This window comes from Streptomyces sp. NPDC057623 (assembly GCF_042800355.1).
GTDB lineage: Bacteria > Actinomycetota > Actinomycetes > Streptomycetales > Streptomycetaceae > Streptomyces.
This window is the reverse complement of record NZ_JBHVGZ010000036.1, coordinates 1-47502: the sequence shown is the minus strand read 5'-3', so window position 1 is coordinate 47502 and position 47502 is coordinate 1. Positions and strand designations below refer to the sequence as shown.

44 protein-coding genes are annotated in these 47502 nt (G+C 69.7%); 33 read left to right on the top strand and 11 right to left on the bottom strand.

Going from position 1 to position 47502, the window contains the following annotated elements; translation table 11 throughout:
• Positions 1 to 268: 268 nt before the first annotated feature.
• A complete protein-coding gene (locus tag ACFU95_RS30320; RefSeq protein WP_383833681.1) occupies positions 269 to 847 on the top strand; it encodes a hypothetical protein in 579 nt (192 codons plus the stop codon).
• Positions 848 to 905: 58 nt separating this feature from the next.
• On the opposite strand, the gene ACFU95_RS30315 is transcribed toward ACFU95_RS30320, so the two are convergent.
• Complete coding sequence (locus ACFU95_RS30315; RefSeq protein ID WP_383833678.1) at positions 906 to 1211, bottom strand: ferredoxin; 306 nt, start codon at positions 1209 to 1211, stop codon at positions 906 to 908.
• Positions 1212 to 1456: 245 nt separating this feature from the next.
• Here ACFU95_RS30315 and arc point away from each other — a divergent pair, with 245 nt between their 5' ends.
• The 6 genes from arc to prcA all read left to right on the top strand — a co-directional run bounded on the left by arc (position 1457) and on the right by prcA (position 7662).
• Entirely contained in the window at positions 1457 to 3223 is a 1767-nt protein-coding gene (gene arc / locus ACFU95_RS30310; RefSeq protein ID WP_383833675.1) for a proteasome ATPase, read from the top strand.
• Positions 3224 to 3467: 244 nt separating this feature from the next.
• Positions 3468 to 4979: a depupylase/deamidase Dop gene (gene dop / locus ACFU95_RS30305; RefSeq protein WP_383833672.1), complete on the top strand. Its 1512-nt coding sequence runs from the start codon at positions 3468 to 3470 to the stop codon at positions 4977 to 4979.
• Positions 4980 to 5178: 199 nt separating this feature from the next.
• The gene (locus ACFU95_RS30300; RefSeq protein WP_019757212.1) at positions 5179 to 5397 is read left to right on the top strand and encodes a ubiquitin-like protein Pup; all 219 of its coding nucleotides are present in this window, start codon (positions 5179 to 5181) and stop codon (positions 5395 to 5397) included.
• Between the two features lie 125 nt (positions 5398 to 5522).
• Positions 5523 to 6035 (top strand): endonuclease VII domain-containing protein, encoded by a 513-nt coding sequence (locus tag ACFU95_RS30295; protein ID WP_383833669.1) that lies wholly within the window; start codon positions 5523 to 5525, stop codon positions 6033 to 6035.
• Entirely contained in the window at positions 5987 to 6832 is an 846-nt protein-coding gene (gene prcB, locus ACFU95_RS30290) for a proteasome subunit beta (protein WP_383833666.1), read from the top strand. The genes ACFU95_RS30295 and prcB overlap by 49 nt, the downstream gene beginning before the upstream one ends.
• Before the next feature lie 59 nt (positions 6833 to 6891).
• Complete coding sequence (gene prcA, locus ACFU95_RS30285; RefSeq protein WP_383833661.1) at positions 6892 to 7662, top strand: proteasome subunit alpha; 771 nt, start codon at positions 6892 to 6894, stop codon at positions 7660 to 7662.
• Between the two features lie 72 nt (positions 7663 to 7734).
• Here prcA and ACFU95_RS30280 read toward each other — a convergent pair whose 3' ends face one another.
• Positions 7735 to 8751 (bottom strand): LacI family DNA-binding transcriptional regulator, encoded by a 1017-nt coding sequence (locus tag ACFU95_RS30280; protein ID WP_383833658.1) that lies wholly within the window; start codon positions 8749 to 8751, stop codon positions 7735 to 7737.
• A gap of 98 nt (positions 8752 to 8849) precedes the next feature.
• Here ACFU95_RS30280 and ACFU95_RS30275 point away from each other — a divergent pair, with 98 nt between their 5' ends.
• The 11 genes from ACFU95_RS30275 (at position 8850) to ACFU95_RS30225 (ending at position 20313) form a co-directional block, all read left to right on the top strand.
• Positions 8850 to 10109: an MFS transporter gene (locus ACFU95_RS30275; protein WP_383833655.1), complete on the top strand. Its 1260-nt coding sequence runs from the start codon at positions 8850 to 8852 to the stop codon at positions 10107 to 10109.
• Positions 10110 to 10118: 9 nt separating this feature from the next.
• Positions 10119 to 11480, top strand: coding sequence for a Pup--protein ligase (gene pafA / locus ACFU95_RS30270; protein ID WP_053192758.1), 1362 nt, complete (start codon positions 10119 to 10121; stop codon positions 11478 to 11480).
• A gap of 162 nt (positions 11481 to 11642) precedes the next feature.
• A complete protein-coding gene (locus tag ACFU95_RS30265; protein WP_383833652.1) occupies positions 11643 to 12653 on the top strand; it encodes an FKBP-type peptidyl-prolyl cis-trans isomerase in 1011 nt (336 codons plus the stop codon).
• Positions 12654 to 12711: 58 nt separating this feature from the next.
• The gene (locus tag ACFU95_RS30260) at positions 12712 to 13083 is read left to right on the top strand and encodes an FKBP-type peptidyl-prolyl cis-trans isomerase (protein WP_030606497.1); all 372 of its coding nucleotides are present in this window, start codon (positions 12712 to 12714) and stop codon (positions 13081 to 13083) included.
• A gap of 173 nt (positions 13084 to 13256) precedes the next feature.
• Positions 13257 to 14210: a YafY family protein gene (locus ACFU95_RS30255; RefSeq protein ID WP_217214438.1), complete on the top strand. Its 954-nt coding sequence runs from the start codon at positions 13257 to 13259 to the stop codon at positions 14208 to 14210.
• 19 nt (positions 14211 to 14229) lie between these two features.
• Complete coding sequence (locus tag ACFU95_RS30250; RefSeq protein ID WP_383833647.1) at positions 14230 to 15246, top strand: helix-turn-helix transcriptional regulator; 1017 nt, start codon at positions 14230 to 14232, stop codon at positions 15244 to 15246.
• A 66-nt stretch (positions 15247 to 15312) separates the two neighbouring features.
• Positions 15313 to 15606 (top strand): hypothetical protein, encoded by a 294-nt coding sequence (locus ACFU95_RS30245; protein WP_383833645.1) that lies wholly within the window; start codon positions 15313 to 15315, stop codon positions 15604 to 15606.
• A gap of 20 nt (positions 15607 to 15626) precedes the next feature.
• The gene (locus ACFU95_RS30240; RefSeq protein WP_383833642.1) at positions 15627 to 15821 is read left to right on the top strand and encodes a hypothetical protein; all 195 of its coding nucleotides are present in this window, start codon (positions 15627 to 15629) and stop codon (positions 15819 to 15821) included.
• A gap of 258 nt (positions 15822 to 16079) precedes the next feature.
• Positions 16080 to 16364, top strand: coding sequence for a Sec-independent protein translocase subunit TatA (tatA, locus tag ACFU95_RS30235; RefSeq protein WP_383833639.1), 285 nt, complete (start codon positions 16080 to 16082; stop codon positions 16362 to 16364).
• 47 nt (positions 16365 to 16411) lie between these two features.
• Entirely contained in the window at positions 16412 to 17341 is a 930-nt protein-coding gene (tatC, locus tag ACFU95_RS30230) for a twin-arginine translocase subunit TatC (RefSeq protein ID WP_383833636.1), read from the top strand.
• A 116-nt stretch (positions 17342 to 17457) separates the two neighbouring features.
• Entirely contained in the window at positions 17458 to 20313 is a 2856-nt protein-coding gene (locus ACFU95_RS30225) for a DEAD/DEAH box helicase (protein ID WP_383833816.1), read from the top strand.
• Positions 20314 to 20406: 93 nt separating this feature from the next.
• Here ACFU95_RS30225 and helR read toward each other — a convergent pair whose 3' ends face one another.
• Entirely contained in the window at positions 20407 to 22602 is a 2196-nt protein-coding gene (helR, locus tag ACFU95_RS30220) for an RNA polymerase recycling motor ATPase HelR (protein WP_383833633.1), read from the bottom strand.
• Between the two features lie 154 nt (positions 22603 to 22756).
• Positions 22757 to 23962, bottom strand: a complete 1206-nt coding sequence (locus ACFU95_RS30215; protein WP_383833813.1) for a glycosyltransferase — start codon at positions 23960 to 23962, stop codon at positions 22757 to 22759.
• Between the two features lie 509 nt (positions 23963 to 24471).
• Here ACFU95_RS30215 and ACFU95_RS30210 point away from each other — a divergent pair.
• The 5 genes from ACFU95_RS30210 to ACFU95_RS30190 all read left to right on the top strand — a co-directional run bounded on the left by ACFU95_RS30210 (position 24472) and on the right by ACFU95_RS30190 (position 29072).
• A complete protein-coding gene (locus ACFU95_RS30210) occupies positions 24472 to 26070 on the top strand; it encodes an ATP-binding protein (protein WP_383833630.1) in 1599 nt (532 codons plus the stop codon).
• A complete protein-coding gene (locus ACFU95_RS30205) occupies positions 26067 to 26474 on the top strand; it encodes a roadblock/LC7 domain-containing protein (protein ID WP_030049419.1) in 408 nt (135 codons plus the stop codon). Before ACFU95_RS30210 ends, ACFU95_RS30205 begins: the two co-directional genes overlap by 4 nt.
• A complete protein-coding gene (locus ACFU95_RS30200; protein WP_383833627.1) occupies positions 26471 to 26866 on the top strand; it encodes a DUF742 domain-containing protein in 396 nt (131 codons plus the stop codon). The genes ACFU95_RS30205 and ACFU95_RS30200 overlap by 4 nt, the downstream gene beginning before the upstream one ends.
• Positions 26847 to 27467 (top strand): ATP/GTP-binding protein, encoded by a 621-nt coding sequence (locus ACFU95_RS30195; RefSeq protein WP_383833624.1) that lies wholly within the window; start codon positions 26847 to 26849, stop codon positions 27465 to 27467. The genes ACFU95_RS30200 and ACFU95_RS30195 overlap by 20 nt, the downstream gene beginning before the upstream one ends.
• 114 nt (positions 27468 to 27581) lie before the next feature.
• The gene (locus tag ACFU95_RS30190) at positions 27582 to 29072 is read left to right on the top strand and encodes a cytochrome P450 (protein ID WP_383833621.1); all 1491 of its coding nucleotides are present in this window, start codon (positions 27582 to 27584) and stop codon (positions 29070 to 29072) included.
• Here the strand turns inward: ACFU95_RS30190 and ACFU95_RS30185 are convergent.
• A complete protein-coding gene (locus ACFU95_RS30185; RefSeq protein ID WP_383833618.1) occupies positions 29066 to 30043 on the bottom strand; it encodes an RluA family pseudouridine synthase in 978 nt (325 codons plus the stop codon). The genes ACFU95_RS30190 and ACFU95_RS30185 overlap by 7 nt on opposite strands.
• 68 nt (positions 30044 to 30111) lie before the next feature.
• Here ACFU95_RS30185 and ACFU95_RS30180 point away from each other — a divergent pair, with 68 nt between their 5' ends.
• Positions 30112 to 30693: a GNAT family N-acetyltransferase gene (locus ACFU95_RS30180; RefSeq protein WP_383833615.1), complete on the top strand. Its 582-nt coding sequence runs from the start codon at positions 30112 to 30114 to the stop codon at positions 30691 to 30693.
• 108 nt (positions 30694 to 30801) lie between these two features.
• Here the strand turns inward: ACFU95_RS30180 and ACFU95_RS30175 are convergent, their stop codons facing one another.
• Both ACFU95_RS30175 and ACFU95_RS30170 read right to left on the bottom strand, forming a co-directional pair.
• Positions 30802 to 31647, bottom strand: coding sequence for a siderophore-interacting protein (locus ACFU95_RS30175; protein ID WP_383833612.1), 846 nt, complete (start codon positions 31645 to 31647; stop codon positions 30802 to 30804).
• A 172-nt stretch (positions 31648 to 31819) separates the two neighbouring features.
• On the bottom strand, positions 31820 to 32749 hold the full coding sequence (locus ACFU95_RS30170; RefSeq protein WP_383833810.1) for a 5'-3' exonuclease H3TH domain-containing protein: 930 nt from the start codon (positions 32747 to 32749) through the stop codon (positions 31820 to 31822).
• A 188-nt stretch (positions 32750 to 32937) separates the two neighbouring features.
• On the opposite strand from ACFU95_RS30170, the gene ACFU95_RS30165 reads away from it, so the two are divergent.
• From ACFU95_RS30165 to ACFU95_RS30150, 4 genes are all read left to right on the top strand, one after another.
• On the top strand, positions 32938 to 34026 hold the full coding sequence (locus tag ACFU95_RS30165) for a glycine betaine/L-proline ABC transporter ATP-binding protein (RefSeq protein WP_383833609.1): 1089 nt from the start codon (positions 32938 to 32940) through the stop codon (positions 34024 to 34026).
• The gene (locus tag ACFU95_RS30160) at positions 34019 to 36643 is read left to right on the top strand and encodes an ABC transporter permease/substrate binding protein (RefSeq protein ID WP_383833606.1); all 2625 of its coding nucleotides are present in this window, start codon (positions 34019 to 34021) and stop codon (positions 36641 to 36643) included. The genes ACFU95_RS30165 and ACFU95_RS30160 overlap by 8 nt, the downstream gene beginning before the upstream one ends.
• Positions 36644 to 37111: 468 nt before the next feature.
• Positions 37112 to 37681 (top strand): helix-turn-helix domain-containing protein, encoded by a 570-nt coding sequence (locus ACFU95_RS30155; protein WP_383833603.1) that lies wholly within the window; start codon positions 37112 to 37114, stop codon positions 37679 to 37681.
• Positions 37681 to 38400, top strand: coding sequence for a helical backbone metal receptor (locus tag ACFU95_RS30150; protein ID WP_383833600.1), 720 nt, complete (start codon positions 37681 to 37683; stop codon positions 38398 to 38400). Before ACFU95_RS30155 ends, ACFU95_RS30150 begins: the two co-directional genes overlap by 1 nt.
• Here ACFU95_RS30150 and ACFU95_RS30145 read toward each other — a convergent pair.
• Positions 38312 to 39436, bottom strand: coding sequence for a TDT family transporter (locus ACFU95_RS30145; RefSeq protein WP_383833597.1), 1125 nt, complete (start codon positions 39434 to 39436; stop codon positions 38312 to 38314). The two genes, ACFU95_RS30150 and ACFU95_RS30145, sit on opposite strands and share 89 nt — an antisense overlap.
• Before the next feature lie 70 nt (positions 39437 to 39506).
• Between ACFU95_RS30145 and ACFU95_RS30140 the strand changes: the two genes are divergently transcribed.
• Positions 39507 to 40454, top strand: a complete 948-nt coding sequence (locus tag ACFU95_RS30140; RefSeq protein ID WP_383833594.1) for a LysR family transcriptional regulator — start codon at positions 39507 to 39509, stop codon at positions 40452 to 40454.
• Here the strand turns inward: ACFU95_RS30140 and ACFU95_RS30135 are convergent.
• The 3 genes from ACFU95_RS30135 to ACFU95_RS30125 all read right to left on the bottom strand — a co-directional run bounded on the left by ACFU95_RS30135 (position 40441) and on the right by ACFU95_RS30125 (position 43540).
• Positions 40441 to 41127, bottom strand: coding sequence for a gamma-glutamyl-gamma-aminobutyrate hydrolase family protein (locus ACFU95_RS30135; RefSeq protein WP_383833591.1), 687 nt, complete (start codon positions 41125 to 41127; stop codon positions 40441 to 40443). The genes ACFU95_RS30140 and ACFU95_RS30135 overlap by 14 nt on opposite strands.
• Positions 41128 to 41151: 24 nt before the next feature.
• A complete protein-coding gene (gene eat, locus ACFU95_RS30130) occupies positions 41152 to 42594 on the bottom strand; it encodes an ethanolamine permease (protein WP_383833588.1) in 1443 nt (480 codons plus the stop codon).
• A 196-nt stretch (positions 42595 to 42790) separates the two neighbouring features.
• Positions 42791 to 43540, bottom strand: a complete 750-nt coding sequence (locus ACFU95_RS30125; RefSeq protein WP_383833807.1) for a FadR/GntR family transcriptional regulator — start codon at positions 43538 to 43540, stop codon at positions 42791 to 42793.
• 105 nt (positions 43541 to 43645) lie between these two features.
• On the opposite strand from ACFU95_RS30125, the gene ACFU95_RS30120 reads away from it, so the two are divergent.
• The 4 genes from ACFU95_RS30120 to ACFU95_RS30105 all read left to right on the top strand — a co-directional run.
• The gene (locus ACFU95_RS30120; RefSeq protein ID WP_383833585.1) at positions 43646 to 45016 is read left to right on the top strand and encodes a glutamine synthetase family protein; all 1371 of its coding nucleotides are present in this window, start codon (positions 43646 to 43648) and stop codon (positions 45014 to 45016) included.
• An 8-nt stretch (positions 45017 to 45024) separates the two neighbouring features.
• The gene (locus tag ACFU95_RS30115) at positions 45025 to 46407 is read left to right on the top strand and encodes an aldehyde dehydrogenase family protein (protein ID WP_383833582.1); all 1383 of its coding nucleotides are present in this window, start codon (positions 45025 to 45027) and stop codon (positions 46405 to 46407) included.
• Positions 46404 to 47186 (top strand): 3-oxoacyl-ACP reductase, encoded by a 783-nt coding sequence (locus tag ACFU95_RS30110; RefSeq protein WP_383833579.1) that lies wholly within the window; start codon positions 46404 to 46406, stop codon positions 47184 to 47186. The genes ACFU95_RS30115 and ACFU95_RS30110 overlap by 4 nt, the downstream gene beginning before the upstream one ends.
• A 20-nt stretch (positions 47187 to 47206) precedes the next feature.
• Positions 47207 to 47502, top strand: a 296-nt coding sequence (locus ACFU95_RS30105; protein ID WP_383833576.1) for a DUF2510 domain-containing protein, incomplete at its 3' end; no start/stop codon positions are given.

The following is a 47502-nucleotide window of genomic DNA, read 5'->3' as shown; positions in this document are numbered from 1 at the left end:
TGTCTTCCCCCCTCTCCCCCCACCACTTCATCTTCTTTGTGTTCCCTCCCCCACCCCCCCCTCGCCCCCCCCCCCACAGCGCCTTTCTGTTGGCCCGACACCGACAACCCGCAAATCCGAACGTCGCACAACACCCGCGCGCCCCCTGCGCACCCCCAACCACCGAACACCAGCACCGGAACTCCACCCCCGCCGTTCCCCCGCACTGTGACGTGTGGCACCATGCTGGCCACCCCCACCGGCACAGCCCTCACAGGAGACGCTCCTAGTGCAGCAATCCGCCGTCCCGGAACTGGCACACACCCACACCCGCCCCATCCACTGGCTCGCCACCGCCACAGCGGTCGCCGGCGTCGTGGCCCTCTCCTCCGTCCTGCAGCCCAACTCGGCGACAGCGGCCCAGACAACCGGCCCGGACGCGAAACACGCCCCCGCGGCCCTCGCGCCCCCCGACCCGGCACACGCCGACTTCCCGCTCGAATGCGGCCCGGTGAAAGCGGTCGTGGTCAAGAAGGCCACCGGCGACCTCGACGGCGACGCCAGCCCCGAAACCGTGGTCGTCGTCCACTGCGACGCCCCCATGGGAACCCCGCCCGACGGCATCTACGTCCTCACCCACAGCACCGGGACAGCCACACCCCGCGTCGTCGCCACCCTCGTCGACCCGAAGAACAGCACTACCGTCAGTGACGTAGCGGTCCGCGACAGAGCCGTCACCGCCGACCTGCTCAGCTACTCGTCCGACGACGTACCCCGATGCTGCCCCGACGTGAAGAACAGCGCGAAGTGGCAGTGGAAAGACGGCACGTTCATCCGCTCGACACCCGCCGGCGCCCACAGCGTCTGACCCACGCCACCAGCACCTGTGAGAAATCAGACAGTCGTAACACCCCGTACGCGCAAGGTCACTCGGCGTCCGGACCGTACACCTCGACCTTGTCCGAAACGCGACGCACATGGATGCACTCGCCCGGACATTCCTTCGCCGAGTCCACCACATCCGTGAGAAGCGGCAACGGCACGGGCGTTGTGGCCCCGTCGGCCTGCAAGAGCTCGTCCCCCGCGCCCTTCACATAGGCCAGACCATCGATGTCCAGCTCGAACACCTCCGGCGCGTACTGGGCGCAGATGCCGTCACCAGTACAGAGATCCTGATCGATCCAGACCTCCAGCGCCCCACCATCGACCCCGGCCGCCTGCTCCACGCTCATCTCTCCTGCCATCGACTACGTCGAGCCGAACGGGAATCCGGCCAGCTCTGACGGGTGTTGAACGCTTCGAGCCTACCTGTGGCGGCTTCCCAATCATGTTCGGTGGGTATTCCCCTGGCGTGAGGGAGAGCGCAAGGGTGAAGATCGGACACACCTCGACAGTCTTTGTGATCTAGGGGTTTCAATCGACACCCACCCAGGTAGGGTCTGGAAGCGTCCAGCTCCCCTTGGAGGAGGTGAGGACCGTGGCAGCCCACGACGACGACATGAACCGCGGCATCCGCCCGGGACGAGGGTCCGACGACCCGGCCGGGCAGATCGCCTACCTTGAGCAGGAGATCGCCGTCCTGCGACGCAAGCTCGCCGACTCTCCGCGGCACACGAGGATTCTCGAAGAGCGGATCGTCGAGCTGCAGACAAACCTGGCCGGCGTGTCAGCACAGAACGAACGACTCGCCAACACGCTCCGTGAGGCTCGCGACCAGATCGTGGCCCTCAAGGAAGAAGTCGACCGGCTCGCACAGCCACCGGCCGGCTTCGGTGTCTTCCTACAGGCCCTCGAAGACGGCACCGCCGACATCTTCACCGGAGGCCGCAAACTCCGCGTGAACGTCAGCCCCAGCGTCGACCTCGAAGACCTCCGGCGCGGCCAGGAAGTAATGCTCAACGAAGCGCTCAACGTGGTCGAAGCCATGGAATACGAGAGCGTCGGCGACATCGTCACCCTCAAGGAGATCCTCGAGGACGGCGAACGCGCCCTCGTGGTGGGGCACACCGACGAGGAACGGGTGGTACGGCTCGCCGAGCCGCTGCTGGACGTCACCATCCGACCCGGCGACGCCCTCCTGCTCGAACCCCGCTCCGGCTACGTCTACGAGATCGTTCCCAAGAGCGAGGTCGAGGAACTCGTCCTCGAAGAGGTCCCCGACATCGGCTACGAGCAGATCGGCGGTCTGGGCGGCCAGATCGAGATGATCCGCGACGCCGTCGAGCTCCCGTACCTCTACCCGGACCTGTTCAAGGAGCACGAACTGCGCCCGCCCAAGGGTGTCCTCCTGTACGGGCCCCCCGGATGCGGCAAGACACTCATCGCCAAGGCCGTCGCCAACTCACTGGCCAAAAAGGTCGCCGAAGTCACCGGACAGGCCACCGGCAAGAGCTTCTTCCTCAACATCAAGGGACCCGAGCTCCTCAACAAGTACGTCGGCGAGACCGAGCGGCAAATCCGCCTCGTCTTCCAGCGCGCACGTGAGAAGGCCAGCGAGGGCACACCCGTCATCGTCTTCTTCGACGAGATGGAGTCCCTCTTCCGTACCCGTGGCTCGGGTGTCAGCTCGGACGTGGAGAACACCATCGTCCCGCAGCTGCTCGCCGAGATCGACGGCGTGGAAGGCCTGCAGAACGTGGTCGTGATCGGCGCCTCCAACCGCGAGGACATGATCGACCCCGCCATCCTGCGCCCCGGCCGCCTGGACGTGAAGATCAAGATCGAACGTCCCGACGCCGAGGCAGCCAAGGACATCTTCGGCAAGTACCTCACAGAACGCCTCCCCCTGCACCCCGAGGACCTCGGCGAGCACGGCGACAGCAGGACGACCACCGTCCAGAGCATGATCCAGACCGCCGTCGAGCAGATGTACGCCGAATCCGAGGAAAACCGCTTCCTGGAAGTCACCTACGCCAACGGCGACAAGGAAGTCCTCTACTTCAAGGACTTCAACTCCGGAGCCATGATCGAAAACATCGTGGGCCGCGCCAAGAAAATGGCGATCAAGGACTTCCTCGAGCACAACCAGAAGGGTCTCCGCGTCTCCCACCTCCTCCAGGCATGCGTGGACGAGTTCAAGGAGAACGAGGACCTGCCCAACACCACGAACCCGGACGACTGGGCCAGGATCTCCGGAAAGAAGGGCGAACGGATCGTCTACATCCGTACCCTCATCACCGGAAAGCAGGGCGCAGACACCGGACGCTCCATCGACACGGTGGCAAACACCGGTCAGTACCTGTAAAAGACAGGGCGGCTGCGGGTGCCCCCACCGGGTGCCCGCAGCCGACTGTTTTTCCGGCCACTGCCGGAACAAAGGCGAGCAACGCAATGACGCAAATGATCTCCCCACCAGCGCAAAGGCGTTCTAGGCTCTTCCATACCGCCGAGTCGCGCAGTGCGGGGACGGGCACCGCACACGCACCGGAGCGCCAGCGGTACTTGAGCGGAGCCCCCGACCGAGGGCGCCGCCGGGCAAGGAGGGCCGCATGACCGTACGGCGAGTAATGGGCATCGAGACGGAGTACGGGATCTCCGTCCCCGGCCACCCCAACGCCAATGCCATGCTCACCTCATCCCAGATCGTCAACGCCTACGCGGCGGCGATGCACCGGGCCCGACGGGCCCGCTGGGACTTCGAGGAGGAGAACCCGCTGCGGGACGCGCGAGGCTTCGACCTCGCCCGTGAGGCCGCCGACTCCAGCCAGCTCACCGACGAGGACATCGGCCTCGCCAACGTGATCCTTACCAACGGAGCACGCCTCTACGTCGACCACGCACACCCCGAATACAGCGCCCCCGAGGTCACCAACCCGCGGGACGCCGTCCTCTGGGACAAGGCCGGCGAACGCATCATGGCGGAAGCCGCCGAGCGGGCCGCCCAGCTCCCCGGCGCCCAGCCCATCCACCTCTACAAGAACAACACCGACAACAAGGGCGCCTCCTACGGCACGCACGAGAACTACCTCATGAAGCGGGAAACCCCCTTCTCCGACATCGTGCGCCACCTCACGCCCTTCTTCGTCTCCCGCCAGGTCGTCACCGGAGCAGGCCGCGTCGGCATCGGCCAGGACGGCCATGAACACGGCTTCCAGCTCAGCCAGCGCGCCGACTACTTCGAAGTCGAGGTCGGGCTGGAGACCACACTGAAGCGCCCGATCATCAACACACGCGACGAGCCGCACGCCGACGCGGAAAAGTACCGCCGCCTGCACGTGATCATCGGCGACGCTAACCTGTCCGAGATCTCGACCTACCTGAAGCTCGGCACCACAGCGCTCGTCCTGTCCATGATCGAAGACAGCTTCATCGCGGTGGACCTGGCCGTCGACCAGCCCGTACGCACCCTTCACCAGGTCTCACACGACCCGTCACTCCAGCGGCTCATCACACTGCGCAGCGGCCGCACACTCACCGCGGTCCAGCTCCAGATGGAGTACTACGAACTCTCCCGCAAGTACGTCGAGGAGCGCTTCGGCGCCGACGCCGACGAACAGACCAAGGACATCCTGAGCCGCTGGGAGGACACCCTCAACCGCCTGGAGAGGGACCCCATGAGTCTCGCCGGCGAACTGGACTGGGTCGCCAAGCGCGAACTCATGGAGGGCTACCGACGCCGCGACGACCTCGACTGGGACGCCGCAAAGCTCCACCTCCTCGACCTCCAGTACGCCGACGTACGCCCCGACAAGGGCCTCTACAACCGCCTTGCGGCCCGAGGCCGCATGAAGCGCCTCATGGACGAGGAATCCGTCGTAAGGGCCAAGGCCAAGCCGCCGGAGGACACCCGCGCGTACTTCCGCGGACGCTGCCTGGAGCAGTACGCCGACGACGTCGCCGCCGCCTCGTGGGACTCGGTCATCTTCGACCTCCCCGGCCGCGACTCCCTCCAACGCGTTCCAACCCTCGAACCCCTTCGCGGAACGCGAAATCACGTCAAGGAGCTCCTGGACCGCTGTCGCACCGCGGAAGACCTGGTCAGGGTCCTGTCAGGCAACTGAGGGGTACACGAACGACACCGACCGGACGTCGGCCGAACAGGGTGGAAAACCCGGCGTCCGGGAATCATCGAGATGGCCCCCGTACGTTGCGGAAACTGCGGGGCCGATGTCAGACCCGGCTTGTAGGGTCTGATCATCACCGATCGGCAGGAAAGCCGACCTGCCGACCATGTCGGGCGAAATGAGCGGGGTGAGGGATATGGCAACCAAGGACACCGGCGGCGGACAGCAGAAGGCCACGCGCTCTACTGAGGAGGTCGAGGAGCAGGCGGCGGAGACGCAGGCTTCCGAGGACCTCAAGGAGCGGCAGGAGAAGCTGAGCGACGACGTCGACTCGGTTTTGGACGAGATCGATGACGTACTCGAGGAGAATGCCGAGGATTTCGTGAGGTCCTTCGTTCAGAAAGGTGGCCAGTAGGTCACTTCTGCCTTCGATTCAAAGGTGAAGGCTGGGAGAAGTTCGGGGTGAACGAAGAGTCATCGAGACGCTGTTCGCGGTGCAAGCAGCACTTGCCGCGTGCGGCGTTTGCGAGCAACAAGTCGATGCCCGATGGCCTCCAGGCGTACTGCCGGGAGTGCGCCGCTGAGTACTACCGGCAGCGTCAGGAGGCCAAGGGGAAGAAGGTCCGGGAGAAGGTTTCGGTCCCGCCAGGGCACAAGCGCTGTCCGCAGTGTGAACAGGTGAAGTCGCACTCTGAATGGGAGCGCAACAAGTCCACGTCGGACGGTTGGTCGAGCTACTGCCGTGCCTGCCGGGCGGAGCGGAACCGGGTCAGCTACTTCAAGCGCAAGTACGGCCTCACAACCGCGGAGTTGGACGCGCTGGTTGCAGAACAGCAAGGCATCTGCTGTATATGCCTTGCCGCCCCGGCGGAGCATGTGGATCACTGCCACGAGACGGGTAGGGTCCGTGGCGTACTGTGCTTCAGCTGCAACGCCGCACTGGGGCAGTTCAAGGATCGGCCCGACGTCATAAGGCGGGCTGCTGCTTACGTGGAAGGAATCGCGTGGAAGCCAACACTCGTAGCACCGGGCGTCTACCAGCTGCCTTCCTGACGCCTGGGTCGTCCTCGTTCATGGACTTTCTCTCGGAGCACCAGCCCGAGATGCTGCCCGGTAATCGTCAACTGCCGCCCACGCAGGGCGTGATCGAGGCGCCGCACGGCACCACGATCGTGGCGGTGACGTTCCCCGGGGGTGTCGTGCTCGCCGGTGACCGTCGCGCCACCATGGGCAACGTGATCGCGCAGCGGGACATCGAGAAGGTGTTCCCGGCGGACGAGTACTCGGCCGTCGGTATCGCCGGTACCGCCGGTCTGGCCGTCGAGATGGTGAAGCTCTTCCAGTTGGAGCTGGAGCACTTCGAGAAGGTCGAGGGTGCGCAGCTGTCCCTCGAAGGCAAGGCGAACCGGCTGTCGACCATGATCCGGTCGAATCTCGGCATGGCGATGCAGGGGCTGGCCGTGGTGCCGCTGTTCGCGGGGTACGACGTCGACCGGGCGAGGGGGCGGATCTTCTCCTACGACGTGACCGGTGGCCGTTCCGAGGAGCAGGGGTACGCCGCGACCGGCTCCGGTTCGATCTTCGCGCGTGGGGCCATGAAGAAGCTTTTCCGTGCTGACCTGACCGAGGCCGAGGCCACGACGCTCGTGGTGCAGGCTCTGTATGACGCGGCTGACGACGACTCGGCGACCGGTGGTCCCGATGTCGCCCGCCGGATCTACCCGATCGTCACGGTGATCACTGACGACGGTTTCCGCCGGCTGGGGGATGAGGAGTCCTCTGAGATCGCCCGTTCCATTCTGGAGCGGCGTCTGGAGCAGCCTGACGGCCCGCGGGCCGCGCTGCTGTAGCGGCGGTTCGGTCTTATCTAGGTGATCCTGTGACTTCGACAGAAAGGGACGGATAACCGGTGTCGACGCCGTTCTATGTCTCCCCCCAGCAGGCCATGGCCGACCGGGCGGAGTACGCCCGTAAGGGCATCGCGCGTGGTCGCAGCCTGGTCGTGCTGCAGTATGCCGACGGCATCGTGTTCGTCGGCGAGAACCCGTCCCGTGCGCTGCACAAGTTCAGCGAGATCTATGACCGGATCGGTTTCGCGGCCGCCGGTAAGTACAACGAGTACGAGAACCTGCGGATCGGTGGTGTGCGGTACGCCGATCTTCGTGGTTACACCTATGACCGTGATGACGTGACGGCCCGTGGTCTGGCGAACGTCTATGCGCAGACGCTGGGCACGATCTTCTCTTCGGCGGCGGAGAAGCCGTATGAGGTGGAGCTGGTGGTCGCCGAGGTGGGTGAGACGCCTGAGGGTGACCAGATCTATCGGCTGCCGCATGACGGTTCGATCGTGGATGAGCACGGTTCGGTCGCGGTGGGTGGTAATGCCGAGCTGATCAGCAATTTCCTTGATCAGCGGCATCAGGACGGCATGAGTCTCGCGGAGGCTCTGAAGCTGGCGGTGCAGGCTCTGTCGCGCGAGTCGAACGGCACGCAGCGGGAGATCCCCGCGGAGCGTCTGGAGGTCGCGGTGCTGGACCGGACGCGTCCGCAGTCGCGGAAGTTCAAGCGGATTGTGGGTCGTCAGCTGGCCCGGCTGCTTGAGGCCAATGGTGCGTCCACTGAGGCCGAGAGTGCTGACAACGGGGAGGACTCCGAGGAGTCCGGTGGTTCCGAGGAGTAGTCCGCCCCCGCTGTGTCTGCGTGGTGCCCCGCCGAGCCGCTCGGTCGGGGCACTGGCGTTCCTGGGGTGGGCTTACGGCGCGCTGGGCGGCGCTGTGGAGCCTCGTACGACGAGCTCGACGGGGATGTCGCCCTCCTCGGGTTCGCGGCCTTCCAGGACCGCCAGGAGGGCTTGCATGCCGCGTTCGCCGAAGAGCTCGGCGTCCAGTCGGACGGTGGTGAGTTCGGGGTCGATGGCGGTGGCGAGGGCGAGGTCGTCGAGGCCGGTGATGGAGAGGTCGTCGGGGATGCGCAGTCCGAGGCGGCGTGCGGCTTTGTAGGCGCCGGCGGCGAGTTTGTCGTCGTCGCAGACGAGGGCGGTGGGGCGGGGGCCTTCGGCGGCGAGCGCGGTTTCGGCGGCAGTGCGGGCGTCCTCGATGGAGATGGGTGCGCGGACGGTGCGCAGTGAGGTGCCGGGGACGTCGCCGACTCGTGTGGCCAGTTCGTGTGCGCGTACTTCGAAGGTCCAGGAGGGCACGTCGGCGGCGAGGTGGAGGAAGCGTCGGTGGCCGAGGCCGAGCAGGTGGTCGGTGACTTGGCGGATGCCGTCGGTGATGTCCAGGTTGACGGTGGCGGCGCCGAGGCTGCCGGTGGGGTCGCTGTCCAGCATGACCAGGGGCAGCTGGTCGCCGCGGATGGTGGTGAGGGCGTCGGCGGCCATGGAGGAGGCGATGACGCCGTCGAGGGCGGCCTGGGCGGAGGCGAAGGGGTCGCGGGCCGGGCCGATGCCTTCGGGGGAGGGGTAGAGGACGACGCCGAAGCCGTGTTGGGCGGCGATGCGGGCGGCGCCGGTGTAGACGCCGGCGAAGAATTCGGTGGTGAGAGCGGGGACGACGAGCAGGACGGTGCGTGTGTGGCCGAGGCGTAGGTTGCGGGCGGCGAGGTTGGGGCGGTAGCCGAGTTCGCGGGCGGCTTCGCGGACGCGTTCGGCGGTGGTGGCGGAGACGCGTCCGCGCCATTTGTCGCCGAGTACGAGGGAGACCGCGGCCTGGGAGACGCCTGCTGCCTGGGCGACGTCTCGGCTGGTGGGGCGGGTGCTGCCGTGTGCCACCGTCCGCCTGCTCCTTCGTCTGGACTCGTGAACAGCGCACATGGTACGTATGACGGAGGACGTTATACGTAAAACCTATGCGGAGGGCGGCGCGGCTGATGACCGGCGCATACCTGGAGGTCCTCAGGGCGAGGCATGCCGCCCGGCTGCTCGTCGGCACGCTCACAGGGCGGCTGCCGAACGCGGTGGCGGCGCTCGCGATCGTGCTGTTCGTGCGCGCGGAGGGGGGTTCGTACAGCCTGGCCGGGGGTCTGGCGGCCGTGTACGGGGTCGCCAACGCCGTGGGGCAGCCGGTACTGGGGCGGCTGGTGGACATGTACGGGCAGCCGCGGGTGCAGTTGCCGGCGGCGGTCGCCTCGGCCGTCGCGATGGCCGGTTTCGCTCTCGTGGGCACGGGGGCGCTGCCGCTCGCGTACGCGGCCGTGGCGGCCGCCGGGCTGTTCACGCCGCCCCTGGAGGGTGGTCTGCGCGCGCTGTGGTCGTCGGTCCTGCACAAGGAGGGCCAGGTGCACACCGCGTATGCGATGGACGCGGTGGCGCAGGAAGTCATGTTCACGGTCGGACCGTTGCTGCTGACGTTGTGTGCGTCGTTGTGGTCGGCGCAGGCGGCGCTGCTCGTGGTGAACGCCATCGGGGTGCTGGGCGCGCTGTCGGTGGTGGTGTCGCCGCCTTCGCGCGCGTGGCGTTCGGCGCCTCGTGAGGCGCACTGGCTGGGGGCCTTGCGTTCGCCGGGGTTGCTGGCGCTTCTGGCTTCGTTCCTGTTCATCGGGATGGCGCTCGGGTCGATCGCGGTCGCGGCCGTGTCGTACGCGGACGACCATGGCGGTGACGTGGTGTACGGCTGGTTGATGGCGGGTGTGGGGCTCGGCGCGCTGCTCGGTGGTGTGGTGTACGGGGCGCGGCAGTGGGGTGGTGAGCCGGCACGGCGACTGCGCTTGCTGGTGGCGCTTCTGGCGGTGTGTTACCTGCCGCTGACGCTGATGCCGGGTGTGGTCGCGATGACGTTGCTGGCGGTGCTCGCGGGGGTGTTCCTCGCGCCGTGCATCGCTTGTGCGTTCGTGCTCGTCGACCGGCATGCGCCGCGCGGGACGGTCACCGAGGCGTTCTCCTGGCTCGTGACGACGTTCACGGTGGGCGCGTCGGTCGGAACGGGCCTGACGGGGCCGGTCGTCGAGGCGGGCGGGACGCTGTGGGGGTTCGCCGTGCCGAGTGCCGCGGGGGCGGTGTCGTTGCTGGTCCTGCTGGCCACGGGGAGGGTCCTCGCAGCTCCCGCCAGGGGTGCGGTGGTTGCGGCTTCATCGGAAAATGATCCAAACCGTGCTGTCGAACCCCGTTTCAGCTCGGGGGATCGGGCGTAATGTTCAGTCATGGACCGCCGCATTTTCGGGCTGGAGAACGAGTACGGCGTCACGTGCACGTTCAGGGGACAGCGCCGCCTGTCGCCTGACGAGGTGGCGCGGTACCTCTTCCGCCGTGTCGTGTCATGGGGCCGTAGCAGCAATGTCTTTCTGCGGAACGGCGCCCGCCTCTATCTCGACGTGGGCTCACATCCGGAATACGCGACACCCGAATGTGACAACGTGACCGAACTGGTCACCCACGACAAAGCAGGCGAGCGCATTCTCGAAGGACTCCTGGTGGACGCGGAACGACGCCTGCACGAGGAGGGAATCGCGGGCGACGTCTACCTCTTCAAGAACAACACCGACTCGGCGGGCAACTCGTACGGATGCCACGAGAACTATCTGGTGGCACGCCATGGCGAGTTCTCCCGGCTCGCGGACATCCTCATCCCGTTCCTTGTCACCCGGCAGTTGCTGTGCGGCGCCGGGAAGGTGCTTCAGACTCCGCGTGGCGCGGTGTACTGCGTCAGTCAGCGCGCGGAGCACATCTGGGAGGGCGTCTCCTCGGCGACGACCCGTTCCCGGCCGATCATCAACACGCGTGACGAGCCGCACGCGGACGCCGAGCGCTACCGGCGGCTGCATGTGATCGTGGGCGATTCGAACATGTCCGAGACGACCATGCTGCTCAAGGTCGGCGCGACCGACCTGGTGCTGCGCATGATCGAGGCGGGCACGGTGATGCGTGATCTGACCCTGGAGAACCCGATCCGGGCGATCCGCGAGGTCAGCCACGACATCACGGGTCGCCGCAAGGTGCGCCTGGCCAGTGGCAGGGAGGCCTCGGCGCTGGAGGTGCAGCGCGAGTACTACGAGAAGGCCGTGGACTTCTGCGAGCGCCGCGGCATTCGCACGGGCACGGTCGAGCAGGTCCTGGAGCTGTGGGGCCGCACACTGGACTCGATCGAGGCCGAGGACCTCGACCGGATCGGCACCGAGATCGACTGGGTCATGAAGTACAAGCTCATCGAGCGGTACCGGGCCAAGCACAACATGACCATGTCGCATCCGCGGGTCGCGCAGATAGACCTCGCCTACCACGACATCCACCGTCGTCGTGGCCTGTACTACCTGCTGGAGAAGAAGGGGCAGGCCGCCCGTATCTGCAACGACTTGAAGATCTTCGAGGGCAAGTCCGTTCCGCCGCAGACCACTCGGGCCCGGCTGCGCGGTGATTTCATTCGCAGGGCCCAGGAGCAGCGTCGGGACTTCACCGTCGACTGGGTGCATCTGAAGCTCAACGACCAGGCGCAGCGCACGGTGTTGTGCAAGGACCCGTTCCGTTCGGTGGACGACCGGGTGGAGAAACTGATCGCCGGTATGTGAGTGCCGGGTTCCGGGAGATCCTCCGGTCTCGAATTCGTCCGAGCGGGAGGGCTCCTGCGGAACGCAACACGGGCGCCGTACGTTTCCCGTACGGCGCCCTTCTCACGCCGTAGAGTTGCGCGCACGCCATCCACAAGATCGACCGATTACGAGGCCCTCACCGTGCGCCGACGCTCACTTCTCATCGCCCTACCCGCAGGAATGGTCACGCTCGCCGCATGCGGCGATGACAAGGACGACTCGAGCAAGGCGAGCGACAGTGCGTCGCCCTCGGCCGCGGCGACGTCGGCCGCTCCGGCGCCGAAGATCGTGGACGGTCCGCTGCCGGCGATCACCGCGGGCACGAAGTTCGGGGAGAAGCCGACGGTCGCCAAGGGCAGCGGCGATCCGTCGAAGGACCTGGCGGTGCGGACGGTCATCGCGGGCAGCGGCCAGACGATGGCGGAGAACGACTTCGTCGTGGCCAACTATCTCGGTCAGATCTGGGCCACCGGCAAGTCCTTCGACAACTCCTACGACAGCAAGAAGCCGCTGCTCATCCAGCTCACCCAGGGCCGTGTCATCGACGGCTGGCGGTACGGCCTGACGGGGCGCAAGGCGGGCAGCCGCGTCGAGATGGCCATCCCGCCGACCTGGGGTTACGGCCCGCAGGGCAATGCGGACGCGGGTATCAAGGGCACCGACACCCTGGTCTTCGTCATCGATGTCGAGGAGGCGTTCAACGCCAAGAGCTCGGCCAAGGGCAAGGCGGTGGCCCAGGACAACGTCGATCTGCCCAGGATCGGCACCAACACCGACGGCAAGGCGCCGTCGGTCACCGTCCCCGAGTCGGACGCGCCGACGAAGCTCGTGTCGGCCTATGTCCTGGAGGGCGACGGCGCCGAGGTCAAGGCGGAGCAGACCGTCCTGTGCCAGTTCAAGGGTGTGGTCTGGGACAGCGGCAAGGAGTTCGAGTCGACCTACCAGCAGGGCCAGCTGAGCCAATTCGCGCTGCCGCAGATGCAGCAGGTCGTGAAGGGCCTGGCGCAGGGTTTGACCGGGAAGAAGGTGGGCAGCCGGGTGCTGGTCGTCGTGCCCCCGGACCTGGCGTACGGAGACACCCCGCCGAGTGGCGGTGTCATCAAGAAGGGCTCCACCCTGGTCTTCTCGGTCGACATCCTGGCGACGATGTAGCGGGGCCCGGGTGTAAGACTGTGCTGTTGCCTTTCCACAACCAGCAGGAGCGTAAGACGTGAGCATCGACAAGCCCGAGATCGACTTCCCGGGTGGCGAGCCCCCGGCGGACCTCGAGATCAAGGACATCTGGGAGGGCGACGGCGCGGTTGCGCAGGCGGGCCAGACCGTCTCCGTGCACTACGTCGGTGTCGCCTTCAGCACGGGCGAGGAGTTCGACGCGAGCTGGAACCGCGGTACGCCGTTCCGCTTCCCGCTGGGTGGCGGCCGTGTCATCAAGGGCTGGGACCAGGGCGTGCAGGGCATGAAGGTCGGTGGCCGCCGTCAGCTGACCATCCCGGCCCACCTCGCCTACGGCAACCAGAGCCCGACCCCGGCGATCAAGCCCGGCGAGACCCTGATCTTCGTGGTGGACCTGCTCGGTGTCTGATCGTCGCCCCTGATCGGCGCACGACGGATCGGTGTACGGCTGATCGGCGTACGACCGGACCCGACTACCTGGGGCCCATGCCTGTCCGGGCATGGGCCCTCGGCTTTTGCCAGGCCACCGCGGAGCGGTACGGTCATCGTCCGTAAGCACCATAGGGAAGGCGAAGGGCGTCGATGGCCATTGCCAAGGCCGAGCGGCTCATGAACCTGGCGCTGTGTCTGCTCGGGACGCGGCGGCCGCTGAGCAAGCGCGAGCTGCGTGAGTCCATCGAGGCCTATCTGGAGGCCGGCTCCGACGACTCCTTCAACCGGATGTTCGAGCGCGACAAGGATGATCTGCGCGAACTCGGTCTGGTCATCGAGACCGTGGAGAACCTCGACGGTGAGGTCGGCTATCTGGCCCGCCGGGACAGCAACCGCCTCCCGCCCATCACTCTGGACGCCGAGGAGGCCGCCGCCCTGGGGCTGGCGGCCAAGGTGTGGCAGCAGGTCCGGCTGGCGGGCGCGGCCAGTGGCGCCCTGCAGAAGCTGCGCGCTGCCGGGCTGCCCGAGGATGTCGACCCGTACGAGGCGCATGGCGCGCTGGAGCCCCGTATCCCGGTGCACGAGGCCGCGTTCGAGCCGCTGATGCTGGCCTGCCGCGACCGTCGCCCCGTCCTCTTCGACTACCGCAAGGCCACCGCGGCCCGGCCCGAACCCCGGCATGTCGAGCCGTGGGCGCTGGAGTGCTGGCGCGGTCACTGGTATCTCGCGGGCTGGGACCGGGACCGCGGCGCGGAGCGGGTGTTCCGGTTGTCCCGGATCACGGGCAAGGTGCGCTCGCGTGGCGCGCGGTTCACCGCGCCGGTCCCCGATGTCGTCACCGTGCGGGAGACCGTGGCGAGCTGGGCGGGGGAGACCGCCGACCGTTCCGCGCTGATCCGGCTGCGTACGGACGCGGGGTATCCCCTCCGGGCGAAGGCCACGGCGGTGCGGGAACTCGGGGACGGCTGGGACGAGTTGGAGATTCCGTACGGTCACGGGCTGGATGCGTGGCTGGTGGAGTTCGGGCCCGACGTGGTGGTCCTTGAGCCCGCGGAGTTGCGGGCCGATGTGGTGGACCGGCTGCGTGCCGTGGCCAAGGGCTGAGGGGGAGCGGAGCAAGACAGTGGCAGGCAAACCGGTTCGGCCCGTCAATGCCATCGACCAGACCCGGCGGATGCTTTCGCTGGTGACGTATCTGAGGGAGCGTCCCGGTGCCCGCGTCGAGGATGTCGCGCGTGCCTTCGGCATCTCCGAGGACGAGCTGGTCTCGGACCTCGACGTGCTGCCCATGTGCGGCACCAGCTTCCGCGGCGGTGACCTGCTCGACATCGACACCGACGGCGAGCGCATCTGGTGGCACAACCCCGACGATGTCGCCGAGCCGTTGCGGCTCGCCGCCGACGAGGCCACCGCGCTGCTGGTGGCGGCGCGGGCCGTGTCCACGCTGCCCGGCCTGCGGGAGAGCGACCGGCAGGCGCTGCTGCGGGCGACCGCCAAGGTGGAGACCGCCGCCGGGGAGGCGGCCGGCGCCAGCTCCCGGCTGTCGGTGACCTTCGAGTCCGAGGGCGGAGTCTTCGCCGACGTCGACCGTGCGATCTCCGAGCGGCGCCGGCTGTGGATCCGTTACTACTCGCCGGCCCGGGACGAGGTCACCGAGCGCGAGATCGACCCGATCCGCCTGGTCAGCGTCGGCCACACCTATGTCGAGGCATGGTGCCGTCGCTCCGAGGCGCGCCGCACCTTCCGGCTGGACCGGGTCGCCGAGATCAAGATCCTGGACGAGCCGTCCGCGGCGCCCGAGATCGAGCTGCGGGACCTGTCGGAAGGGCTGGTGCAGCCCGCCGCGGAGGATCCCGAGGTCGTCGTCGAGGTCGGTCCGGGCGGGCGCTGGGTCGCCGAGTACTACCCGCACGACAGCGCGGATGAGCTGCCGGACGGCGGGCTGCGTATCACTCTGCGCACCCCGGACCCGGCGTCGCTGCGCCGCCTGGCGTTGCGGCTCGGGCGGGACGGCCGGATCGTCTCGCCGTCCGAGCTGGCCGACAGTGCCCGGCAGGCGGCCCGCGAGGCGCTGGCGGCGTACGACGGGGTCGAGGCGCACGGCGCTCACGGGGCGCACCCGGTGGGCGACGGACAGTAGGACAGGCCAGGACACAACGGCTCGGCAGGCGGTTGGACAAGCGGTGCGACAGGCGGGAGCAGGGCTTTGAGCGAGTCGGCGACGTCCGGGGTGCGGGAAGTGACGGTGGCGTCCGCGTTCGCCGGGATGAGAAGCGTGTCCCCGGTGGTGTTCAAGGCCGGCTGCCCGGACTGCCGCGGCTGCTTCGAGCTCACCGCGAGCGCCCTTCGACTCGTCATCGGCGCGACCAGCCGTACGACGTTCTACTCCTTCACCTGTCCCGAGTGCGGCGTGTCCGTCCGCAAGCCGGCGGGCGAGCGGATCGTCGAACTGCTGACGGGCGGCGGGGTCAGCACCCTGCGGCTGCACTCCACGCTGTAGGACGGTCTAGGCTCGGCGTCATGTTCTGGCCGATGTTCGCGGTAGCTGTGGGTTTTCTGGGTCTTGTGGTGCTCGGTGTGCTCGCTGTGCGGGTCTTCCTGGAAGCGCAGCGCCTCGGCCGGCAGGTCACGGACTCCGCTCGGCGCATCAGCAGGGCCGCGGAGGACCTGGAGCGGGCGACCGCCCGCGCCGCCCGGGCTGTGGACTCCCTGTAGTCCGCTCAAGGATTCGGTGTGAGACCTGCGTCGCGTGCGTTTTGGGCCACTTCGGCCTGTCAACTTGCCGCCCACGCCAGGTACGCTGCGGATTGCGGCCCCGAGAGCGAGGCGCGGGCCCGCGGACTGGGAGTATGCACAGGGATTGTCCCGCGTTCACCCCTGAGCGTTACGATCCCTGGCAGCACGGTGGTCGGATGTATGTCCGACCTGCCGGGTATTCGGACCATGTCGCCTCGGTGAAGAAGGTATACAGCTATGGGTAGGCTCGGCCCCACCGAGATCATTCTGATCCTCGTAGTCATCATCCTGCTGTTCGGTGCCAAGAAGCTTCCGGACATGGCCCGCTCCCTCGGCAAGTCGGCTCGCATTCTCAAGAGCGAGGCCAAGGCGATGAAGGAAGAGGACAAGTCCGCCGCCCCGGCCGACCCGCCGGCCAACAGCGACCAGCAGCCCCCCGCCCAGCGCATCATCCAGGCCGCCCCCGGCGACGCGACGAACGCTCGCCCGGTCAGCGAGCCGACGGACACCACCAAGCGCTGACGCAGGGCCGGTGACCTCCGGCCCGCCGCACGAGATGGGAACGTGGGTTGCTGAAGTCTGCCCGCAAGAAGGAGAAGGATCCCGAGGGGCGGATGCCCCTCGTGGAACACCTTCGTGAGCTCCGCAACCGGCTCGCGAAAGGCATGTTGGCGATCACGGTCGTCACCATCGCGGCCGCCTTCTACAACCAGGAACTCATGGAGTTCCTCTCCGATCCTGTGCCTCGCTGTACCAAGGGCCTGGGCGAGACCACGGGAGGTGCCTGCGCGGTCGTCGCGTACACCGACCTCCTTTCTCCCTTCACGACCACGGTGAAGGTCAGCCTCATGGCGGGCATCGTGCTGTCCAGCCCTGTATGGCTCTACCAACTGTGGGCGTTCATCGCCCCGGGGCTGCACAAGAGCGAGCGCAAGTACACGTACTACTTCGTGGCCGCCGCAGTGCCGCTGTTCTTCGGGGGCGCCTGGCTCGCCTACACGATCATGCCGATCAGCATGCGTGTCCTGCTGGGCATCACGCCCGACGGGTCGGCGAACATCCTGCCGATGGACAAGATCCTCGACTTCAGTGTCCGGATGGTCCTGGTCTTCGGTGCGGCCTTCGAGCTTCCCCTGCTCCTGGTCATGGTGAACCTGACGGGCATGGTGACGGGGCGCCGCATGCTCGGCTGGTGGCGCGGTGTCGTGATGGGTGTCTTCGTCTTCGGTGCCGTGGCGACCCCCACCACCGACCCGATCGGCATGATGGCCCTCGCCGGGCCCATCGTCATCCTGTACTTCATGGCGGTCGGCTTCTCCATCCTGAACGACCGACGGCGCAGCCGTAACAACCCCGACGCGGATCTGGACGACGACGAGGCCTCCGACCTCGACCTGACCCCCGAGACCATCGGCGAGGTCGAGACCGTCTCCGCGAGCCGGTCGCTGCCCGAGCAGGCGAGCACGGAGCGGGTCAACGGCTACGACGACGTGACCTGAGAGCAGCGGTTTCGCAAGCGGACACGGCCGGGGCGCCTACGGGGCGCACCCGGCCGTCTCCGTCGCGCGGCCGTGAGCTGCGGGGGTCCCGGGTTTGTCGGGTGCCGATCCGGATAATGATCGTCCTGTTGTCAGTGGGGCCCGGTACGCTCGAAAGCACGATGACAGAGGACCTCTCACCGGCCGAGCGGTATGCGGCAGCACGCAGGCGCGCTGCCGAGCAGGCCACCGCGCTCGCCTCCTTCCGCGAGATGTACGACTTCGGCCTCGACCCCTTCCAGATCGAGGCATGCCAGGCGCTCGAGACGGGGAAGGGCGTGCTGGTGGCCGCGCCCACCGGCTCCGGCAAGACGATCGTGGGCGAGTTCGCCGTCCACCTCGCCCTGATGCAGGGCAAGAAGTGCTTCTACACGACGCCCATCAAGGCGCTGTCGAACCAGAAGTACGCCGACCTGTGCCGCCGCTACGGGGACGGCGTGGTCGGTCTGCTCACCGGCGACAACAGCATCAACTCCGACGCCCCGGTGGTCGTGATGACGACCGAGGTGCTGCGGAACATGCTGTACGCCGGGTCGCAGACCCTCCTCGGCCTCGGCTACGTGGTCATGGACGAGGTGCACTACCTCTCCGACCGCTTCCGCGGCGCCGTATGGGAAGAGGTGATCATTCACCTCCCCGAGTCGGTCACGCTCGTCTCGCTCTCGGCGACCGTGTCGAACGCCGAGGAGTTCGGCGACTGGCTCGACACCGTCCGCGGCGACACCGAGGTGATCGTCTCCGAGCACCGGCCCGTCCCCCTGTTCCAGCACGTGCTCGCCGGGCGGCGGATGTACGACCTGTTCGAGGAGGGCGACGGCCACAGGAAGGCCGTCAACCCCGACCTCATGCGGCTGGCCCGGATGGAAGCGACCAGGCCGTCGTACCAGGACCGCAGGCGTGGGCGCGCGATGCGGGAGGCCGATCGTGAGCGGGAGCGCAGACAGCGGTCCCGGGTGTGGACGCCGGGGCGGCCGGAGGTCATCGAACGTCTCGACGCCGAGGGGCTGCTGCCCGCGATCACCTTCATCTTCAGCCGGGCCGCGTGTGAGGCCGCCGTCCAGCAGTGCCTGCACGCGGGACTGAGGCTGAACGACGACGAGGCGCGGGAGAAGGTGCGTGCCCTCGTCGAGGAGCGCACCTCGGCCATCCCCTCCGAGGACCTGCATGTCCTCGGTTACTACGAGTGGCTGGAAGGTCTGGAGCGCGGTATAGCCGCTCATCACGCGGGCATGCTGCCGACCTTCAAGGAAGTCGTCGAGGAGCTGTTCGTCCGTGGCCTGGTGAAGGCCGTGTTCGCCACGGAGACGCTGGCGCTGGGCATCAACATGCCGGCCCGGTCGGTGGTGTTGGAGAAGCTCGTCAAATGGAACGGCGAGCAGCACGCCGACATCACGCCCGGTGAGTACACGCAGCTCACCGGCCGCGCGGGCCGCCGCGGCATCGACGTCGAGGGCCACGCCGTGGTGCTGTGGCAGCGCGGGTCCAGCCCCGAGCACCTCGCCGGGCTGGCCGGCACGCGCACGTACCCGCTGAAGTCCAGCTTCAAGCCGTCGTACAACATGGCGGTCAACCTGGTCGAGCAGTTCGGCCGGCACCGCTCGCGTGAGCTGCTGGAGACCTCGTTCGCCCAGTTCCAGGCCGACAAGTCGGTCGTCGGGATCTCCCGGCAGGTGCAGCGCAACGAGGAGGGGCTCGATGGCTACAAGGAGTCCATGACCTGCCATCTCGGGGACTTCGAGGAGTACGCGCGACTGCGTCGCGAACTCAAGGACCGCGAGACGGAGTTGGCCCGGGAGGGTGTGGCGCAGCGACGCGCGGAGGCCGCGGTCGCGCTGGAGAAGCTCAAGCCGGGTGACGTCATCCATGTGCCGACGGGCAAGTACGCCGGTCTCGCGCTGGTGCTCGATCCCGGGCTGCCCGCCGGGCGGTCCAACGGCCACCGCGGCTTCGAGCACCACGACGGACCGCGCCCGCTGGTCCTGACCGCCGAACGGCAGGTCAAGCGGCTGGCGTCCATGGACTTCCCCGTCCCCGTCGAGGCGTTGGAGCGGATGCGGATCCCCAAGTCCTTCAACCCGCGCTCCCCGCAGTCCCGTCGGGACCTCGCCTCGGCGCTGCGCACCAAGGCGGGGCACATTCCGCCCGAGCGGCAGCGCAGGCGGCGGTCCCAGGCTGCGGACGACCGGGAGATCGCCCGGCTGCGCACGGCGATCCGCGCCCACGCCTGCCACGGCTGCAACGACCGTGAGGACCACGCCCGTTGGGCCGAGCGCTACCACCGGCTGCTGCGGGACACCTCGCAGCTGGAGCGCCGTATCGAAGGCCGTACGAACACGATCGCGCGCACCTTCGACCGCATCGTCGCGCTGCTGACCGAACTGGACTATCTGCGCGCCGACGAGGTCACCGAGCACGGAAAGCGACTCGCGCGGCTGTACGGCGAACTCGACCTGCTGGCCAGCGAATGCCTGCGGGAACGGGTGTGGGAGGGCCTCGGTCCGGCCGAACTGGCCGCCTGCGTCTCGGCGTTGGTGTACGAGGCCCGGGTCGGGGACGACGCGATGACCCCGAAGCTGCCGTCGGGCAAGGCCAAGGCCGCGCTCGGTGAGATGGTGCGGATCTGGGGGCGGCTCGATGCCCTTGAGGAGGACTTCCGGATCACACAGAGCGAGGGGGTCGGGCAGCGTGAGCCGGATCTCGGGTTCGCCTGGGCCGCGTACATGTGGGCCAACGGCGCGGGGCTCGACGAGGTGTTGCGTGAGGCGGAGATGCCGGCCGGTGACTTCGTGCGGTGGTGCAAGCAGGTGATCGACGTACTGGGGCAGATCGCGGCGGCCTCTCCTGCCGAGGGCTCGACGACGGTGGCCAAGAGCGCGCGCAAGGCTGTGGACGGGCTGTTGCGCGGGGTTGTCGCCTATTCGTCGGTGGGGTGAGGGGTTCGTCGGCGGGTGCGGGTTCGTTGGGGCTGGTCGCGCCCGCGCGACGGAGCCGTATGTCGATGCAGCCCCGCCCCCGGGTACGTGCACTCATCGCCTCTCGGGAAGTGCGGTCTCTCCAAGGATGACCAACTGCTGAGTCGCCCTCGTCATCGCCACATAGCGGTCCACCGCTCCCTCGATGCCCTCGCCGAAGGTCTGGGGCTCTACCAGGATCACCAGGTCGAATTCGAGTCCCTTCGAGAGTTCCGGGGTCACTGACTGGACCCGGTCGGTCGGGGGGAACTCGGGGGCGCCGATCACGCAGGCGATCCCCTCGGTGTGCTCGGCGAGCCACGTGCGCAGGATCGCGTCGAGGTCCGTGGTGGAGCCATGGACGACGGGGGTGCCGGTGCTGCGGATGGACGTCGGTACGTTGGCGTCCGGGAGCGCGGTCCGGATGACCGGTTCGGCCGCCGCCATGATCTCTTCCGGCGTCCGGTAGTTGATGCTCAGGGAGGCCAGGTCGATGCGGTTGAACCCGACCCGTTCGAGCCGCTCCCGCCATGGCTCCGTGAAGCCCTGCCTGGCCTGGGCACGGTCGCCGACGATGGTGAAGCTCCGGGACGGGCAGCGCAGGAGCAGCATCTGCCACTCCGCGTCGGTCAGTTCCTGGGCCTCGTCCACGACGATGTGCGCGAACGGGCCGGCGAGCAGGTCCGGGTCGGCGGTGGGCAGGACCGAGTCGTCGACCAGGGAGTTCCGCATGTCCTGTCCGTGCAGCATGACCAGGACGCCCTCGCCGTCGTCGTAGGTGTGGGCCGCCAGCAGGTCGTCGACGACCCTGCCCATACGCTCGTTCTCGGCGGCGATGGTGGCCTCGTGGCGGCGCTTTCGGCGGGACGCCTCCGGGTCGCCGAGCCGCTGTCGTGCCGCGTCCAGCAGCGGGAGGTCGGACACCGTCCAGGCCTGGGCGTCCGCGCGCTGGAGCCGCTGGACGTCCTCGCGGCTGAGCCAGGGAGCGCACATGCGCAGGTAGGCGGGTACCGACCACAGATCGCCGACCAGGTCCGCCGCTTCGAGCAGCGGCCAGGCGCGGTTGAAGGCCGTGAGCAGCTCCCTGTTCTGCGTCAGCGACCTGCGCAGCAGGTCCGCCGAGACCTCGCCGTCCTGTGTCGAGGCGTCTCCTTCGTGCTTGTCGACCAGGATCGTGAGGAGCTCCTTCCAGACCTGGTCACGCGCCTCGTTGTGCGGAGTGCCGGGTTCCGCCGCGTCGAACGCCACGGCCCAGTCGCCGGCGCTCAGCCAGACATCCGACCAATGGGTGGTGACCGTCATCCCCTTGGCGGGCGGCTCCTCGTAGAACCTGACGGCCTTCTCGATCGCCTTCACCAGGTCGGCGGACGACTTCAGGCGGGCCACGTCCGGGTCGGCCTCGACGGTCGCTGTGGCGCCCTCGGTGACGAGGTCCCGCAGGATGCACGTCTGTACGCCCTCCTCGCCGAGGCTGGGCAGCACGTCGGAGACGTACGCCAGGTACGGGCGGTGCGGACCGACGAAGAGCACGCCGCCCCGGCGGTGCCCGAGGCGCGGGTCGGAGTGGAGGAGGTAGGCGGAGCGGTGCAGCGCGACGACGGTCTTGCCCGTACCGGGACCGCCGTCGACGACGAGCGCGCCGCGGGATCCCGCGCGGATGATGGCGTCCTGGTCGGCCTGGATGGTGCCCAGCACGTCCCGCATCCGGGGCGAGCGGTCGCTGCCCAGGCTGGCGATGAAGGCGGACTGGTCGTCGAGGGCGGCCTGGTGTCCGCCGAACCCGTCCGAGGTGAACACCTCGTCCCAGTAGTCGTTGATCCGGCCGTCGGCCCAGCGGTATCTGCGGCGGCTCGCCAGCCCCATCGGGTTGGCGTGGGTGGCTCCGAAGAACGGCTCGGCGGCGGGGGAGCGCCAGTCGAGCAGCAGGCGGCGGCCGGTGCTGTCCGTCAGGCCGAGTCGGCCGATGTAGACGGGCTCGGCGCTGTCGGCGTCGACCATGTGTCCCAGGCACAGGTCCAGGCCGAAGCGGCGCAGTGTGCGAAGGCGCGCCGTCAGCCGGTGCACCTCGATGTCCCGGTCCATCGCCTCCTGCCCTTTGCCGCCGGGCGCCCTGCGCGCGGCGTCGAGACGGTCGGTCAGCTCGGCGATGGACTGCTCCAGGCACTGCGCGACGGCAGCGAAGTGCCGCTCGTCGCCGGCGATCAGGGCCGGGTCGGCCTTGGGGGAGAGGCGGTCGGGAAGGTCGAACGCACTGGTGGTCACGGGGTTCACGGCGGCTCCGGGGTGGTGCGGTCGATTGCGGTGATGCGGCGACGTGCGGTGTGGTGGCGATGCGGCTCTGTGGCTCTCCGGCATCGCGGATCGAGCCCCTGCCTCTGGTGAGCCGCCTGGACGCGCGGGCGGGCGCGGGCGGGGCGGCCCGTTCTCAGGCGGCCGCGTCGAGCACGAGCCTCGCGGCCACGTCCGTCCCGTCGGTGCGGATCGCGGCCGCCACGGCGGTTGCTCGCGCGTGGGTCTCGGGGTTCAGGGCCGTTTCGAGTGCGGCCGACAGGGAGGCGAAGGTCGGCGTCGGACCGTCGTGTGCCGCCCCGATGCCCAGGTCGGCCACCCGGCCGGCCCAGTACGGCTGGTCCGCCATCTGGGGCACCACGACCTGGGGCGCACCGGCTCGGGCGGCGGTGGTCGTCGTACCGGCGCCACCGTGGTGCACGACGGCGGCCACCCGGGTGAACAGTGCCTGGTGGTTGGCCTCGCCCACGGCGAAGCAGTCGTCCTGGCCGTCGGCCAGGGCGAGGTCGGCCCAGCCGCGGGAGACCAGGACGCGGCGGCCCTGCGCGCGCACGGCGTCGATGGCCACCTGGGCGGCGTCCGTCGACGCGTGCAGGGGCATGCTGCCGAAGCCCACGTACACCGGCGGGGTGCCGGCGTCCAGGAACGCCTCCAGCCCGGCCGGGAGCGGGCGGACGTCGGGCGCGATCCACGCGCCGGTCTGGACGGCGTCGAGGTCCGGCATCTCGTGCAGCGGGTCCAGGACCGGGTCCGTCGCCACCCACGGCCGGCCGCCGAAGACGTAGTCGCGGACGCTGTCCACCGGTGGCAGGCCGATCGACGCCCGGTTCGTGTTGAGCGCCTCGCCGAACAGCGCGTTGATGCTCTGGGCGTCCAGGTCCCACAGCATCCGGTTGTCGGTCACCTCCGGCGGGAACGGGCGGCCCCGGTACTCCAGCGGCCGGCGGTGCGGCGAGGGCAGCTGGAGCTGCTGGAAGATCACGGACACGGAGGGGATGCCCAGCTTCTCGGCCACCGTCCGCGCGCCGGCCGCGGCCGGGACCATGCCGGTCGCCACCAGCACGTCACACCCCTCGGCCGCCGCGGGGATCACCTCCAACTGGCCGGCGATCACCTCGGCCGCGCGCTGAGGCATCGACGCCGGCGCCGGCGGTGCCTTCGTCAGCGCACGAGCCGACGGGCCGACCGGCACCAACGGCACGTCGACACCGGCCAGTCGCCGCGCGAAATCCTCGTCCGGCGGAGCGCACATCCGTACCTCCGCGCCGAGCTCCCGCAACCGCACCGCGAGCCCGACCATCGGTTCGACGTCCCCCCGCGACCCGTAGGTCGACAACACCACACGCACTTCGAGACTCCCGTTTCCGCAGGTCTTTTGGCCTAGGCCGGAGATTCTGCGGTACGAGGGGGGCCTTGCCGCAAGCCCCCTGGTGCGCTATAAGTTGAGAGTGGCAAGGAGTCGAAGAGCTCCTTGCCTTTCTTGTTTGTCGTCCGCGGCAGCCCGGATCGCCCTCTCGCCGATCCCTCGCGGAGCGGCCCGCCTCGCCGGAATCCGATCTTCACCCGTCACGGTGAGTACTCTTCGCACGCCCGTACGCCGTAACGCACCGTGTGCGAAAGTAATCCGAGCGTATAAATGGAGCCGAGCGTACTACCGCGGCGCACCCCATTTCAGGTGCTTGCTGAATATGACACAGCGATGATCCGGTCGGACTAAGCTCGCCCGCAGCGCACCGAGTTGAGGTGTAATCGTGCGCTTGTTCCCAATCATGCAGAAGATTCCGACATACCCATGACATTCCCCCCTGCAAGCTCCCCCTACACCCACCCGATTCGTTTCAGAGGGCCCACATGGTGAGCGTTCAATCCCCGCCTCGTCGCGGTGAACTCCCGTACACGCGCACGCTGTTGCTACCGGCGATACTGATGGCCGCGGCGACCGGAGCCGCCGTCGCCGTCGTGGCGGAACCGGCCCGGACGGCCGTCGGCGTGTGCGGTGCCGTGGCCATGGTGCTGGTACTGGCGGCCGTGGCCCAGGCGGTGCGCCGCGGCCGCGCCCTGCGGGATCTGCGGGCCGAGCACGCCCGTCACACCGCGTATCTGGAACGGCGTGTCGCCGCCCACGACGACGAGATGATCCGCCTCGCCACGGAGATCACGCCCGCCGCGATCTACCGGCTGCGCTGTGACAATTCACCCCACGAGGTGATCCGCGATCTCGCCCAGATCGACCCGTCCTACGCCCAACTTCCCCCGGCACAGGTCGCGTTGGTCAAGACGATGCTCGACATCATCGACCACGAGGGGGCCCTGCGCGACTCGGCCCAGCGCTCCTTCGTCAACATCGCCCGCCGCGTCCAGTCGATCGTCCACCAACAGGCCGCGGAACTGCGGGAGATGGAGGAGGACCACGGGCGCAACCCCGAGGTCTTCGACGACCTGCTGCGCATCGACCACGGCACCATGCTGATCGGCCGTCTCGCCGACTCCATCTCCGTGCTCGGCGGCGGCCGCCCCGGCCGGCAGTGGCCCAACCCCGTCCAGCTGTACAGCGTGCTGCGCGGTGCCATGTCCCGGATCCTGGAGTACCGCCGGATCAAGCTGGACTCCATCGCCCAGGTCAACGTGCGCGGCATCTCCGTCGAGCCGGTCATCCACGCCGCGGCCGAGCTGCTCGACAACGCCACGCGCTACTCGCCGCCGCAGACCGAGGTGCGCGTCACCGCCACCGAGGTGCAGACCGGCATCGCGATCGAGATCGAGGACGCCGGCGTCAGCCTCAGCGAGGAGACCCGCGCCCGGGTCGAGGGCATGCTCGAGCGCGCCAAGCAGGGCACGGATCTCCAGGAACTCGGCGAGTCCCCGCGTCTCGGCCTGGCTGTCGTGGGCCGACTGTGCACCGCGTTCAACATGCAGGTCTCCCTGCGCACCTCCGCGTACGGCGGTGTCCGCGCGGTCCTCGTCATTCCGCGCGAGATGCTGACCACCGACGCCGCGCCCGGCTACGCCCACGGCATCGGTGCCGCGGCGGCGCCCAAGCTCGGACCCGGCGCGCTCGAAGGCCCCAAGCGCACCCCCAAGAAGCGCCGCCCCACCAGCCCGAAGATCCCTGCCACGGTGTCCATGGAGGACGACGTCCCCGTGGTCACCGAATGGACCGCGGGCGGGCTGCCGCAGCGCCGCAGCCGGGTCAAGACCCCGCTCAGCAAGCGGATCGCCGAGCAGGCGGCCATCGAGCAGGCCGAACGGGAGGGCAGGCCGACCGTCTGGTCGACGACCAGGCCCGAACCCGAGCCCGAGCCGGCGAAGGACGAGCCCGCCCCCGGTGCGTGGGTCGAGGCGTTCTGGAACGGACTCAAGGACAAGCCCGACCCGCTCACACTCAAGCCGCGAACCCGACCCGCCCAACCGGCCCGCCCCGAGGCCGATGACGAGGGGGACCTCAAGTGATCCAGCAGCGCGCCAACTTCGACTGGATGCTCAAGGAGCTCCACGACGGCGTACCGGGCATCGAGATGATCGTCGTGCTCTCCGCCGACGGACTGCGTATCGCCCGCTACGGCGGTGACCCGGACACCGCCGACCGTGTCGCCGCGGCCTGTGCCGGCCTTCAGAGCCTGGCGGCCGCCGTCGCCTCCGAGATCCCCAACAGCGACGGCAAGATGAAGATGGTCCTCATCGAGATCAACGGCGGCTACTTCTATCTGATGGCCGCCGGTGCCAACGCCTATCTCGCCGTGCTCTCCGACACGTTCGCCGAACCCGGGATGATGAGCAACCGCATGTCCGACCTCGTCGCCCGCATCGGTGCCCATCTCACCAGTCCGCCCCGGCGCAACGGGCAGACCGTATGACTCCTCCGCAACGCCAGCGGCGACATCCGACGGAACAACGGCCCCCACAGTCGCCCCGGCCGGGGGTGAAGAAGAACCCGGAGCGGCTCTTCGTCGTGGCCGGAAAGGACGGCGAGCGCGCCGAGCTCGACCTCGTCACCTTAATCGTGGCGAGCGCCGAACCACCGCCCTCCGCCGCGCCCGAGCAGACGGCGCTGCTCCGGCTCTGCACGACCCCCCTGTCCGTGGCCGAGCTCTCGGCCTATCTCAACCTGCCGTTCAGCACGATGACGGTCCTGCTCACCGACATGCTGACGGCCGAACTGGTGACGGCGCGCGACCCGATCGTGCGCCAGGCCGTCGCCGACCGTTCCCTTCTCGAAGCGGTGATGCATGGACTTCAAAGGCTCTGACACCATCCCCGGTCCACGGACCGAGGACCAGCTGCCGCACACGGCCGAGGCCGCGGTCAAGATCGTGATCGTGGGCGGCTTCGGGGTCGGCAAGACGACGATGGTCGGCTCGGTCAGCGAGATCAGGCCGCTGACCACCGAAGAGACCATGACGCAGGCCGGTATCGGTGTCGACGACAACTTCGGCTCGGACTCCAAGACGGCCACCACCGTGGCCATGGACTTCGGCCGCATCAGCATCACCGACGAGCTCGTGCTGTACCTGTTCGGCACCCCCGGCCAGGAGCGCTTCTGGTTCCTGTGGAACGGGCTGTTCGAGGGCGCGCTGGGCGCGGTCGTGCTGATCGACACCCGCCGGCTCGAAGTCAGCTTCGACGTCATAGGACGACTGGAGGAGCGCGGCGTGCCGTTCGTCGTCGCCGTCAACTCCTTTCCCGACGGCCCCCGTTACCCCGTCGACGATCTGCGCACGGCGCTCGACCTGGACCCGGAGATCCCCATCGTCGAGTGCGACGTACGCCGCCGGGCCTCCAGCCGTGACGTCCTGATGACCCTGATGCGCTTCCTGCACTCGCTGGCCATGTCGGGAGCGCTCAGGTAGGCCCGTTTGCCGGAGCGGTCCCACCCCCGGGCATCCGGCGACGCACTCTCCTCTCTCCCCACATCCGCATCCGCCTTGACCCCCAGACACCGGATCCACTTCGGAGCGATCACTGTGACGCCTGAATTCCCTTCCCCGACCGGTACGCACGACCCCTTCGCGCCGCCGCCCGGCTGCCCCGCCCATGGGCTCGGGCTCGGCCCCGGAGGTCTGAACCGGCTCCACGAGGCGGAGGACCTGAGCGAGCTGTACGAGCAACTGCGCGAGCAGCACGGCCAGGTGGCGCCCGTGCTGCTGCACGAGGACGTACCGATGTGGGTGGTCCTCGGTCACACCGAGAACCTGCACATGGTGCGTACGCCCTCGCAGTTCTGCCGGGACAGCCGTATCTGGAGCCCGCTCCTGGAGGGCATGGTCAAGCCCGACCACCCGCTGATGCCGCACATCGCCTGGCAGCCGATCTGCTCCCATGCCGAGGGCGACGAGCACCTGCGGCTGCGCGGCGCGGTCACCGGCGCCATGTCCACCATCGACCACCGCGGTATGCGCCGCCACATCAACCGCTCCACGCAGCGCCTCGTCAACCGGTTCTGCGAGGAGGGCCGCGCCGACCTGGTCGCGCAGTTCTCCGAGCATCTGCCGATGGCCGTGATGTGCGAGATCCTCGGCATGCCCGACGAGTACAACGACCGTATCGTCGAGGCCGCCCGCGACATGCTCAAGGGTACCGAGACCGCGATCGCCAGCAACGCGTACATCATGGACGCGCTGATGCGGCTCACGGCCAAGCGCCGGGCCAGGCCCGAAGAGGACTTCGCGACCCACCTGATCAACCACCCGGCCCGGCTCACCGACGACGAGATCGGCCAGCACCTGAGGGTCGTGCTGATCGCCGCCTACGAGGCGACCGCCAACCTCCTCGCCAACGTGCTGCGCGTGGTCCTCACCGACCCCCGGTTCCGCGCCCAGCTCAGCGGCGGCCAGATGACGGTCCCGCAGGCGGTCGAGCAGTCCCTGTGGGACGAGCCGCCGTTCAGCACCGTCTTCGCCTACTTCGCCAAGCAGGACACCGAGTTGGGCGGTCAGCACATCCGCAAGGGCGACGGGCTCCTCTTCGCCCCGGCCCCGGGCAACGTCGACCCGCGGGTACGCCCCGACCTGGCCGCCAACATGATGGGCAACCGTTCCCACCTCGCCTTCGGCGGCGGGCCGCACGAGTGCCCCGGCGCCGACATCGGCCGTGCGATCGCCGAAGTCGGCGTCGACGCACTCCTGATGCGTCTGCCGGACGTCGAACTCGATTGCGGCGAGGACGAGTTGGAGTGGCGGGGGTCGATCGCCTCCAGCCACCTGGTGGAGATGCCGGTCCGCTTCGCGCCCAAGCCCCCGCAGGACGTGACGCAGAAGCCGGGCCGTGCCCCGGTCCCGCCCCAGCGGGCCACCTGGCAGGTGGGCACGCCCCAGGTGCAGCCGGCGGCCCCCGCTCCCGCCCCTCAGCCGGTCGCGCCTCAGCCGGTCGCGCCGCAGCAGCCCGCGCCGACGCCGGAGCCGGTCCGGCCGAAGGGTGCCTGGCGGCGCTTCCTGGTGTGGTGGCGCGGTTACTGAGCCGACTCGCTGTACGGAGGCGTCGGAGCCGCCCACTCGGAGTACGAGACCCAGGCCCCAAGGGCCCTCGTGCTGCGGAACCGGTGTGCCGTCCCCGTGACCGGATCGGTGAACTCCAGTGCCCGCGCCAGCAGTTGGAGCGGGCGCCGGAAGTCGCCGGCCGGGACGGGGTCGGCCACCACCGGGTACAGCGGGTCGCCGAGGATCGGCACCCCCAGGGCGCTCATATGGACCCGTAGCTGATGGGTCTGCCCGGTCGAGGGCACCAGCCGGTACCGGGCCAGTCCGTCGGCGCGATGCTCGACGACCTCGACCCGCGTGACGGCGTTCGGCTCACCCTCGACCTCCCGGGCCGCGAGCACCCCGCGCTCCTTCAGGATGCGGCTGCGCACGGTCCGGGGCTGGGCGAGCGCGGGATCGTACGGCGCCACCGCCTCGTACTCCTTTTGCACCAGCCGGTCGCGGAACAGCGTCTGATACGCGCCGCGTTCCTCGGGCCGCACCGTGAACAGCACCAGCCCGGCGGTGAGCCGGTCGAGCCGGTGCGCGGAGCTCAGCGCGGTAAGACCCAGTTCCCGGCGCAGCCGGGCCAGCGCGGTCTCGGTGACATGGCCGCCGCGCGGGGTCGTGGCCAGGAAGTGCGGCTTGTCGGCGACGACGATGTGCTCGTCGCGATGCACGACCTCCACCGCGAACGGCACCCGCACCTCGGCGGGCAGCTCCCGGTGGAACCACACGAACATCCCCGGCACATACGCCGCGTCCGGCGGCACCGGCGCCCCGTCCGCACCGACGATGAGCCCCGCGTCGAACATCCCCGCGACGACACCGGGCCCCGCGCCCGTGAGCCGCTCCACCAGATGCTCCCGCACGGTGGCCCACGCCCCCTCGAAGGGCAGCCGCACCCGCACGGCGTCGATCCCGTCGCGCTGCGGCAGGGGAGAGGGCGGGGGCGGCGTACGGCGTCTCATCACGATCAAGCGTACGGCGGCGGAAAACCCGTTGGGCGGGCCGTCGGCCCGTTGGCAGGATGCGCACCATGCCCGATCTGACCAGTCCCGTCGTCCCGGCCGGAACCCTCGCCGGCACCCCGCAGCCCGACCTCCCCACCGGCGACGGCCTCCTCCTGCGCCCTTGGCGGGCCGAGGACGCCCCCGCCGTCCACGAGATCTTCCAGGACCCGGTGCTCCACCAGTGGCATGTCCGGGCGGCCGGCTCCGTGGCCGAGGTGGGCGGCTGGATCGAGGAGTGGCGCAGGGCGTGGACGGGGGAGCGGACCGCTCAGTGGGCCGTCGTCGAGGCCGGTACGGACCGTCTGCTGGGGCGGGTGGCCCTGCGCGAGATCCAACTCGCCGACGGGACGGCCGAGGTCGCCTACTGGACCGCCGCCGCGGCCCGAGGCCGGGGTGTCGCCGTTCGTGCCACGACCACCCTGACCCGCTGGGCGCTGCACGACATCGGCCTGCACCGCCTCGAACTCCTGCACGCGGTCGCCAACACGGCCTCCTGCCGGGTCGCCGTCAAGACCGGCTTCGCCCTGGAGGGCACCAAGCGCAGTGCCCTCCTCCACCAGGACGGCTGGCACGACATGCACCTGCACGCGCGGGTGAAGGGCGACTGACCCGGCCCGACGAACCCGCCCGGGGTGACGCCGGCACGGGCATGGCAGAGGGGCGGCATGGCAGAGGGGCGGCACCCGGGAAAGGTGCCGCCCCTCGAAGCGCGGGGGTTACGCGGCCGGCGCCGCCCCTTCCTCCTCCGCCTCGATCCGAGCGTTCCAGTCCCGCTTGGAGGCCTGCCAGCCGTCCTCGTCGTGGCCGAGCCGCCAGTAGCCGGAGATCGACAGGTTCTCGCGGGCCAGGCCGCGCTCGACCCGCAGCAGCTGGCGCAGCTCCTTCACGAAGTGCGCCTCGCCGTGCACGAAGGCGTGCACCCGGCCCTCCGGGAACTCCAGCGCCCGGACGGCCTCGACCAGCGCCTCGCCGACGGGACGGCCGCCGCGGTGCAGCCAGACGACCTCGACATCGGAGTCGATCTTCTGCTCCTCCTCGGGGCCGGCGATCTCCACGAAGGCGTACGCGGTGGCGCCGTCGGGCAGCGACTCCAAGGAGCAGGCGATCGCGGGCAGCGCGCTCTCATCACCGACGAGCAGATGCCAGTCGGCGTCCGGGTCGGGGGCGTAGGCGCCGCCGGGGCCCATGAAGCGCACGGTCTCGCCCGGCCGGGCACGCATCGCCCACGGGCCGGCCAGGCCCTCGTCGCCGTGGAGCACGAAGTCCAGGGTGAGTTCACGGTGCTCGGGATCCCAGGCCCGCACGGTGTACGTCCGCGTCACCGGCCACTGCTCGCGTGGCAGCTCCTCGCGGATGCGCTCCAGGTCGAAGGGCTCGGGATAGCTGACGCCATCGGGGGGGAACAGCATTTTCACGTAGTGGTCCGTGCAGGTGTCCGCCGCGAAGTCGGCGAGCCCCTCGCCACCGAGCACCACACGCTGCATGTGCGGGGTCAGCCGTTCGGTACGGATGACCTGCGCGGCGTGGGGCTTCCGCGGCTTGCGGGCGGGGCGTAGCGCCATCACTGGCCTCCCTCGTTCCAAGCTTAGGTTTACCTAAGTTAGCACCTCGTCCCGGAGAATGCCGCTACGACTCGTTCATGAACGGGCGCATGTCGCGCACGCAAGGACCGAATTCCCCTCACGGCGATCCCCATTCACCCGCCCCGGCCGCCCTGCACGCCCTTCCTGCCTTTCACGCCCCCAGCGTCGCCAGCAGACGCTGCAGCGACCCGCCCAGCCCCCATCGCATCGCCAGCTCGTCCAGCCCCGCCGGATCCCGGGGCGCCCGCGGCAGCGTCGTGTCCACGTCGGGCAGCGGAACGTCTCCCGCGACCCGCACCACCGTGGGCGCGACGGCGACGTACGCCCGCGACTCGTCCAGCCGCTTGCGCTGCGAGGGCGTGAGTTTCGCCTTGGGGTCGTCGACCGCCGCCATGATCCCGGCGAGGTCCCCGAACTCGGCGAGCAGCTTCGCGGCAGTCTTCTCGCCGATGCCGGGCACGCCCGGCAGGCCGTCGCTCGGGTCGCCGCGCAGCAGCGCCAGGTCGACGTACCCACGGCCGTCGACGGCGTACTTCTCGCGCAGCCACGCCTCGTCGGTCAGCTGCAGGGTGCCCACGCCCTTGAGCGGGTACAGCACGCGGACCCCGCGCGCGTCGTCCACCAGCTGGTACAGGTCGCGGTCGCCGGTGACGATGTCGACCGGGCCCTTCGCCCGCCCGGTGAACGTGCCGATGACGTCGTCCGCCTCGTATCCCTCGACCCCCACGCGCGCGATGCCGAGGGCGTCGAGGACGGCCTCGATGACCGGCACCTGCGGGGACAGCGTGTCGGGCACCTCCTCCTCGTCCGGCCCCGCCTCGTGCTCCTCGGCGACGCGGTGTGCCTTGTAGGAGGGGATCAGGTCGACCCGCCACTGCGGTCGCCAGTCGGCGTCCATGCAGGCCACCAGCTCGTCCGGGCGGTGGTCCCTGACCAGGCGGTCGATGAAGTCGAGGAGCCCGCGCACGGCGTTCACCGGTGTGCCGTCCGGGGCCTTCACGGAGTCCGGGACGCCGAAATAGGCGCGGAAGTAGAGCGAGGCGGTGTCGAGAAGCATCAGTCGTCCGGTCACGCCACGCATCATGCCGTACGGCACTGACAGTGGCCGGACGGTGCGCGACGCGTTGCGCCGGGGCATGTCTGTGGCCTGGACCACTTGTGCGTTTGTGCCTCAGGAACGAGGGCAGGCGCGGCGTCGGAGCGACGTGCTTGCGCATTCAACTGCTGCGGCGTCGCTTCGTTCATTGGCCGTCGAGACAAGAGGTACCCGTGTCATCCAGGCTTGAGGCCGAACATCTCTACAAGGTGTTCGGCAGACGACCGGACGAGGCAGTCGAACGGCTCCGCCAAGGAGCCGACCGGGAGGAATTGCGTGCCGACGGCACCACCGCCGCCGTGATCGACGCCTCCTTCACCGTGGAACCGGGCCAGATCTTCGTCGTCATGGGCTTGTCCGGATCCGGCAAGTCCACCCTGCTGCGCATGCTCAACGGGCTCCTGGAGCCGACCGCGGGTCACGTCCGCTTCGACGGCCAGGACCTGACCGCGATCGGCGACCGCGAGCTGCGCGAGGTCCGCGCGCACAAGATCAGCATGGTCTTCCAGCACTTCGCGCTCTTCCCGCACCGCAGCGTGCTGGAGAACGCCGCCTACGGCCTGGCCGTGCAGGGCGTGCCCCGCGCCGAGCGCGACAAGCGCGCCGGCGAGGCGCTGGCCCTGTCCGGGCTGGCCGGCTGGGAGAAGTCCTGGCCCGACGAGCTGTCCGGCGGTATGCAGCAGCGTGTGGGCCTCGCCCGCGCCCTCGCCACCGACGCCGACCTGCTCCTCATGGACGAGTCCTTCAGCGCGCTCGACCCGCTGATCCGCCGGGACATGCAGGACCAGCTGCTCCAGCTCCAGCAGACCCTGAAGAAGACGATCGTCTTCATCACCCATGACCTCAACGAGGCCATGCGCCTGGGCGACCGCATCGCGGTCATGCGGGACGGCCGTATCGTCCAGACCGGCACGGCGGAGGACATCCTCCTGCGTCCCGCCAACGACTACGTCGCCTCCTTCATCCAGGACGTCGACCGCTCCCGCGTGCTGACCGCGGCGGCCGTCATGGACGAGGACATCGCCGGTGACGAGGTCGGCTGCGGCTGTGAGACCGCGACGACGGACACCCCCGTCACCGAGCTCTGCGCGATCAGCGCCCGCCTCACGCACCCCGTGGCGGTCCTCGACGCGGACGGGAAGCTCGTCGGTCGCGTACCGAGACAACGCCTGGTCGGCTTCCTCGGCGACCAGCAGGGCGAACCCGGCCCCTGCGACAACCCGCGCGGCACCCGCGACGGGAAGGTGAACGCCCATGCCTAGGCTCCACTTCGGCAACTGGATCGAAGACCTGGTGGGCTGGCTCCAGTCCCATCTGACCTGGGTGTTCGACATCATCAACACCGTGCTCGGCGGCATGTACGACGGTGTCGACGCCGTCCTCGGCGGTGGCGAGCCGCTGCTGATGGCCGGGGTCCTCGCGGTGATCGCGTGCTGGCTGCGCGGTCTGCTGCCCGGTGCTCTGGCCTTCGCCGGCCTCGCCCTGATCGATTCGCTCGGGCTGTGGGACGACGCGATGGACACGCTCTCGCTCGTCCTCGTCGCCTCGGTCATCACCATCGTGTTCGCGGTGCCGCTCGGCATCTGCGCCGCCCGCAGCGAGCGGGTCAGCGCACAGCTGCGGCCGGTGCTGGACGTCATGCAGACGATGCCGGCCTTCATCTACCTCATCCCCGGCGTCATGTTCTTCGGCGTCGGCACCACCCCGGGCCTCCTCGCCACGATCATCTTCGCCATGCCCCCGGGCGTCCGCATGACCGAACTGGGCATCCGGCAGGTGGACGGCGAACTGATCGAGGCCGCCGAGGCGTTCGGCACCAGCCCGCGCAGCACCCTGGCGCGCGTCCAGCTGCCGCTCGCGCTGCCGACGATCATGGCCGGTGTCAACCAGGTCATCATGCTGGCCCTGTCGATGGTGGTCATCGGCGGTATGGCCGGGGCCGGCGGCCTCGGTGAGCAGGTCTACTCCGCCATCACCCAGCTCAAGGTCGGCCTGGCCGCCGAGAGCGGTGTGGCCGTGGTCATCCTCGCGATGTACCTGGACCGGATGACCGGAGCGCTCGGCCGACGGGTCTCCCCGCTCGGCCGCCGTGCCGCGGCCAAGGCCGCCGTCACCGCCGCGGGCCGCTTCAGGCTCGCGCACTACAAGCCGGGCGGCGCGGTGGCGGTCATCGGTGTCGTGGTCCTCGCGCTCGTCGCGGGCGGCATGAACCTGGCCGGCTCCGGGAGCAGCAAGGAGACCGCGGCCGGCACGAACGTCGGACAGGGCAAGAAGATCAACCTCGGCTACATCCCCTGGGACGAGGGCACCGCCACCACGTATCTGTGGAAGGAGCTCCTGGAGCAGCGCGGCTACGAGACCGACGTCAAGCAGCTCGACCCCGGCCCGCTCTACTCGGGCGTGGCCCGCGGCGACATCGACTTCCAGACGGACGCCTGGCTGCCGACCACGCACAAGGCCTACTGGGACAAGTACAGCTCCCAGCTGGACGACCTCGGCTCCTGGTACGGGCCGACGTCGTTGGAGCTGACGGTTCCGTCGTATGTGAAGGGCATCGACTCGCTCGCTGACCTGAAGGGTCAGGGGAAGAAGTTCGGCGGGAAGATCATCGGTATCGAGGCGAGTGCCGGGATGATGGGCACGCTGAACAAGTCGGTGCTGAAGGCGTACGGCCTTGAGGGCGAGTACAAGGTGGTGTCGTCGAGTACGTCGTCGATGCTGGCGGAGCTGGACCGGTCGATCAAGAAGCGTGAGCCGGTGGTGACGACCCTGTGGTCGCCGCACTGGGCGTACGGCAAGTACGACCTGAAGAAGCTCGAGGACCCCGAGGGCGCCTGGGGCAAGGGCGAGCAGATCCACACCGTCGCGCACAAGGGATTCGCCAAGAAGGACCCGGTCGTCGCGAAGTGGCTGAAGGACTTCAAGCTCACCGAGCAGCAGCTGACCAGCCTGGAGAACGACATCCGCGCTGCCGGCGAAGGCCATGAGCAGGACGGTGTCCGCACCTGGCTGAAGAAGAACCCGGGCCTGGTGAGCAAGCTCGCCCCGGTCGCCGGAGGCGCGAAGGCGCAGGGCAGGGACGCGGGCAAGACCGTCGACATGGGCTACTTCCCGTGGGACGAGGCCATCGCCGCCACCTACCTCTGGCAGAACATCCTGGAGGACCGCGGATACAAGCCGAACGTCAAGCAGCTCGACCCCGGGCCGCTCTACACCTCGCTCGCCCAGGGGCAGATGGACGTGCAGCTGGACGGCTGGCTGCCGACCACGCACAAGGAGTATGTGGACCGCTTCAAGGGGAAGTTGGACGACCTCGGCTCCTGGTACGGGCCGACGTCGTTGGAGCTGACGGTTCCGTCGTATGTGAAGGGCGTCGACTCGCTCGCCGACCTGAAGGGGCGGGGCAAGGAGTTCGGCGGGAAGATCATCGGCATTGAGGCGAGTGCCGGGATGATGGGCACGCTGAACAAGTCGGTGCTGAAGGCGTACGGCCTTGAGGGTGAGTACAAGGTGGTGTCGTCGAGTACGTCGTCGATGCTGGCGGAGCTGGACCGGTCGATCAAGAAGAAGGAGCCGGTGGTGGTCACGCTCTGGTCGCCGCACTGGGCGTACGGCAAGTACGACCTGAAGAAGCTCGAGGACCCCGAGGGCGCCTGGGGCAAGGGCGAGCAGATCCACACGGTGGCCAAGAAGGACTTCGGCAAGGAGTTCCCCGAACTGAGCGGCTGGCTGAAGGACTTCAAGCTCACCGAGGACCAACTCGCCTCCCTCGAGGTGGAGATCCAGAAGGGCGGCGCCGGAAACGAGAAGGAGTCCGCGCGCCGTTGGATGGACGCTCACCCCGGCATCGAGGACGAGCTGGCGCCTGTGGCGGGATAGCCAGGAGACAGAACGGCACCGGGTGCGGGATTCGCGATGACGTGAACCCCGCACCCGGTGCCGTTCGCGTTACCGCCGCCAAGGAGGCGGACCGGGCCCGTCCGCGCCTACGAGAAGGATCCGGCCAACCACAGAGCGCTACGCCATCACCCGAGCCCCGCACCCTCGCCGGCCGCTCCACCCCCGCCCACCAGGGAACACGGGAAGCCGCCGCACCATTGAAATGAACACGGGATAATGGTGCTGATCGGGAGTCAGCGGTCGTGCGAGGGCGGCCGTCGTGCATGGGGATGTGATCCGGCTGGCGCGAACCCATGGGTCGTACTCCCCCTGATGTGTCGTCGATGTGACGGGCGCATGAAACGGTTTGCCGAACATGCGTAGGGTGCAGAGAACTCAACAGACGGTGTGCGCCGGGCGACGGGCGCGAGGACAGCGGACCTACGAGCGAAGGAGGGAGCCGGAGCGATGGGCGACCACAAAGAACAGCCTCTTCGGGTGGGCGCGGCCGTGCGGCGGCGGCGCCGTGCGCTGGGGCTCACCCTCGCTGTCGTGGCCGAGCGCAGCGGCCTGTCGGTGCCCTTCCTGAGCCAGATCGAGAACGACCGGGCGCGCCCGAGCAGGAGTTCCCTGGAAAAGGTCGCCGACGCGTTGCGTACGACCGCTGTCGAACTTCTCGCCGCCGCCGACCCGGCGTGCAGCGTCGACGTGGTGCGGGCCGAGGACACCGAGCTGGCGCCGGAACCACGGGTGCGTTCCCTGGTGCGTGGTCACCATCAGATGCACGCCTCGGAGTTCACCGGCGACCACGACGCGGGCCGTGAATTCCAGTACCGCAACGACCAGTTGATGTATGTCGCGGACGGCGCGGTGGAGATCGAGGCGGAGGGCCGGGCCTACCGCCTCGGCCGGGGCGACACCCTGTACCTCACCGGCGGGGTGCGCCACCGCTGGCGGGCGACGGTGCCGGACACGCGCGTGGTCGTCGTCGCGGTGGCGGAGCACATCGAGGCGGTCCGGGACCGGCCGGGGCGCTGATGCGCGTCGTCTCCCTGGTGCCGTCCCTGACGGAGGCCGTGGCCGTCTCGGCCCCCGGTGTCCTGGTCGGCGCGACGAACTGGTGCGGCCACCCGGCCGACCTGGACGTCACGCGCGTCGGCGGCACCAAGAACCCCGAGGTCGACCGCATCCTCACCCTCAGCCCCGACCTCGTGATCGCCAACGAGGAGGAGAACCGCGAGCCCGACCTCTCCGCCCTGCGCACGGCCGGCGTCGAGGTCCTGGTCACCGAGGTGCGGGACGTACCGCAGGCTTTCCGTGAGCTGACGCGTGTGCTGGCCGCCTGCGGGGTTTCGGCCCGCCCGCGCTGGCTGGACGAGGCGGAGGAGACCTGGTCGGCGCTGCCGGTCTCGTCCCCCCGTACGACGGCGGTGGTCCCGATCTGGCGACGCCCCTGGATGGTGCTGGGCCGCGACACCTTCGCGGGTGACGTCCTGGCCCGCCTCGGCGTGGATCACCTGTACGCGACCCACGAGGACCGCTACCCGCGCGTCGCCCTGGACGACCTGCGGGCCGCGGCCCCGGACGTCGTGGTGCTCCCCGACGAGCCGTACCGCTTCACCGCCGACGACGGCCCGGAGGCGTTCCCCGGTCTGCCCTGTGCGCTGGTCAGCGGACGGCACCTGACGTGGTACGGGCCGTCACTGGCCGAGGCGCCGCGGGTGCTGGCCGGGGCGCTGCGAGCAGCGTGCCGTTGAGCAGGCCCTCGGCGGTGCGTACCGCGGCGACGGTCCAGGCGACGGCCAGTACGCCGTACAGGCCGAGGGCGAGCCCCTCGTAGGCGACGAGTCCGGTGTGGCGGGTCAGTGCCTCGGCGCCGGTGACACAGGTGCCGACCGGGAAGGTGAACGCCCACCACGTCATCGTGAAGCCCATGCCGTGCCGCCGGGCGCGCAGCACGTGGGCGGTGGCGAGCCCGGCCCACAGCAGGGCGAAGCCCATGACGGGCACTCCGTAGAGGACGGCGAGCACGCCGAAGCCGTCGCTGTACGGGGCCGGGAGCACGCCGGGCGCGACGTCCGCGAACATGCCGACGGCGGTGGTGGACTGCCCGAGCGGGCCCAGTACCAGGAACAGGGTCGGGGTGAGCGCGAGGGGGAGCGGCCCGCCGGTGACCAGCCGGGCGAAGACCAGCGGCAGCATCAGCAGCGTGCCGAGCAGACTGAGCCCGAACATCGCGAAGCAGGCGAGGAGCAGCGTCTGACGGGCCTGCCCGGGCGGCAGATGCGGCACCAGGAGCGGCCCGAGCGCGGCGGACACCATGGGCGCGACGAGCGGCAGCAGCCACACGGGCGTGGCCTGCGACGGTTCGGCGCGATGGCGTACGGCCATGAGGTACGGGACGGCGACGGCGGCCGCCAGCGCGACGACCGTACCGGCGACGAACAGCACGGCGTCGAGGGCGACCGCCGCCCCTGTCCCGATCCAGTCCCGCCCGACCGTGATCGCGCCGCCGCCGACGGCCAGCAGAGCCATGGCCAGGCAGCCGTAGAAGGGCGCCGTGGCCGGGTCGAGGAGATGGGCGCGGGCCTGGTCGCGGTGATGGGCCCAGTGCAGGGCGCGGGCGCCGAGGAGGGTGAGCAGCAGGAGGAGGGAGAGCGCCCAGACGGCCGTGCAGGCGGTACGCAGGCCGGGGACGTGGACCGGCAGCCCGGCTCCGGCGGTGGCGACGGCGGCGGTGCCCATGACGGCGGCGTACCAGTTGGGCCCGAGATGACGGACGGCGGTGACCATGGAATCAGCGTCGCGTCGGCTGTCCTCTCCCACCAGGGAGTCTGCCCCTATGGCGACATAAACTGGCCTTATGACTCAGGCGGCGGAGGGGCAGTTTCGCGCGGGATCCCTGTCACATCGTGTCCCGGATCTCGGCGCGCTGGAGCTGTTGCTGGCGGTGGCCCGGCTCGGCAGTCTCGGTGGGGCGGCGCGTGAGCTGGGGATCACTCAGCCGGCGGCGAGCAGCCGGGTCCGGTCGATGGAACGCCAGCTGGGGGTGGCGTTGGTGGACAGGTCGCCGCGGGGATCCCGGCTCACGGACGCCGGGGCGCTGGTCACGGACTGGGCGCGGCGGATCGTGGAGGCGGCGGAGGCGTTCGACGCGGGGGCGCAGGCGTTGCGCGACCGGCGTGACTCGCGGTTGCGGGTGGCGGCGAGCATGACGATCGCGGAGTACCTGCTTCCGGGGTGGCTCCTCGCGCTGCGCGCGCAGCGTCCGGACACGGCGGTCTCGCTGCTGGCCGGGAACTCGGCGGCGGTGGCGGAGCGGCTGTTGGCGGACGAGGCGGATCTGGGGTTCGTGGAGGGGCTGACCGTCCCGTCGGGGCTGGACTCCGTGGTCATCGCCCATGACCACCTGATCGTGGTGACGGCGCCGGGGCATGCCTGGTCGCGTCGGCGACGGCCGCTGGAGGCGTCGGAGCTGGCGGTGACGCCGTTGATCCTGCGGGAGAAGGGGTCGGGGACGCGGCAGGTCCTGGATGTGGCGCTGGGCGGGCTGGCGCGGCCGCTGATCGAGTTGTCGTCCACCACGGCGGTGAAAGCGGCCGCGGTGAGTGGGGCGGGGCCGGCGGTGCTCAGCGAACTCGCCGTGGGGGAGGAGCTGTCGATGCGGCGGCTGGTGAGTGTGCCGCTGGCTGACGTGTCGCTGGCGCGTGACCTGCGGGCGGTGTGGCCGACGGGCCACCGCCCGGTGGGCCCGGCCCGGGATCTGCTGTCGCTGACGCGGGGGCGAAAACCGCAGGTCAGCCGGCAGTAGCCGCCCGCACCAAACCCCGCATCACCCGCAGGTCCTCCCCCATCTCCGGATGCCACTGCACCCCCAACACCCACACCCCGGCGACACGTTCCACAGCCTCCACCGTCCCGTCGTCCGCATACGCCGACGCGACCAGCCCCTCGCCGAGGCGATCCACGGCCTGATGGTGGTACGTGGGTACCGAGGTCTCCTCGGGGACGACATCGCCGTACAGACTCCCCGGCACCGGCTTCACGGAGTGGCTGCCGAAGACGCCCACGGCCTCCGCGTGCCCGTCGATGTGCTGGACGAGCGTCCCGCCGAGGGCGACGTTCAGGAGCTGCATGCCCCGGCAGATGCCCAGCAGCGGCACGCCGGCCGCCAACGCCGCGTCGATCAGGGCCAGCTCCCAGGCGTCCCGCGCCCGCGCCGGCGGCCCGGTGCGGGGGTGCGGCTCGGCGCCGTACCGGACGGGCTCCACATCGGGGCCGCCCGCGATGACCAGCCCGTCCAGCCGGCCGACGGCCGCGCAGGCGTGCTCCGGGTCGTCCGGCGGAAGCATCGCGGCCAGACCGCCCGCCCGCTGCACCAGCCGCGGATAGCCGGCCGGCAGCAGCGCCGCGTCCAGCTCCCACACGCCCCAGCGCGCACCCGCCTCCAGATAGGTGCTGACACCGATCAACGGCCTGACCACAGAAACTCCCTCACGCTCGACGAATCAGTCCCGCGTCAACTCTGCCTCGGCCGCCGCCAGCGCCGCGAACTCCTCCTCCGGCGCCTTCGCCACCAGGTGCTTACGGCTGTACAGGCCGAAGTAGGCGATCGCCACCACGTACACCACCAGCGCGATCACCGCCGCGGTCACGTCCACCAGGAACGTGGCCACCAGCGCCGCGCAGGCCAGCACCAGGGCGACGGAAGAGGTCAGCACCCCGCCCGGCGTACGGTACGGCCGCGGGAGTTCGGGCTCGCGGCGGCGCAGCACGATGTGCGACAGGGACATCAGGGCGTAGGAGATGGTCGCGCCGAAGACCGCGATGTTCAGCATCCGGGCGCCGTTGCCGGACACCGCCGCGAGCAGGAAGCCGATCGTGCCGGGCACGAGCAGGCCCAGGTACGGAGCCTTGCGGCGGCTGGTGAGGGAGAGGAAGCGGGGCAGGTAGCCCGCGCGGGACAGGGCGAACAGCTGCCGCGAGCCCGCGTAGATCAGGGAGAAGAAGGAGGCCACGAGGCCGGCCAGGCCCGCGTAATTCACGATCCTGCTCAGCGTCGTGGCCTCGCCGTTCGGCTGGAGCGCCTCGACCAGCGGGTTGCCCGCCTCCTGGACGGCAGCGGAACCGCGCGCACCGGCCGCCGCGAAGAAGGTGACCACCGCGAGCACTACCAGGATGCCCATCGACCAGCGGATCGCCTTGGGGAGCGTACGGGCCGGCTCCTTGGTCTCCTCCGCGGCCAGCGGCACGCCCTCCACGCCCAGGAAGAACCACATGCCGAAGGGGAACGCCGCCCAGATGCCGAGCAGCCCGAAGGGCAGCCAGGAGCTGGACCCGGCGGCCGAGGAGTCGACCGGGATGTCGTCCAGCGAGGCGAAGGAGAAGTCGGGCAGCGCCGCCAGCGCGAACACGATCAGGGCGACCACCGCGATCCCGGTGACCACGAAGCTGAAGCGCAGTGCCTCGCCGACGCCCCAGAGGTGGATGCCGAGGAAGATCACGAAGCAGACCAGGTACACCGGCCAGCCGGACTCCAGGCCGAACAGGCCCAGCGACTCGACGTAGTCGCCGATGAAGATGACGATGGCGGCGGGCGCGAGGATGTACTCGATGAGGATCGCCGTACCGGTGAGGAAGCCGCCCCAGGGGCCCAGTGCCCGCCGGGCGAAGCCGTAGCCGCCGCCCGCCGTGGGCAGGATCGAGGACAGTTCGGCGAGGGCGAAGACCATGCAGGTGTACATGGCGCCCATGAGCACCATGGCGATCGCCAGGCCGCCGAAGCCGCCTTCGGCCAGGCCGAAGTTCCAGCCCGAGTAGTCGCCGGAGACGACGTAGGCGACACCGAGGCCGGTCAGCAGCACCCAGCCGGCGCTGCCGCGACGCAGGGTTCTGCGTTCCAGATAGTCGTCCGCCTCGGGGGCGGGTGTTCCGGTGGATTCCAGGGACATGGGCAGACTCCCCACGGGGCGGCGGACACGGGGCTCTTTCCGGGCACGGTGGGGTCTACCGAGCTCCGGCTCAATGGAGTGGATCCATACCTTTGCGGGGTCGGCGGGGGAAGGCAATACCCCTGCGTTAATCGCCGGTAAATCCGTGCCCGCCCCGGGCCGGCGCGATGCCCCGCTCGTGCCGGGAGCGCGGGGCTCAGCCCAGGAAACCCCGCAGCAGCGCCGCCGTTCCCCCGCAGTGTTCGCGCATGATCTCCCGCGCGCACTCCGCGTTGCCCTCGATCACGGCCTCCACCAGGGCGGCGTGCTGCCGCTGCGAGTGCTCCAGGTTGCGTACGAGCAGCGGGATGCAGTCGAGCAGGTCGTTGACCGTCGCGCGGACGGCCGCGTACTGGGCGGTGAGGGTGGGGGAGCCGGACAGCTCGGCGAGCGTCAGGTGCAGCAGGGTGTCCTGGCGGCGGTACTCGGCCAGCGGGGCGTCGTGCGTGCGCGCCAGGGCCTCGCGGAGCCGGTCGGTCTGCTCCTCGTCCAGCCCGTGCGCCGCGCACAGCCCGGCCGCGCCCACCTCCAGCACCTCGCGGAAGCGCAGCGTGTCCTCGACGTCCACGTCCTTCAGGCGGCGCCGCAGCTCCTCCTCGCCGGGGGTCACGGGGCGCGGCAGCACGAACGTTCCGCCGTAGCGCCCGCGCCGCGACTCCACCAGGCCCTGGTCCTGGAGGACCTTCAGCACCTCGCGCAGCGTCACCCGGCTGATCCCCAGCCGGTCCGCCAGCTCGCGCTCCGCCGGGAGCCGCTCGCCGCCCGGCACCAGGCCGAGCCGGACGACCTGGAGGATCTGCTCCAGGGCCTCCTCGAAGCCGTTGCCGGCCCGCACCGGCCGCAGTACCGACGTCAGCCGGTCGTCGTCGGCTCCGGGCACCCCGTGCTCCGTGCCCGCCTGCGACATGTGGTCGGACTGCGACATATGGCCGGACCCCCTTCCCAATCAATGGTTCTGCGCAATACCTTATGGCTCCCGGCTGACCGAAGTAAGCCGAATGGAGGCTCTCCCGTGGCAGACCGCACACCCCCGCTGAGCGTCGAGGAGCTGCACGCCCTCGTCGCCGGCGGTGAGATCGACACTGTCGTCCTGGCCTTCCCCGACATGCAAGGGCGGCTCCAGGGCAAGCGGTTCGCCGCCCGCTTCTTCCTCGACGAGGTGCTCCACCACGGCACCGAGGGCTGCAACTACCTCCTCGCCGTCGACACCGAGATGAACACCGTCGACGGCTACGCCATGTCCTCCTGGGACCGCGGCTACGGCGACTTCGCCATGCACCCGGACCTGGCCACGCTGCGCCGCGTCCCCTGGAACGCCGGCACGGCCATGCTCGTCGCCGACCTCGCCTGGAGCGACGGCTCGCCCGTGGTCGCCGCGCCCCGCCAGATACTGCGCCGCCAGCTGGAACGCCTCGCAGAGCACGGCTACACGGCCAAGGTCGGCACCGAGCTGGAGTTCATCGTCTTCAAGGACACCTACGAGCAGGCCTGGGACGCGGGCTACCGGGGGCTGACACCGGCGAACCAGTACAACATCGACTACTCGGTGCTGGGGACCGGGCGCATCGAGCCGCTGCTGCGTCGCATCCGCAACGAGATGGCGGGCGCCGGCCTCACCGTCGAGTCCGCCAAGGGCGAGTGCAACCCCGGCCAGCACGAGATCGCCTTCAAGTACGACGACGCCCTGGTCACCTGCGACCAGCACGCCCTCTACAAGACCGGCACCAAGGAGATCGCCGCCCAGGAGGGCGTCTCGATCACCTTCATGGCCAAGTACAACGAGCGCGAGGGCAACTCCTGCCACATCCACCTCTCGCTCGCCGACGCCGACGGTACCAACGTCATGGCGGGATCCCCGGCCGACCCCGGCGGCATGTCCGAGGTCATGCGGCACTTCCTCGCCGGACAGCTGGCCGCGCTGCGCGACTTCTCGCTGCTGTACGCCCCCAACATCAACTCCTACAAGCGGTTCCAGCCCGGCTCCTTCGCCCCGACCGCGGTCGCCTGGGGCCACGACAACCGCACCTGTGCCCTGCGCGTCGTCGGCCACGGCCGCTCGATGCGCTTCGAGAACCGGCTCCCCGGCGGCGACGTCAACCCGCACCTCGCGGTGGCCGGACTGGTCGCGGCCGGCCTCTACGGCATCGAGCACAAGCTGGAGCTGCCCGAGGCCTGCCCCGGCAACGCCTACGCCGCCGACTTCGAGCACGTCCCGACCACGCTCCGCGAGGCCGCCGAGCTCTGGGAGAACAGCCCGATCGCCAAGGCCGCCTTCGGCGACGAGGTCGTCGCCCACTACCGCAACATGGCGCGCGTCGAACTGGACGCCTTCGACGCCGCGGTCACCGACTGGGAGCTGCGCCGCTCCTTCGAACGCTTGTGAGGCCCTTCTTGTCCGACCAGCTCCAGGTACTCAATCCGGCCACCGAAGAGGTCGTCGCCACGGTCCCGGCCGCCACCGCGGCCGACGTGGACGCGGCGGTCGTACGTGCCACGAAGGCACAGGCCGTGTGGTCCGCCCTCGCGCCCGGCGAACGCGCCCGGCTGCTGCGCCGGTTCGCCGTCGCCGTCGACGACCACCTCGAAGAGCTCGCCCAGCTGGAGGTCCGCGAGGCCGGGCACACCGTCGGCAACGCCCGCTGGGAGGCGGGCAACGTCCGCGATCTGCTCGACTACGCGGCCGGGGGAGTGGAGCGGCTGACCGGCCACCAGATCCCGGTCCCCGGCGGCCTGAACGTCACGATCCTCGAACCGCTCGGGGTCGTCGGCGTCATCGCGCCCTGGAACTTCCCGATGCCGATCGCGGCCTGGGGCACGGCCCCGGCCCTGGCGGCCGGCAACGCGGTCCTCCTCAAGCCCGCCGAGACGACCCCCCTGACGGCCTTGCGGCTGGCGGAGCTGGCGCTGGAGGCGGGACTTCCCGAGGGGCTGTTCCAGGTGCTGCCCGGCCACGGCTCCGTCGCGGGCAACGCCCTCGTCGAACACCCCGGCGTCGCGAAGATCGTCTTCACCGGGTCGACGGCCGTGGGCAAGCAGGTGCTGGCGAAGGGCTCGGCGCTCCTCAAGCGCGTCACCCTCGAACTCGGCGGCAAGAGCCCCAACATCGTCTTCGCCGACGCCGACATCGAGGCCGCCGCCGCAGCGGCTCCCATGGCCTTCCTCGACAACTCCGGCCAGGACTGCTGCGCCCGCACCCGCATCCTCGTCCAGCGCTCCGCCCACGACCGCTTCATGGAGCTGCTCGGCCCCGCGATCGAGGCGGTGACGGTCGGCGACCCGGCCGACGAGAAGACCGACATGGGCCCGCTCATCTCCAAGGTCCAGCTGGACCGGGTCCGTTCGTACGTCACCGACGACCTCGACGGCATCCGCGGCAAGGCCCCCGAAGGCCCCGGCTTCTGGTTCCCGCCGACCGTCGTCACCGGCGTCGACCCCCGCGCGCGCGTGTCCGTCGAGGAGGTCTTCGGCCCGGTCGCCGTAGTGCTCCCCTTCGAGGACGAGGCGGAGGCGGTGGCCCTCGCCAACGCCACCGACTACGGCCTCTCCGGCTCCATCTGGACCCGTGACGTCGGCCGCGCCCTGCGCGTCTCCCAGGCGGTCCGGGCCGGCAACCTGTCCGTCAACTCCCACTCCAGTGTGCGCTACTGGACCCCCTTCGGCGGCTTCAAGCAGTCCGGCATCGGCCGCGAACTCGGCCCGGACGCCCTGACCGCCTTCACCGAAACCAAGAACGTCTTCATCAGCACCGAAAGCACGGAAGGCCCCGCACAGTGACCGAAGCAAACGTGTGCCGTCGCCTCGTCGGCCGTACGGCCGTCATCACCGGAGCCGGCAGCGGCATCGGCCTCGCCACCGCCCGCCGCCTCGCCTCCGAGGGCGCCCACGTCGTCTGCGGCGACGTCGACGAGCAGCGCGGCAAGGCCGCCGCCGAGGAACTCGGCGGGATCTTCGTCAAGGTCGACGTCACCGACCCCGAGCAGGTCGAGGCGTTGTTCAAGACGGCGTACGACACCTACGGCAGCGTCGACATCGCCTTCAACAACGCCGGCATCTCGCCGCCCGACGACGACTCCATCCTGGAGACCGGCCTGGAGGCATGGAAGCGCGTCCAGGAGGTCAACCTCACCTCCGTCTACCTGTGCTGCAAGGCCGCCATCCCCTACATGCGGCAGCAGGGCAAGGGCTCCATCATCAACACGGCGTCCTTCGTGGCGAGGATGGGCGCCGCCACGTCCCAGATCTCGTACACGGCCTCCAAGGGCGGTGTGCTCGCCATGTCCCGCGAACTGGGCGTGCAGTTCGCCCGCGACGGCATCCGGGTCAACGCCCTGTGCCCGGGACCGGTCAACACCCCCCTCCTCCAGGAGCTGTTCGCCAAGGACCCCGAGCGCGCCGCGCGCCGCCTCGTGCACATCCCGGTCGGCCGCTTCGCCGAGGCCGACGAGATCGCCGCCGCCGTCGCCTTCCTGGCCAGCGACGACTCCTCCTTCGTGAACGCCACCGACTTCCTGGTCGACGGCGGAATCTCCGGGGCGTACGTCACACCGCTCTAGGCCGCCCTACAGTGGCCGGGATGAGCAGCACACCGCCGCCCGGCTGGTACCGCGACCCCAAGGCCCCGCATCTGGAGCGCTGGTGGGACGGAACGGCCTGGACCGAGCACCGGCGCGCTCCCGAGTCTCCCGGGCCGCCGGTGCCCGCCCCGGCGGCGCCCGGTTCGACGACGCCGGGGCCGCCCTCGGCCGGCCGTGTCTCCGGGCGGCGGTCCAGGGCCGTCGCCCTCACCGCCGCCGGAGCCGTCCTGGTCACCGCGATCGTCACCGGCGCGATCGTCCTCGGCCGGGACGACGACGGCGCACCGGCGACCAC

Excerpts from the sequence above, each read along its gene's own strand:
- ACFU95_RS30315 (WP_383833678.1), bottom strand. The coding sequence starts at position 1,211 with ATGAGCGTGGAGCAGGCGGCCGGGGTCGATGGTGGGGCGCTGGAGGTC.
- dop (WP_383833672.1), top strand. The coding sequence starts at position 3,468 with ATGACCGTACGGCGAGTAATGGGCATCGAGACGGAGTACGGGATCTCC.
- ACFU95_RS30300 (WP_019757212.1), top strand. The coding sequence starts at position 5,179 with ATGGCAACCAAGGACACCGGCGGCGGACAGCAGAAGGCCACGCGCTCT.
- ACFU95_RS30295 (WP_383833669.1), top strand. The coding sequence starts at position 5,523 with ATGCCCGATGGCCTCCAGGCGTACTGCCGGGAGTGCGCCGCTGAGTAC.
- ACFU95_RS30275 (WP_383833655.1), top strand. The coding sequence starts at position 8,850 with ATGACCGGCGCATACCTGGAGGTCCTCAGGGCGAGGCATGCCGCCCGG.
- pafA (WP_053192758.1), top strand. The coding sequence starts at position 10,119 with ATGGACCGCCGCATTTTCGGGCTGGAGAACGAGTACGGCGTCACGTGC.
- ACFU95_RS30255 (WP_217214438.1), top strand. The coding sequence starts at position 13,257 with ATGGCCATTGCCAAGGCCGAGCGGCTCATGAACCTGGCGCTGTGTCTG.
- ACFU95_RS30240 (WP_383833642.1), top strand. The coding sequence starts at position 15,627 with ATGTTCTGGCCGATGTTCGCGGTAGCTGTGGGTTTTCTGGGTCTTGTG.
- tatA (WP_383833639.1), top strand. The coding sequence starts at position 16,080 with ATGGGTAGGCTCGGCCCCACCGAGATCATTCTGATCCTCGTAGTCATC.
- ACFU95_RS30225 (WP_383833816.1), top strand. The coding sequence starts at position 17,458 with ATGATCGTCCTGTTGTCAGTGGGGCCCGGTACGCTCGAAAGCACGATG.
- ACFU95_RS30210 (WP_383833630.1), top strand. The coding sequence starts at position 24,472 with ATGGTGAGCGTTCAATCCCCGCCTCGTCGCGGTGAACTCCCGTACACG.
- ACFU95_RS30200 (WP_383833627.1), top strand. The coding sequence starts at position 26,471 with ATGACTCCTCCGCAACGCCAGCGGCGACATCCGACGGAACAACGGCCC.
- ACFU95_RS30195 (WP_383833624.1), top strand. The coding sequence starts at position 26,847 with ATGGACTTCAAAGGCTCTGACACCATCCCCGGTCCACGGACCGAGGAC.
- ACFU95_RS30185 (WP_383833618.1), bottom strand. The coding sequence starts at position 30,043 with ATGAGACGCCGTACGCCGCCCCCGCCCTCTCCCCTGCCGCAGCGCGAC.
- ACFU95_RS30180 (WP_383833615.1), top strand. The coding sequence starts at position 30,112 with ATGCCCGATCTGACCAGTCCCGTCGTCCCGGCCGGAACCCTCGCCGGC.
- ACFU95_RS30175 (WP_383833612.1), bottom strand. The coding sequence starts at position 31,647 with ATGGCGCTACGCCCCGCCCGCAAGCCGCGGAAGCCCCACGCCGCGCAG.
- ACFU95_RS30170 (WP_383833810.1), bottom strand. The coding sequence starts at position 32,749 with ATGCGTGGCGTGACCGGACGACTGATGCTTCTCGACACCGCCTCGCTC.
- ACFU95_RS30160 (WP_383833606.1), top strand. The coding sequence starts at position 34,019 with ATGCCTAGGCTCCACTTCGGCAACTGGATCGAAGACCTGGTGGGCTGG.
- ACFU95_RS30155 (WP_383833603.1), top strand. The coding sequence starts at position 37,112 with ATGGGCGACCACAAAGAACAGCCTCTTCGGGTGGGCGCGGCCGTGCGG.
- ACFU95_RS30150 (WP_383833600.1), top strand. The coding sequence starts at position 37,681 with ATGCGCGTCGTCTCCCTGGTGCCGTCCCTGACGGAGGCCGTGGCCGTC.
- ACFU95_RS30145 (WP_383833597.1), bottom strand. The coding sequence starts at position 39,436 with ATGGTCACCGCCGTCCGTCATCTCGGGCCCAACTGGTACGCCGCCGTC.
- ACFU95_RS30140 (WP_383833594.1), top strand. The coding sequence starts at position 39,507 with ATGACTCAGGCGGCGGAGGGGCAGTTTCGCGCGGGATCCCTGTCACAT.
- eat (WP_383833588.1), bottom strand. The coding sequence starts at position 42,594 with ATGTCCCTGGAATCCACCGGAACACCCGCCCCCGAGGCGGACGACTAT.
- ACFU95_RS30125 (WP_383833807.1), bottom strand. The coding sequence starts at position 43,540 with ATGTCGCAGGCGGGCACGGAGCACGGGGTGCCCGGAGCCGACGACGAC.